This window comes from Mammaliicoccus sciuri, from assembly GCF_002901825.1.
In the GTDB taxonomy this organism is placed as follows: domain Bacteria; phylum Bacillota; class Bacilli; order Staphylococcales; family Staphylococcaceae; genus Mammaliicoccus; species Mammaliicoccus sciuri.
The window spans coordinates 2,341-60,011 of sequence record NZ_PPQD01000030.1 but is presented as its reverse complement, the minus strand read 5'-3'; the positions used below and the strand labels follow the sequence as shown (position 1 = coordinate 60,011).

Here is a 57,671-nt window from a genome sequence, read left to right as displayed (position 1 = left end):
AGATATTTTATCTTTGAAAAAGATACGATGCAATTTGTAGGATCAGTTGTCCTTCAAGATATCGATTTAAGATTACCATCATGTGAAATTGGCTATTGGGCAGTCAATTCAGGTTTAGGCAAAGGTTATATAACCGAAGCAATTCAATATATTACACAACATGTTATAGAAAACCATGGCTTTGTAAGAATAGAAGCATACATAGATGTTAAGAATACAAGAAGCATTAACACTATTGAAAGATGTGGATATGAGCGAGAAGGAACATTAAAGAACTCAGATTTAAGCGCAGATCAACAAAGTATTATTAACGAAGCACTCTATGCAATCACGACACCTGTATATTTTAAATAAAGAAAGAAAAGACGACTGGGATATATAGAAATATCTCAGTCGTTATTAGCATTTTTGATAAGAAGTGCAAATACTGGTGTCGTTATTAGCAAGTTTGGCAAGAAGTGCAAATACTGGTGTCGTTATTAGCATTTTTGATAAGAAGTGCAAATAACGAGTGTGTTAGTAACACTTCGGCTGAGTTTTGTAAATATGGCTATCCATAGTAACACTTCAGCCAAGTTTTGTAACTATAGTGGTCCTTAGTAACACTTCGTCCAAGTTTTGTAACTATGGGTATCCTTAGTAACACTTCAGCCAAGTTTTGATACTATGGGTATCCTTAGTAACACTTCAGCCAAGTTTTGTAACTATGGGTATCCTTAGTAACATTTCGACCGAGTTTTGTAACTAAAGCAGTCCATAGTAACACTTCGACCGACTTTTGTAACTATGGGTATCCTTAGTAACAGTTCAGCAGAGTTTTGTAAATAACGCCCCCGTTACGAACAAGTTTGGCGAGAAGTGTTCACAAGAGCCCCGTTATAAACAAGTTTAGCCAGAAGTGTTCACAACGCCCGACCAATCAATCAAAAAACGAGTCTGGGACATAATGTAATGTCTCAGACTCTTCTAGTATCTTGGCAGTAGGTGTCTGAATTGAAAATGCGCTTGTACCAAGCTTTTTTCAATTCTAGTCATCCTTGCCGGGGCGGGACTACGAAATCTTTTTATTTAAATTAGATTTCTGTCCGGCTCCCTATTTATTACGTCTTTTTAATTCATTAAATTGACGTCCATCTTCTATTGTTTCATCTTGACTATGTTTTTCAGCTAATCTTTTTTGATTCTTTCTCATTAAGTACCATGTTAATAAGCATACAAATAAACTTACGATTGCCATAAATGCGGCATAGCCTAATAATGGTTCGTATGTAATATCATAAAAATTAGGTAATATAAATGCGATCATACCTAATACGACAAATGTCAAAATTGCACTGATGACGTGTTTTTTAAGTATTAATGATGATAATACAGAAAAAACAATAACGACGACAAATGAAATCCATAAGTAGTTTGGGAAATCAAAAATGTTCAAGATGTACGCCTCCTTTATCTAGTTGTACTGGTCTATACCCCTTTTATTTATGTTTAATTACAATATAGATAGAAATTTGATTTATTCATATAAAATTAATTGTACATTTGCAATTTTATTTAAATTTTACGGACATAAGCGCACAAATGTGACCATGATGAGCAAGATAAATTGTTCGAATAGTGCGTTGTATCATATGACGTAGAAGATGTTTATATGTATAATATGTACATAAGTACATAAATAAGTAAATTTTAAAAAAAGGGTGATTTGATGGGACAATTATTAAGAAGTGAAGTTCCTGTTCAAGAAACATGGGATCTTTCAAGTTTGTATCAAGACAATGATGCATTTTTTAGTGCATTAAATGAATTAGTTGAGAACGTTACAGCATTTAATAACAAATATGTGAATCAGTTAAATGAAATATCAACGATTGAATCTGCTTTACGTGAACAAGCTGATCTTATCGTAAGTATTATTCACTTAAGCACATATGCAGAATTACTTTATTCGACTGATACGACAGATGAACAAAGTCAAAAAGTAGCTGCACAATTTTCTACTACATATGGAAAAGTAGCTGGTTTATTATCATTTGTAGAGTCAGAAATTTTGCAATTAGATGATGAAGCATTCAATGCTTTAATTAAACAATCTGAGTATCCTAAATATTTAACATTGTTAAAACGTCAAAAAGAACATACATTACATCCTGAAGTAGAAAAAGCGTTAGCAACCTTCTCACCTACTTTTGGTGCGCCATATGAATTATATGGTATTACGAAGATGTTAGATATTGAGTTTGGTACTTTTGAAGCGAATGGAGAAGAAATACCTTTAGATTATGTATCATTTGAAGGTGATTACGAAGTTGAGTCTAATACAGAAGTTAGACGTAATGCATTCAAGAAATTTAGTGAGTCGCTACGCCGTTATGAAAATACAACTGCAGCAACATACAACGCTCACGTTCAAAAAGAAAAAATTGAATCTGAATTACGTGGTTATGATTCTGTTATTGATTTCTTATTAGAATCACAAGATGTAACGAGAGAAATGTACGATCGTCAAATTGATGTTATTTCAGAAGAATTAGCACCTCATATGAGAAGATATGCGCAATTACTTAAGCGTACAAATAATCTAGATAAATTGAAATTTGAAGATTTACGTATATCATTAGACCCTACTTATGAACCAGATGTATCAATTGAAGGTTCTAAAGAATATATTAAAGAAGCATTGAGTGTGCTTGGTGAAGATTATATGCAAATGGTTAATGATAGTTATGATAAACGTTGGATTGATTTCCCTCAAAACAAAGGGAAACAAACAGGTGCTTATTGCGCAAGCCCATACGGTGTTAACCCATTCATATTTATTTCATGGACAAGTAAGATGACTGAAGTATTTGTATTAGCACATGAACTTGGTCATGCAGGACACTTTAATTTAGCAAATGCACATCAAAATGTATATCAAGCAGATTGTTCTATGTATTTTGTAGAAGCACCATCAACAATGAATGAAATGTTAATGGCTAATAGTTTATTGAAGAAATCAGATGATCCGAAATTTAAACGTTGGGTTATTAGCTCAATTATTTCAAGAACGTACTATCATAATATGGTTACACATTTATTAGAAGCTAAATATCAAAGAGAAGTTTATAAACATGTTGATAAAGGTGAAGCACTCACTGCCCCACTTTTAAATAGTATTAAGAAACAAGTTATTTCTGATTTCTGGGGAGACGAAGTTGAAATAACAGAAGGTGCAGAATTAACATGGATGCGCCAACCACATTATTATATGGGCTTATATCCTTATACGTATTCTGCAGGTTTAACGATAGGAACTGCTATGAGTCAAAGAATTGAAAAAGAAGGACAACCTGCTGTTGAAGATTGGTTAAACGTTTTAAAAGCTGGTGGCTCTAAATCTCCTGTTGAACTTGCTCAAATGGCAGGCATTGATATTACGACAGATAAACCACTTAAAGAAACAATCGCGTATATCGGTCACTTAATCGATGAGCTAGAATCACTCACAAACGAAATTGAATAATATCTTTTCTATTATTAATGTAGAGACTGGTACATCTTATTGTGTCAGTCTCTACATTTTCTTGTCCAATATAAACATGCCTTATTAAATTACCGTATTATATATTATTCTAATTTTAATATTAATTGTGTTACAATATAATCAAACAAATTCGAACTTATTAAAAAGTTAATATATAGGAGGATCACAAGTGAAATTAAAAGTTGATAGGCACCGTTTTATAATGGATGAACTTAAAAATAATATGTCTGTGAAAGTATCTTCCCTTTCAGAGAAGATGAACGTTGCTGAAATGACAATAAGAAGAGATTTACAAGAACTAGAAAACAATGGTTTGTTAAATAGAATTCATGGTGGCGCTAAATTAATTGAAGATAACTTATATAATGAAAAGTCACATAAAGAAAAGCAAACCATTAATGTCTCTAATAAAATGAAAATCGCTCAAAAGTGTGGCGAACTCATTCATAATGAAGATATTATATTTATCGGTTCAGGTTCTACAAATGAACTCATATTTGATTTTATAAAAGACAAGAACTTAAGCATATTTACGAATTCGCTTGATATATTTTTACAATATAAAGATTTATCAAACATTGATGTATTACTCGTAGGTGGTCGTTTCAGATCTAAAACGGGTACATTTATCGGACACTTTGCGAACAAAATGATGGAAGACTTTCATGTAGCAAAAGCATTTGTCGGTGTTAACGGTATATATGGTCAGAAATTAACAACTGCTAATGAAGAAGAAGGCAAAGGCATTCATATTATTTTAGAAAATGCAAAGCTTAAATATATCACTGCAGACAGCACAAAATTTGGTGTTCAAGCATTATATAACTTCTATAATATTAACGATGTCGATGCTGTTATATCAGATGATGATGTAAGTGAAGAAATATTAAACACATATCCAAACAAGATTAAGTAGTTATAAAAATGAATATTAAAAGAAAAGCAATATAGAATAGCATAACGCTATTTTATATTGCTTTTTTTATTGACAGAAAGTATGTTTGATTTTATATTATAATTAACAAAGACGAACAATTACAAACACAGGAGGATGTATATGAAAGTTTTTATTAATTGTATTCGTAAATCCAGCCCTTTAAAAGACAAGATTATTCAAGAACTATCTCATTCTAACATTGAATGGATCAATTTGTATGATGAAACACTTGAAGACGATGTGTTTGCTGTAACTGTAAATACTATAGAAGCAGTTAAAAATAATGAAGATGCTAAGGCAATAATTATTGATGATTATGGTATTGCACCATTCATTATTGCAAACAAACATAAAAATATAATTGCTGCTTCAGTTTCAGATGACCGTTCTGCTTGTATGACAGCACGTCACAACAATACAAAAATTATGATCCTTGCTTCTGAAATTGTTGGCCCTACTCTAGCGGTTAATTGTGCTAAAGCATTTGGTGAATCATCTTATGATGCTGGCCGCCATCAAATCAGAATAGATATGTTAAATAGTTTGTGTTAAGGAGGAAGTTAAATGAAGATAGCTATTGGATGCGATCATATCGTTACGGATGAAAAAATCAAAGTATCAGATTTTATTAAAAGTATTGGTCATGAAGTGATAGATGTTGGAACTTATGATCATCAAAGAACACACTACCCTATTTATGGTGTAAATGTCGCAAAAGCTGTGACAGAAGGAAAAGCTGACTTAGGTGTTGTACTTTGTGGTACAGGTGTAGGTATTAGTGTTTCAGCAAATAAAGTGCCTAATGCGAGAGTTGCGCTCGTACGTGACATTACAAGCGCTCGTTTAGCGAAAGAAAAATATAATTGCAATATTATCGGTGTCGGCGGAACGATTTCAGGCATAGATTTAATTAAAGATATCGTTGAGACTTTTATAAATGCAAGTTATATCCAAACATCGGAATCAGATCAATTAATAGAACGCATGAATCAATTGTTAACAGACGACCAAGTTCAATATGATGCCAATCAGTTTAACAAATATATTGATAAATGGAATAAAGGAGAATATGTGGATGAGGTGAAATATTGAAATTATTAACAATTACATTAAATACTTCAGTGGATATCGCCTATCAACTAGATCATTTTGAATTGAATCAAACGAATCGCGTTAAAAATGTTATTAAAACGGCTGGTGGCAAAGGATTGAATGTTACGAGAGTGGCAAACATTTTAGGCATTGATCATTTAGCAACTGGCATTATCGGCGGTACTACTGGTGAATTTATTAAACGTGATTTAGATCAAGATCATATTAAACATGATTTTTATGAAACAAATATTGAATCGAGACAATGTATAGCGATTTTAAATGGAGCGCATCAAACAGAATTACTTGAACAGGGAGATTCAATTACGCAAGAAGATATTCAATTATTGATTCAACATGTGACTGAACTCATTCAAGGGCATGACATGATTGCGATATCAGGTAGTGCTTTACCAGGCATGAATGTTGAAGCTTACTAGACGCTTATCGATATCGCTGTTAGTCATGGTAAGAAAGTATTGTTGGACGTTAATGGTCATACTTTAAAAGATTTATTAAATCATGAAGGTCAAAGCTTACCTTATTTAATTAAACCTAATATCGAAGAATTGGCTCAGCTTTTTAATGTGAAAGATCAAGATAATCACCAAGAGATTATAAACGCATTGAAATCCCCTCTTTTAAGCCAAATTCCATGTGTCATGATTTCACTTGGTTCTAATGGTGCACTATATAAATATCAGCATCAAATTTATAAAGTAAATATTCCTAAAATTAAAGCTGTTAATGCAGTTGGTTCTGGTGATAGTTCTATAGCAGGATTTAGTTATGGACTCATACATAAACAAGATGTTCACTATGCTGTTAAATCAGCAATGGCTGCTGGAATTGCTAATGCTTTAGAACAGAAAACTGGATTCTTAACGAAAGAGAATTTTGAGTATTATTTAGCAAAAATAAAAATTGAACAATTGGAGTGTTTTTAAATGGTTAAAAATTTATCAAAACTCACAAACGATTTAGGCCAAATTGCTGCACTTGCTATTGATCAGCGCGGTGCATTAAAGAAAATGCTTGGTGAAAATGTAGAATCAGAAACGATAGAAGATTTTAAAGTACAAATATCTAAGACATTAACGGCATATTCTTCAAGTATATTATTAGATCCTGAGTATGGATTACCCGCTTCAAAAGAAAGACATCCTAATTGCGGTTTAATCTTAGCTTATGAAAAGACTGGCTATGATAAAGCGACACCTGGTCGATTACCTGATTTATTAAATACATGGTCTGTACATGCACTGAAAGAACAAGGTGCAGATGCCATTAAATTACTCGTTTATTTTGATATTGATGAATCACAAGAAATCAACGCACAAAAAGAAGCCTTTGTAGAAAGAGTCGGTGCTGAGTGTGTCGCATTGGATATTCCATTTTTCTTAGAAATCGTGTCATATGACGCAACAAATGATGATAATTTAAGCGAAGCATACGCAAAAGTTAAACCTCATAAAGTTATTGATGCAATGAAATTATTCTCAGAAGACCGTTTTAAAGTAGATGTATTAAAAGTAGAAGTTCCAGTTAATATGAATTTTGTAGAAGGATTTGGAGATCATCCAGTATATACTAAAGCACAAGCTCAACAGTATTTTAAAGAACAATCAGACGCAACGCATTTACCATTTATCTTTTTAAGTGCAGGCGTATCACCTACTTTATTCCAAGAAACGTTAAAATTTGCTTATGAATCAGAATCTAAATTTAACGGTGTATTATGTGGAAGAGCAACATGGGCAGGCGCTACTCAAGCATATGTTAAAGATGGTGAACAAGGATGCAAAGCTTGGTTAAATAATGAAGGTATAACCAATATACAAAATTTAAATAAAATGATTGAACAATATGCAACAGCTATAAGTTAATTAAAAACCCCGCTTCTATTTAATCTAGAAGCGGGGTTTAATATGATTTTTATTCTGTTTCTTTCTCTATTGACTCAGATAGTGCTTTATACCATAATGCACTTTTCTTGATATATCTTTTCTGTGTTTCAAAGTCTATATAGAATAATCCATATCGCTTATTATAACCATTAGACCAACTAAACATATCTTGCAATGACCAAACAAAATAACCTGCTACATTTACACCATCTTTAATCGCATCACTAATGCTCTCTATATGAGCAGCTATATAGTCTATACGTGGTTGATCATCGATGATGGTTTGTTCATCTATAAATTGATCTTTATACCCTAGTCCATTCTCAGTGATCAGAAGCTTTTTATAATTTGGATAGTCTTCTTTAATGCGCATAATCATATCATATAAACCTTTAGGATATATATACCAATCCCAGTCAGTCGTTGGAACGTCATGGTTTTTAACAATCTCAGCTATTTGTTTAAGTCTAAAAATCGAACTACCTTTATCCCCAGTACCATTATGATGTATTAAGCTATCCGCTTCATTTGATTTAACCCAATTACTTTGATAATAATTGATACCTAAGAAATCTTGTAATTGACTAGCTTCTTTAATGATTGTCATTTCCTCTTCCGTCAGATCTAATGAACCATCATATATATTGAGTAGATGATGAATGACCTCCATTTTCTCACTAGAATATTCTCCTAAAAATGTACCATCTAATAAAAGTCCATTTATAAATGTATCCTGTATTTTAGCAGCTTTTACATTTTTAGGTTGTTGATTAATTGGATATATTTGAGTTAAAGCATGTATAATACCGATTTCTCCGTTATAACCTTTCTCTTTATATAGTTTAACTACTTTACTATGCGCAACAATAAGATTATGTTGAGCTTGGAGACATTTGACGACTTGATATTGTTCACCAGGTGGAAACGCGCCTGTTACATATTGACCTAAAGTATATGCGATAGGTTCATTAATTGTCATCCAATATTGAACATCATCTTTAAATGTCTCAAAGCAAAATGCTGCATAGTTCACAAAATGCGTGATGTTTTCCTTACATAACCAATCCCCTTGTTTGAATAGTTCTTCAGGCGTATCAAAATGATGTAAAGTCACATATGGTTCGATATTATATTTACGACATGTCGCAAATACATTTTTATAATATTCTACCCCTTTTTGATTAACATCCCCATACCCTTTTGGAAATATGCGAGACCAAGCAATAGAAATTCTTAACGCTTTAATACCATGTTCTGAAGCTAATTTAATATCTTCTTCATATCGATTATAAAAATCACTTGCTGGATCTGGCCTGAATCTTCCTTGTTTTTCTAAAAATTCATCCCAAAGCACACGTCCCTTTCCATCTACTTTGCTTGATCCTTCGACTTGATATGCTGCTGTTGCAGCGCCTAGTACAAAAGTTTTTGGTAATTCTAACATGCTTATACTCCTTTGTTTTATTTTTCTTCTAATAGTAGTTTGTATATCTTCTCTATTGCTGCTTCTCCATCCCTTGTAAGAGCAATATATTCTTTACCTGTTGTTGTCATAAGAAGAGCATTATGTTGGTCAGTATATTTCTTCATTTCATTTTTCATTGAATCCATTTGAGGGGCTAATATAACAATGTTCATATCTTTAATTAAATCCATATCTTGACCATATGCCCTCGCAGTAGCATTTAAATGAATGTTTTGTTCTTTAGCAGCTTTATTTAACGAATTAGCGAGTATACCACTTGTACCACCACCAGCACATACGACTAATACATTGACGTGATCTTTAATGTCATATTGAACTATAGTATTAGTTGTTTCTAACTGACTATTTTTGTTTGACTCTGCATTTGATTGAGGCTGTACAATATTTTGACATTCAATCGTACCGCGTTCTTCACTCACTTTTATGCGATCATACGCTTTAATAAATGGCATCCAAATCACAAAGTCGAGTATCATAATAACGGCAATTAATAATAATGATAATGGCGCGAAGTTAGATGCCATGTAAATACCTATAGGTCCTGGTGTCGGCCATGGTAAGAAATGCATGAAACCATTCATACCTAAATTCTCTACAAAGAATTTCAATACCCATGAGTTTAGAATTGGTGTAACAATAAAAGGTATCATGAATACTGGGTTTAAAATTATTGGTGCACCAAATAGTAAAGGTTCATTTACAGCAAATGTTGTAGGAATAAATGACGCTTTACCAACAGCTTTAAGTTCTTTAGACTTACACAAGAATATAAATATATATGGAACTAAGAATGTGGCACCTGTACCTCCAATAAGTGCTACAAAGTCTTGCGTACTTTGTGTTAATGCAATATGTGCATGTTGACCTTCTCTAAATAATCTTAAGTTTTCAACTTGGTTGTTATACATAATTGCAATAACAGCTGGACCTACTACAGATGGTCCATGTACACCAATAAACCAGAAGAAAGCAATAAATCCGAAGATAATCGCAAATCCTAAGTAACCATTCGCAGCAGTAAATAATGGTGACAGTATAATTGTCGCCAATTCTGCTAAGTTACCATTCGCAATTTGACGGATCGCGATATCAATAATCCAGAATAAACCGACAGAAGCGGCAAACGGGATCATATCTTTAAACGCTTGTGCGATATTACCGGGTACTTGAGGAGGCATCTTGATTGTGATATTTCTACCAATAAAGAATTTATAAATATTTGGTATTACAAATGCTACAATAAATGACGCGATAAGTCCTTTAGTACCAAGCATGTCAATACTTATACCGTCTTTAACGGGGTTCATCGCTACAATTAGTAATGAAGATTCAGCAGCTACGAATGTTGAAATGACATTGATTTGGTTCGTTTTAGGTAATTTTAAGTTTTTATTGTCAGTTAATGATTTCGTAACGGTTCCTGCCATATAAAGTGCTAACATACCCATCGTGAATTGATACACTTTCATAATGGTTGTTTCGATATTTTTTGGCCAATGGAATCCCCAAACGTTCGGTACGTAAGCAACTAAAATAAATAATGATGAAAATAAAATAACTGGCATTAATGCAACGAAGCCATCTCTAATTGCCGTTAAGTATGGATTAGAAGCCACTTTCTCAAAAAATGGTTTCATCTTTTCAATAAATTTAATTATCTTATTCACAAGTATCACCCATTTTGTTTTAAAGTTTGAAGTTGTTCATAAATATCAATGATGTAATTTACAGAATCACGTAGTGCCATCGTTGTCATTAAGTGATCTTGACCGTGTACCATAATAAAACTTAACTCAGATGATTCACCACTTGCTTCTTGAGCTAAACATTGGGTTTGTTCTTTATGTGCTTCCGTTATATATGTATTTGCACTTTCAATATGACTACGTGCTTCTTCGAATAGTCCATTTTTAGCTTTTTCCATAGCCGCCATAACTTCTCTTCTTGCATCCCCAGCTATCGCAACAATGGTGAAACCTACCATCATATTTTCTTCTCTACTCATCTCTTGTTGTGCCTCCTTTTTGTGATGATAATATGCGTTCTATATGCAACTGAAAATAGAACAAGTGATGTTGATTAATAACAATATTGAACTTTCTTGATATGGCATGATATAAGTCTTTTGCGTACAAATAAGAATTTGGATAGTGTGTTTTTAAATGCTGTTGGAATGATATATCAACTTGTTGAGATAAGTCTTCAGAATAATCAAGAATGTGTTCTGTTAAATACTTTAAGTGCTGGATGAATCTATCATAATAATATTCATTGGACTTATTCCGAGTAATACCTATTTGGTTTAAGCAATTGATTAAATCGTTCAGTTGAATATTTTTATTCTTATAAGCAGTTTGATTTTCGATACCTTCAGGTTGCTCAGCATTGATAAAATGTAATGCTAGATTATTTGCTTCATATGCTGGGAAAGAAATATTTAAATTTCGTTTAATAATCGTCAATGCGTATAAACTAGATTCAAATGCACGAGGATGAATGCTTTTAACATCAATAGAAAATGTCTGTATCTTTTGATTGTTTTGATGAATATTAACAGCGTGATGCAAATGGTGTGTTAACGTGACATAAATATAATCTTGAAACGTAAAATCAAATTTATGTTGAACATCATTTATGATTTCACAACATGTCGTAATAATAGGTACGGGGACATCATTAACTAAAGACTGTAAATGAAATCTCACTTCTTGATTATCGAGTCTAAATATTTTCTCGGGTGTTTGATGAGATAAGAAATCACCTTTCTTTTTTGAGAACACAATTCCTTTCCCCATCGCGATAACTTCTTCACCATTTTCAGTAATGGCAATAGCAACATTATTGTTAAGGACTTGTTTGATTATCATAGGCAGCAATACCTCCAATCATTTGAAATAAAAATACCACAAGACTTAGAGGTGATTGATGCACCTCAAGAATTGTGGTTTTCGCCTAATTGAATAGTCACGATCCAAATATTTAATTGTTTATTAATGTTCGATATTGTTACATTTATAATTTACAACGCTTTTTAAATTATGTCAATATTGTAATTAAATGGAATATAAATGCATTAAAAAACCAAACCTACTTCATTTTGAAGTGTCGGTTTGGTTATATGATTAGTCTTCTTTTTTAACTTGAGCCCAACCTTTTTTGGTAATGGTAATTTTACCAGTCTCGATTGTGATCAGTTTTTGCTTGTATAATCTACCGATAGCACGTTTGAAACTTGCTTTACTCATATTAAAGACTTCTTTAATTGCTTCTGGGTTTGATTTATCCCAAAATGGTAATTCTCCGTCATATTCTACTAGTAAATCAAATATCACTTGGCCATCTTCATCAAGTCTTTCATGTGCCAATGGTAAGAATGAACCATTTAATTCACCGTTTTCTTTTACGCCGATGATTCTAACGTCCATTTCTTCACCTAGTCTTGGCTCATGTTTACGTTCTGATTCGTGTACAAAGATTTTATAACCATCTTCAGATAGGAGGAAAGTACCTACTCTTAATAAACGATATGGTCTTGCTGTTACATGTTGATGTAATATAGATTCTTCAGCTGTTTTGTACATTGTATCAACGATTGTTTCAGTTGCTAATCTCGCAAACATTTGACTATTACTATCTATTCTAAGTGTACAGAATATCATGTCACCGTTTTGTGGCCATAGTTCTTTAACTTTAGGTAGATCTTCCCATGGAATGAGTACTTCTCTAGGTAATCCTACATCTACTGCAGCACCATCACGGTCTACTCTCAATACTTTTACCCAATCATAACGGTCTTTTGTAATAGTTGGCATGTTTTGTGTTGCAAATAATTCTCCAGATCGGCTTGGATATACAAAGAAACTATAATCTTCACCGATTTCTAATTGATCGTCATCTTCGACTTCTGAAGCATTCATTTTAATAGGTTCGCTATTTGGTCCAAGTAAATGATAAGTTGAACCTTCCAATCTATCCACTTTTAAAAAGTCTATGCGACCTACAAGCGTATCTTTTTCGTGTGCCATGTCATTCTCCATTCATATGTTTTTCGTTTATTCATTATAACATGCATTTTGCTTCGTGTAACGACTGTTCAAACTCTTGCCCATTTTTGTTTCATTTATGATATAATTCATCGGTAGAAGTATTAATGAAAAGGAGTCATTTAATGTTACAAGTTACGAATGTAAGTTTACGTTTCGGTGATCGTAAGCTTTTTGAAGATGTAAATATTAAGTTCACACCAGGTAACTGTTACGGACTTATCGGTGCTAATGGAGCTGGAAAATCAACGTTCTTAAAAGTATTATCAGGCGAATTAGATTCTCAATCAGGTCACGTTTCACTTGGTAAAGATGAACGTTTAGCAGTATTAAAACAGGATCACTTTGCGCACGAAGATGAAAAAGTGATTGATGTTGTATTAAAAGGCCATGAAAAATTATGGCAAGTTATGACTGAGAAAAATGAAATTTATATGAAACCAGATTTCTCAGATGAAGATGGTATGCGTGCAGCAGAACTTGAAGGTGAGTTTGCTGAAATGAACGGATGGAATGCAGAAGCGGATGCATCTGTATTACTTTCAGGTTTAGGTATTAAAGACGAATTACATGACAAAATGATGTCTGAATTAGAAAACAACCAAAAAGTAAAAGTACTTCTTGCTCAAAGTTTATTTGGTGAGCCAGATGTTCTATTACTCGATGAGCCTACAAACGGTTTAGATATTAAAGCGATTGCTTGGTTAGAAGATTTCTTAATTAACTTTGAGAATACAGTTATCGTCGTATCACATGATAGACATTTCTTAAACAATGTCTGTACACATATAGCTGACTTAGATTACGGCAAAATTAAACTATTTGTCGGAAACTATGACTTCTGGTATCAATCAAGTCAACTTGCTTCTCAAATGGCTCAAGACCAAAACAAGAAAAAAGAAGAACGCATTAAAGAATTACAAGACTTTATTGCTAGATTTAGTGCGAACGCTTCTAAATCTAAACAAGCAACAAGCCGTAAGAAAATGCTTGAAAAAATTGAACTCGATGACATTCAACCATCATCAAGACGTTATCCATTCGTTAATTTCACAATTGAACGAGAAATCGGTAACGACTTATTACAAGTTCAAGGTGTTTCAAAAACAATTGACGGTCAAAAAGTATTAAATAACGTTTCATTTACAATGAATCCAAATGATAAAGCTGTATTAATTGGAGAAAGTGAGATTGCTAAAACAACCCTACTTCGTATTTTAGCTGGTGAACTTGAACCAGATGAAGGAACAGTTAAATGGGGCGTTACAACAACACAATCATACTTACCAAAAGATAACTCAGATTATTTCGAAGGTATTGAAATGAACTTAGTTGACTGGTTAAGACAATATGCACCACCAGAAGAACAAACAGAAACATTCTTAAGAGGATTCCTTGGACGTATGTTATTTAGTGGTGAAGAAGTTAAGAAAAAAGCAAGTGTCCTTTCAGGTGGAGAAAAAGTAAGATGTATGTTAAGTAAAATGATGTTATCAAACTCTAACGTATTATTACTAGATGAACCAACAAACCACTTAGACTTAGAAAGTATCACTGCAGTCAATGATGGCTTGAAGAATTTCAAAGGATCATTAATCTTTACTTCATATGACTTTGAATTTATCAATACAATCTCCAACCGCGTAATTGAAATCAAAGAAGATGGCGCAATTTCTAAAGAAATCAGTTATGAAGAATACTTGAGAGATCAAGGTGTTTATAACTAATTTTCATATAGAGAAGCTAGGACATTTTTATAAGTCCTAGCTTTTTTATTTGGGGAAATGAGGTAATGTGGGGTGTTTTTGGCGTTCAATGTAGCTAGTGAGAGCTGACTTGCAATGTTCAGTCCTCCTATTTATCAAGACTGATCAAACAAGATAAATACAATCCTACTTTTCTTACCAACATCCCCCCATTCCTATAAAATACCTACACCGCCCCATTACCTTCTAAAATGAATATTGATTTCTAGGGCTTATCGTCTAAATAGTAAGAACTTTTTGAAATTATCAGTTTTCTCTCTTTACATCAATATTCTTTGTATGTATAATGAATGCATACCAATTGAATATGTTTTTGATGAGGCGCATCAATCATTAGTAACTCCCCTACTGGACTGCAATCTTAAAGGAGTGAAAGGGTGCGATGCCGAAACATTGTATTTTTGCAGAAATATGGTGTTGGACATTTAGGTTAAGAGCTAATTGTCTGTCATTATCTTAAGAATAATGGAGTGCATCACTTGTATATATAAATTAAAACAAGTTCGAATGCCGAACTTGTTTTTTTATTTATATTACAGCGTTCGTCTCCGATTTATAGGAGGAATTATTTTGAGTCAGAGTGTTTTAAAATTTGGCGGTACGTCCGTTGGTGATTTTGACAAAATTAAAAATATCGCACATATGTTGAAATCACGTGTTGATAATGGAGAACAATTAGTAGTGGTTGTAAGTGCTATGGGTAAGACGACAGATTCTTTACTTGAAAATATTAGTTCACTTACTTCGCAACCTAAAGATGAGCATTTAGCGATGCTTTTAACGACGGGAGAACAACAAACCATTTCATACTTATCAATGGTATTGAATGACATTGGTGTTCAAACGAAAGCAATGACAGGATATCAAGCAGGAATTAAAACGATTGGTCATCATTTGAAAAGTAAAATTGCAGAAATTGATGCACTACGTTTTGAAGAAGCTTTTGAAAAAAATGACATTCTTGTCGTTGCAGGATTTCAAGGTGTGAATGATCATCTAGAAATTACGACTTTAGGACGCGGCGGTTCTGATACAACTGCAGTAGCCATTGCAGCAAGTATAGATACATCTTGTGAAATATATACTGATGTTGATGGTGTATATGGAACAGATCCTAGAATTTATAAAGAAGCAAAGTTACTCAATGAAGTTTCATATGAAGAAATGATGGAAATGAGTGCTTTAGGTGCTGGTGTATTAGAATCTAGAAGTGTCGAAATTGCAAAAAATTATAACATACCATTGTATCTTGGTAGAACATTATCAAACGTGAAAGGAACATGGATTATGCCACAAACAGAGATATTAGAGAAAAAAGCAGTTACAGGAGTCGCACTTGATACACATATGATTCATGTTACTTTAACTTATCCGATGCAAAACTTTGCATTGTTACAGAAATTATTTGATTCATTAGAAGAACAATCAATGAATGTTGATATGATATCTCAAATTGAAAATCAACAAGGATTACAGCTTTCGTTTACGATTAAAGATTCAGACGTATATCAAATCGAACAAATCATTGAACAACTTACTGAGGAATACCCTCATTTACGTTATAAAATGAGAGATAACTACGCTAAACTTTCAGTAATCGGAACAGGTATGAGAGATATGTCAGGAATAGCTTCAAAAGCATTCCGCACTTTAATTAGTCATGACATTAACTTCTATCAAACAACAACTTCTGAGATTAGTATTTCTTATGTTGTTGATCGTGAATTAGGAGAAACTGCCGTTCGAACTTTAAGTGAAGCATTTAATATATAATGAATGATGGAGTGAACAAAATGACAAAATTAGCAGTTGTTGGCGCAACAGGTTTAGTAGGAGAAAAAGTATTAGAAGTATTAGATAGAAAAAATGTACCATTTGATGAACTTGTATTATTTTCATCACCTAGATCAGCAGGCAAAAAAATCGAATTCCAAGGAAAAACTTATACGGTTGAAGCATTGACAGAAGAGAAAACTGATGGCAATTTCGATTACGTTATTATGAGTGCTGGAGGTGGTACAAGCGAGAAATTCGCCCCACTATTTGAACAACATGGTGCAATTGTAATCGATAATTCAAGTCAATGGCGTATGCATGAAGATATTGATTTAATCGTTCCGGAAGTGAATGTACCTAAATTAAATCGTAAAATTATTGCAAACCCTAACTGTTCAACAATTCAATCAGTTGTACCTTTAAAACCTTTATTAGATCAATTCGGATTAAAACGTGTTGCTTATACAACATATCAAGCTGTATCAGGATCCGGTTTAGCTGGTCGTGAAGATTTAGCTAATGGTGAAAAAGGAGAAGCACCAAAGAACTACCCTCACCCAATTTATAATAATGTGTTACCACATATAGATGTATTCTTAGAAGATGGTTATACAAAAGAAGAACAAAAAATGATCGATGAAACTAGAAAAATCTTAGATCAACCTTCTTTAAATGTAACAGCAACTTGTGTGCGTGTACCTGTTCAAGATAGCCACAGTGTGCATATCAACGTAACTTTAGATAAAGAAGCGACTGTTGAAGATATTCGTAACTTATTTAATGAAGATGACCGTGTTGTCTTAGTAGATAACGTAGAAAATAATGAATATCCACTAGCGATTCATTCTACTGGTAAAGATGAAGTATTCGTTGGAAGAATTCGTAAAGATGATTCTTTAGACAATACATTCCACATCTGGTGTACTTCAGATAACTTATTAAAAGGTGCAAGTTTAAATGCCGTTCAAGTGCTAGAACAAGTATTAGAATTAAATAAAAAATAATGAGGAGTGTTCAGTATGTCACATATTTTTAACGGTGTGGGCGTTGCCCTTACAACACCATTTACAAATGAGGATGTAGACTACGAAGCCTTTGAAAATCATATAGAATTTTTAATAGATAATGGTGTTAAAAGTATTATTATTAACGGAACAACAGCAGAGAACCCTACCCTTACAACAGAAGAAAGAAATACGTTATTAGAATGTGGGATTAAAAAAGTCAATGGCCGTGTTCCAGTTATAGCAGGTACAGGTACAAACAATACGCAAGCTTCTATCGATGCTTCTATAAAAGCTAAAGAATTAGGTGCTGATGCGATTATGTTAATCACACCTTATTACAACAAGACGAGTCAGCGTGGATTAATCGCGCATTTCACAAAAATTGCGGATGAAGTTGCATTACCTGTTGTACTTTATAATGTCCCATCAAGAACAAATATGACGATAGATATTGAAACGGTGCTTAAACTAAGTGAAAATCCATACATCGTGGCTTTAAAAGATGCGACAGGAGATTTAGAATATGCAAAAACTTTAAAACAACAATTACCAAGTGACTTTGCATTATATAGTGGTAATGATGACAATATGTTGGATTACTATCAATTAGGCGGAGCGGGATTAATTTCAGTTGTAGCAAATGCTATACCACAAGAAACACAACAATTATATGATTATGTCGTTAATGATCAATTAGAACAAGCAAACACTTTAAATCGTGATATTACAGAATTACTTAATCACTTAAGTGTAGATGTTAATCCAGTGCCGATTAAGTTATTAACGTCTGAATTAGGTTTCGGTTGTTATGAAGTAAGATTACCGCTTGTTACATTGGAAGAACAAGAAAGAAAAGTTTTAAGTGAAGCATTTACTAAGTTTAAAGATGGTGTAAAACAATGAAGATATTATTAATCGGATATGGCGCAATGAATGAACGCGTCGCAAGATTAGCAGAAGAAAGAGACAACGAAATAGTTGGTGTTGTCGTGAAGGATTCAACGAAATCATATCCCTACCCTGCTTTTGAATCTATTTCAGAAGCGCCAGAAGCGGATGTGGCGATAGACTTTTCTAATCCTGAATTATTATTGCCATTATTAGAAGAAGACTTCACATTACCTTTAGTTATCGCAACGACTGGTGAAAAAGAACAAATCATAGAAAAGTTAAAAGAAAAATCTCAAAATATGCCTGTATTTTTCAGCGCAAATATGAGCTATGGCGTGCATATACTCAAAGAAATTATTCAATATGCAGTACCATTATTAGAAGACTTTGATATTGAAATGTTAGAAAAGCACCATAATAAGAAAGTCGATGCACCAAGTGGTACACTCGTTCAACTATATGATGCAATTAAAGAAAAAAGAGCACAATCTGTACCAGTTTATGATAGACATGAATCAACTATTAAACGTGAACCTGCAGAAATTGGCATTAGTTCACAACGTGGTGGTACAATTGTTGGAGAACATCAAGTATTATTTGCTGGCCATGACGAAACGATTGAAATCACACATCGTGCGCAGTCTAAAGATATCTTCGCTAATGGCGCAATTAATGTAGCAGATGTTCTAGTCAATAAAGAAAACGGATATTACACATACAATAATTTAAATGAGGAGAGAATTTAACATGGTTAAAGATTTTACGGCAGAAGAAATTATACAATATATTAGTGAGGCAGAGAAAGTAACGCCTTTAAAGGTTTATGTAAACGGCGCATTTGAAAATGTTGAATTCCCAGAGTCATTTAAAGTATTTGGTTCTGAAACATCTAAAACAATTTTCTGTGATGCTAAAGATTGGAAGAGCTTTTATGAAGCGAATCAATCAGCTATTACAGATTTAGAAATTGAACATGATCGTCGCAATTCAGCAATTCCATTAAAAGACTTAACAAATACAAATGCAAGAATCGAACCAGGTGCTTTCATTAGAGAACATGCAGTTATTGAAGACGGTGCGGTTGTTATGATGGGTGCTACAATCAATATCGGTGCTGTTGTTGGTGAAGGTACAATGGTAGATATGAACGCTACTTTAGGTGGACGTGCAACAACTGGTAAAAATGTACACGTTGGTGCTGGATCAGTATTAGCGGGTGTTATTGAACCACCAAGTGCATCACCTGTAGTAATTGAAGATGACGTATTAATCGGTGCAAATGCTGTTATCCTTGAAGGTGTTAGAGTCGGCAAAGGTGCAATTGTTGCAGCTGGTGCTATCGTAACTAAAGATGTTCCTGCTGGCGCAGTAGTAGCTGGTACACCGGCTAAAGTTATTAAACAATCAGCAGATGTTCAAGACGGTAAAAAAGAAATTGTATCTGCTTTACGTAATTTAAATCAATAATATCATTTTAGTCGGGGCGGGACTGCAATATCATTTTCCTTAAATGAAATTTCTATCCCGCTCCCTCTTTCTATACATAATACAAAGGACTGAGTTAAATGTCTGAATTAGAATTTGTGAAAAATACAAGAAGATACTTACATCAACATCCAGAGTTAAGTATGCAAGAATATGAGACAACTGCATACGTTGAAGACTTCTTAAAACAATTAAATATTCCTTACGAACGCCCTATTCAAACGGGTATCATTGGTTATTTAGAAGGCAATTCGAGTCATACTATTGCGTATCGAGCGGATATCGATGCCTTACCTATTCAAGAAGTAAACGATGTACCTTATAAAAGTACGGTTGATCAAGTTATGCATGCATGTGGTCATGATGGTCATACGACAGCGTTAATGCTTTTTACGCAACGTTGTAAAGCTTTATATGATAAAGGTGAATTACCGCATAATGTAGTATTTATATTCCAACCTTCAGAAGAAACTGAAGCCGGTGCAAATCAATTAATCCAATCAAACGTGTTTGATAAATATCATATAGAGAAAATTTATGGCGTTCATATTATGCCATTTGAAGATGTCGGCACAGTAGCCTTTAAAAATGATGAAATTACAGCTAGTGCAACAGAGTATCGATTTTACTTAAAAGGAAGCTCGAGTCATGTTGCCAGTAAAGAAGATGGTAAAGCAGCATCAGAAGCGATGATGCATGTCCTTTCTCAAGTTACACAAATTCAGCAATTTCATTTAAATGGTTTAAATCGCAATATTGTTCATGTTGGACAGTTCAATGTTGGCGAAGCCATTAATACCGTTCCAGAGAATGGTTACTTAGAAGGAACGATTCGTACATATGATACGAATGATCTTGAAATTGTTAAAAATCAAATGCAAAAAATTGCAGAAAGTGTTGAATTGTTATTTGGTGTGACATGTACGGTTGATTTTGCTGAAGGGTATCCACCTACTACAAATGATGCACAATTATATGAGGGTGTTAAAGAAGCTTTAACGAGCCTAGACTTAACACTACATGAACTAGAAAAGCCTTATTTATTTGGTGAAGACTTTAGTTTCTATTGTCAATTAGCACCAAGTTATTTTGTCTTTTTTGGAACACGCAATGTTGAAAAAGATTATATTTATGGTCTACATACAAATAGACTCAATTTCGATGAAGAAGTATTAATCAGTGTCGCTGATTACTATACAGCACTATTAAATCAAGGAGCGGACAAATAATGGTAGCACGTATTACGATTGATGAACAAAATTTTATAAAAAATGCTAAAAATGTTATTAAAGATAACAAAGTTATGGCTGTCGTGAAAAACGATGCTTATCATTTTGGACTAGAATTCGCAGTTAAATCCTTTATTCAAGCAGGTATTCAAACATTCAGTACAACATCACTTCATGAAGCGGTAAGAATTCGTGAAATAGATAAACAAGTGAATATCTTTTTGATGAACCCTTCTATTGAATTTGAAACATTAAAGACACATAACATTGCGATGACGTTACCATCATTAACATTCTATCATGAACATATTGAAGATTTAGCGGGCATTAAATTACATTTAGAACTTGAAAATCTTTTACACCGTTCTGGTTTGAAAGACCAAGATGAAATGTTACAAGTACTCAAACATAATGAAAGCTTACCTATTGCAGAGCAAGCGATTATGGAAGGTATTTGGACGCATTTCGGATATGCGGATGAATTCGGTGGCGATGAATATGAAACAGAAAGACAAGCTTGGGTTAATTGTTTATCATTTATATTAGACCAAGGTTATGCCTTTAAATTTATTCATGCACAAAATAGTGCAAGTTATGTACGAGAAGACGGATTGTTAAATCAACATACGCATGCGCGTCTCGGTATTATACTTTATGGTTCAAGACCTTATAGTACCCTCCCTACTTCACTTACAGAACAAAACTTTACTGTCACAGCAAATGTGATACAAGTTCGCCCTATTAAAAAAGGAGAAACTTGTGGTTATAGTTTCCAATATAAAGCTGATAAAGATTGTAACATTGCTGTAGTTGATATTGGCTATGGAGACGGTATACTTAAGACAAGAGCGAAACATGATGCGCTTATTAATCAAAAGCGCTATCCAATTAGAGGGTTGATGATGAGTCACATGTTCGTTGAAGTAGATGATACAATCCAAAGTGGTGATCAAGTCGTTATGTATGGTAACGATATAAGGATTGATGAATTTACATTTAAAGGTGTTGGTGCAAATTCTGAGCAAATCAGTGCATTAAACCATCATTCATTAATAAAGGAGATTAGATAATGACAGTTAAATATAATGACCAAGGTGTTCTCACAATGGGCAATGTATCATTACAAACGATAGCTGCAAGTTTTGGTACCCCTACTATCGTATATGATGAGGAACAAATTAGAACACAATGTAGAAGATTCCATGAAGCTTTTAAAGAAAGTGGATTATCATATAATATCTCTTATGCTTCTAAAGCCTTTAGTAGTATTCAATTGTTTAAGTTGATGGAAGAAGAAGAAATGGGTCTAGATGTCGTATCTGAAGGTGAATTATATACAGCTTTAGCAAGTGGATTTGATCCAAGTAAAATTCATTTTCACGGTAACAATAAGACGAATGAAGAAATTGAATATGCTATTGAAAGCGGCGTTGAATATTTCGTAATTGATTCTTTAGATGAAATCACACGTATTAATAGATTAGCTTCTAAGCCTATTAAAGCTGTTTTAAGAGTTAATCCTGGCGTTGAAGCACATACTCATGAATTTATCCAAACGGGTCAAGAAGATAGTAAATTTGGCTTGTCTATTAAACACGGTACGGCACTTGAAGGTGTACGTGCTTTACAAGAATCAGATAAAATAGACTTCAAAGGTATTCACTTCCATATTGGATCACAAATTTTTGAAGCGGATGGTACAATCAACACAATCCAAATTGTATTTGAATGGTTAAAAGAACATGATATTGAGATTGATATATTAAATTTAGGTGGCGGATTTAGTATTAAATATACTGAAGCGGATAAAAGTTACCCTATTGAAGATGGTATTAAGTTGATTACAGATGCGATCAAAGAAAATAGTCAAAAATATGACATGGCTATTCCAGAAATCTCTATAGAGCCAGGCCGTTCAATTGTTGGTGAAGCGGGCGTTACGTTGTATCAAGTAGGAACGATTAAAGAGATTCCTAATGTTAATACGTATGTATCGATTGATGGTGGTATGAGTGATCATATTAGAACGGCACTTTATGATGCACAATATAAAGCGTTGTTAGTGAATAGAAATGATGAAGATACACATGAAGTCACAATTGCTGGTAAGTTATGTGAATCAGGCGACTTAATTGGTAGAGATATGAAACTTCCTAAATCTACAAAAATCGGTGATTATATAGCTGTATTATCTACAGGTGCTTACCATTACTCTATGAGTTCAAATTATAATCAAATGCTTAAACCTTCAGTTCTATTTGTTAAAGATGGAAAAGCAAGAGAAGTTATTAAGAGACAAACTTTAAAACAATTGATTATGAATGACGTAAAATAATAAGCTGAAATCATGAAATTTATTATTAAATAATAACAATATGATAACGCAAAAAGAAACCCTAACATCGTTAGGGTTTCTTTTTAGTCGTTCAAATTCATATATATTATAGTTTTACAACGTTTGCAGCTTGTGGGCCACGGTCGCCTTCAACTACTTCGAATTCTACTGCTTGACCTTCTTCTAAAGATTTGTAACCTTCTTGGTTAATTGCTGAGAAATGTACGAATACGTCATTTTCTCCTTCAATTTCGATGAAGCCAAATCCTTTTTCTGCGTTAAACCATTTAACTGTACCTTGTTTCATAATTGTGAAACCTCCAAGACTAAAATTCAATATGCGATATTCGCATATTACAAAAAACACAATTAATTAATAATGTTATTTGCAATATGGAATAACGATATTGCTATTACTTATTATACGTCACAGAAAATTCAAATGCAATACCATTTAAGATATTTTCAGAATTTATTATTTTGGTAATGGTGTATAAATTGAATTGTCATTTAATATAAGAATACTATAAAATATTTGCATATCTTCTTCGCAGTCTTCACAGTAAGATAGATCACAATTATTATAGAAAGCATGTATGTTATGTTTACCTACAAGTTCATTAGTAAACTTCGTTTGATATTGATTAAGTAGATTATGATATTGATTGACCATTTCTTCATAGTCATGACATTCAATTTCTTTAATGATATAGTCTTTCCAATCGTCAAACAGCCACCATCCCTCATAATCTGTTCGGATTGTTACGATTTTATACATCTTAAAATCTCCCCTATTTAGAAAATTGCCCTAGAGTTAATTTAAATCTTATTGATTATTAAATCAAGAAAATAGCTTGTCGATTTGTTTCTAATTATTAGTTTTTTTACACTGAACCCTTTATAATAAAGATATGAGGTGATAAATATGAACGGAAAACATATAAAAGTTTTTGGACGCGTACAAGGTGTTGGGTTTCGATTTTTCACTGCTCAACTCGCTAAGAAACATAAAATAGTCGGTACCGTTGAAAATGTCAGCGATTATGTAGAAATATACGCAAGTGGTGAAGAAGATCAATTAAAACAATTTACTGATGGTGTTATCCAGGGAGTAGCGCCAGCTTCAGTTGTAGAAAATTATACAATCGAAGATACCACTTTAGACGAAAAAACTAAGCATTTCAAAACGTTATAATTTAGGAAGATGACAATGAAATATAATTTATCATATGTATTAGGTGCATTATTAGCAGTACCTATATCATTTATTGCTTTTTTATTTAGTGTTTTTCAATTAGATTTAAATTATCTTATCGATATGGCTGTATTTGCAGGTACTTACGTTATTAGCTTTTTACCAATACAATGGTATAGTTCACGACGTTATTTGAAAGAAATGGGTTTAACACGAAGAGAATTTCATTTTATTAGAAAACAGTTAAACGAAGCGCAACCAAAATTGAAAAGACTTTATAAAAATTATATGCGAATCAGATCATATAAAGAATTCAAGAACTTAAACGAAGTTGCTAAATTAGCACGTACAATTTATAACACAGTTAAACAGTCACCTGAGAAATTTTATAAAGTCGAAAGCTTCTTCTACTCTCACTTAGATAATACTGTGAATTTAATTGATAATTACACACTTTTACAACGTATGCCGAATAAATCTAAAGAAGAAAAAGCTAAACTTAAACAAACAAAGCTTACGATTGATGAAAATAAACGAACACTCGTTGCCGATTTAAAAGAATTAAATGAATCGAGTTATCATCAATTAGATATTGAAATGGAACTTGCTGATATTGCTAAACAAAGAAATAGCTATAGAAAAGGCATTCCAGAATCAACGAAAGAAAAAGTAAATTTAACAAAAACTCATAAAAAATATGAATATGAAATGGAGCGTAACAATGACTGAAACGAATAAGAACTTATTTGACGACCTTATTGATGACCCATTTAAAGATTCATCAGAAGCGTTAACACCACAAACTTCAGAAATTACAGAACAACAGACCCCTTCTGATGTAACATCAACTTACGAAAAGACATTCTCAGATGAAGATCAACGTAAAATTGCTGAGATTGCTAAGCAAATTAAACCATTAGATAATGATGGTCTTCTACTCTATGGTCAACAAGCACAAAATAAATTATCACAGTTCTCACATCAAATGCTTACTCAAGTACAATCTAAAGATGTAGGACCTATTGGTAATTCATTAAGAAATTTAATGAATAAATTAAAAGAAGTAAATCCAGATGAATTACAAAAACAAAATCAATCTAGATTGAAACGCATTTTTAGAAGAGCTGAACGTTCTGTAAATGAAATGTTTAGTAAATATCAATCTGTTGGTGCACAAGTCGATCGAATATCTGTAGAACTTCAGAAATCACAAAATATGCTAATGAAAGATGTAGGCTTATTAGATCAATTATATGAAGAAAATAAAGCTTACTTTGATGCATTAAATATTTATATCGCAGCAGCAGAAAAGAAACGCGACGAGTTGAAACAACATAATCTTGTAGAATTAGAACAAAAAGTTAAAGCATCTAATAATCAAATGGATGTACAAGAACTGGCAGATTTACAACAATATATTAATCGACTAGAAAAAAGAATTTATGACTTACAACTTTCTAGACAAATCACATTACAATCTGCCCCACAAATTAGAATGATACAAAATATTAATCAAACTTTAGCCGAAAAAATTCAAAGTTCAATTTTAACGAGTATCCCATTATGGAAAAATCAAATGGCAATCGCTTTAACACTTTTAAGACAACAAGGCGCTTCAGAAGCTCAGAAAAAAGTAACAGATACAACTAATGAATTATTGCTGAAGAACTCTGAAATGTTGAAACAGAATGCGATAAGAACAGCTGAAGAAAATGAACGAGGCATCGTTGATATCGAAACATTGAAGACGACCCAAACTAATATAGTAGATACAATTCAAGAAACATTACGCATACAAGAAGACGGCACACGTAAACGTCAGCAAGCAGAACAAGAATTACAAAGCTTAGAACAAGACTTAAAAACAAAATTATTACAACTCAAAGACGAACAGCAGCAATTGAGAAACACATTTAAATCATAAATAATAGACCCACCAACAATTAAGTGCACCCCTAAAGTTGAACTAAAATTCAACTTTAGGGGTGTTTATTTATGAATAAAAAATATAGTTTAGATTTCAAATTAAAATTGATTCGAGAATATAAAAGTGGAAACGAAGGATGTAATATCTTATCGAAAAATACAATATAGATACTTGCTATATTAGAAAATGGCTATTTCAATACAATAATTTTGGAGTAGAGATCGTGGCTTAAGTACTGAATAAAGCCAAGAGATAGTCCAAGTCATGGCTTAAGTACTGAATAAAGCCAAGAGATAGCCTAAGTTGTGGCTTAAGTGCTGAATAAAGCCAAGAGATAGCCTAAGTTGTGGTTTAAGTACTGAATAAAGCCAAGAGATTGTCCAAGTCGTGACTTAAGTACTGAATAAAGCCAAGAGATAGCCTAAGTTGTGGCTTAAGTACTGAATAAAGCCAAGAGATAGTCCAAGTCATGGCTTAAGTACTGAATAAAGCCAAGAGATAGCCTAAGTTGTGGCTTAAGTGCTGAATAAAGCCAAGAGATAGCCTAAGTTGTGGCTTAAGTGCTGAATAAAGCCAAGAGATAGCCTAAGTCTTGGCTTAAAGGATGAATAAAGCCAAGAGATAGTTTTAGATCTGTGTTAAATCCCAACAAACTCACATCTCCTACATCACTCTACTCATCCCTACACCCTCTTACATAAATTGACTTAAGAAATACCCCATTAATGTTCCGACGTAATTTCCGATTACATAACCTAGAGTACCGATGATTAAAATGGGTCCTACTAATCCTTGCCACCCTTTAGAAATCGCTAATGCAGCTGCTGTTGTTGGTCCTCCGGCATTTGCATTACTAGCTAGTAACATCTCCTCAATATTGAATTTGAACAATTTACCGAAGCATAATGTTATAGATAAATTGAAAATCAAAATAACTGCGACGAAAATAAATAATAATGGTGCTGTTTTGATAATGATTGGTATAGATGCAGGTACACCTATTACGACAAAGAAAATATATATTAAAAATGTACCGAGTTCATCAGAAGCGTTTAAATTCTCAAAGAATTTACTAAACATAGCCACTGTAACAAGTGTTAATGTCGTTAATAATAAAAATTGGTCACCTATGATACTCACTAATATTTCCATAAAGTGATTATTTTTAGGAATGTATTCATTAACAAGTTCTGAAATTTTAAAGCTAATCGCAACTAATACAAATGCTATGGAAATTGAATAAGCAATATCTTTTAAACTTATATCATTTCGTTTCCAATACGCTTCTGCTTGATTACTGTTTGCATCATCGTTTGAATTATAAAGTCTTTTAAAATATTTTTTAATAAATGTCATATTCGGTAGCGTAATCAGTACAATGAAGTAGAATGCCATTACACTATTATCGGCTACAACAGTTGCAGATACTAATTCGCCTGGTGTTTGGAATTTCGTGCTAAGTGCTGCAAAATTTACACCACCACCTATGTAACTACCAGTCATCATAGCACCGATTTTATCTAGTTCAGGTATGAATTGGTGAAGTAATAAAAATCCTGCTCCAACACCTACTACAGTACCTACTGAACTGATTAGGAATATGAATAAAAGTCTTCTACTTTCTTTCCAAATTTTAAATATGTTTGATCTAAATAAAAGTAAAGGTATTGCTAATGGAATGACATATTCCCACACTTGGTCATAGACAGGTGATTCAATCGGAATGATATTGAGATTGGATAATATCATCGCACCAACTAATGCAATGATAGCGCCTGTTAGTTTTGCTGCAAATTGATATCTCTGTTCTAAGAAGATACTAATGGCTGCAATACCTACTAGAATTGCCCACAAAAGCCATGTTTCATCTTTGTTTATGAATGCATTTAATATCATGAATACCAACCCCTTTTTATTTTGTTATCAATATGATGACATAAAAAATAAGAATCTTCAAAATAATTTTGAAGATTCTTATACAACTTACGAATATGTGATTGGTGCTTGATTCTTAACTTTACCGATTATAAATCCAATGATGAATCCTACGATTGCGAAAGGTATCCATTCCATTTGGTAAGTTGATAATGGTAATTGTTGAATAAATCCAATTTTAGCCCAACCCATTTGGTTTACAACTGATATTAATGAAATAATTGTTACAAGTGCCACTGATAATTGTTGAGCAATTGGTGGTGTTCCAACGTATTTAGCAAGAACAATTAATAATACAGCTGTAATTGCGATTGGATATAACACTAATAATACTGGTAGTGAACCTTTAATTACTGTAGTTAAACCTTGGTTTGAAAGGATGAAACTAATTAATGTAAAGATTGTTACAAACCATTTGTAAGAAATTTTAGGTATAATTTCGTGGAAGAATTCACTTACTGACACGATTAAACCTGTAGCTGTTGTTAAACAAGCTAATGCAACGATAATACCGATTAAATATTTACCAAATTCACCGAATGCTAATTGCGCGGCTGTTGTTAAGAGATATGTACCGATATTTTGACCGTTATCGTTTAATTCTTTTAGTGTCTCAGCTGAAACATTCATGTGATTTCCGATCCAACCTAATGAGATGTAAATAAATCCAAGTGCAATTGCTGCAATAACACCTGCATAAATTGTTTGTTTGAATAATCCTGTTTCTCTCGTTACACCTTTACTCTTAATTGCTGTAATAACAATGAGTGAGAAAGCAATAGCTGCGATAGCATCCATTGTTAAGTAGCCTTCAACGAAACCTTTACCAAAGCTTGTTCCAGCACTACTATATACTGCAGGATCACCTTCAACTGTAGCTCCTCCACCTAATGAGAAGAATGCTTTAATAATTAATGCTGTAATCGAGATTAATAGTAAAGGTGTTAATATCGCACCGACTTTATCGACCATTTTACTTGAGTTGAAACTTAAGTAAAAAACAATCACAAAGTAAATAAGTGAGAATATAAATAAAGCCATTGAACTATTTGTATCAAAAATTGGTGTAATACCCATCTCGAAAGATGTTGCTGCCGTACGTGGTATTGCGAATAGTGGTCCTATCGTTAAAGAAATTGCAATTAATAATATAACTGCAAAGACTGGATGAATTTTACTTAATGAAACTCTGTATCCCTTGTCCTCAATTGAACCTGCGATTACACCAATAAGTGGTAAACCGATTCCCGTAATTACAAAACCAAATATTGCTGGCCAGAAGAAATGACCGCTCGATAATCCTAATGCTGGTGGGAATATTAGGTTCCCGGCACCAAAGAATATCGCGAATAACATAAACCCTACTACAAAAATATTCTTGTTCATATATTTTACTCCTTTTGCGTCTAACAATAATTTATATTTTATCATTGGAGTTTGTTTTCGTCTATATGAAATTTCTGAAAATTTAAAAAAGAATGTTATTATTTAGTTTTGCTAATTATATAGATTGCAACAGTAATTTTTTTAATAACGGTGCCAATTGGTATGGTAAATTTTCAACACCTTCTACAAATAAACTTTGTTTACCATAGATGTTATGAACAGTCTTTTTCGTGGCTTCATCAATCACATCTTGATTAAGGAATACATTAAAGACATAAATTCCTTGTTTATCTGCTTCTATCACAGCTTCATGTGTATCTATAATGCCGTCTTCTGCATAATCAAAAGCTGAAGGTTCCCCATCAGAAAATACAATTAAGAATTTTTGTGTCTCAGATCTTTGAAGTAAATGTTGTGTTGCAACTCTTAAAGCGACACCGTCACGATTATCATCTTGTGGTTCAAGCGTCATAATTCTTGCGTCATTTTGTTTAAGTGTTGATTCATTATATAAGATGAGCTCTTCGATTGTATTAGGTTGATTTAATTTATCAGCTTCAAAAGCATCTTCACTAAAACCTAGAATTTCATGTTTAATATCTAAATTTTTAAGTGTTTCGTGGAATAGGACGACACCTTTTTTAGTTTCTTCCATTTTATCGTGCATACTTGCTGATGCATCAACTAATAATGTGAATGTTGCATCTAATTTTCTACTAAATGCATCCTTTTTGAAGAATAGTTTATATTGATCATCGATAAACCAATTTAGTAAGTTCTTTTGCAATCTACCTTTAGTTAAGTTCTCTCTAATATCACTATATTGATGATTCATTGATTTTTGGATAATACTTGTTAAGTCTTTTATTTCAAACTGAACACTATCAACAGCTTCTTTATAGGCTGACACATGCGCCGGTAAAATATCTGGTCGATTGAAAGTCAGAGAAACATTTTGGTTAATACCTTTAAGTTGATATTGCTGATTAAGACCTTGTGCGCCGCCCTCTTCATCATCTAAAGTATTATTAGAACCCTTACCTTTTTTCTCCATCATATCCGTCATATCATCGCCAGCGTCACCTTCTCTATCGTTGTCTGTAAGAATGTCGCTATTTTCGCCTTCGTGAAGTTCCATTTCTAAATAAGAAGTGCTGTCAGTTTGACTATCGTTTGTCTTTGTTTTAGCATCTTCAGTTTCAATATCGTCAGGATCATGTTCTTGTTCATGACTTTGATTAGTGTTAGCCGCATCTTGACGTTTTAAATCTTCTAAAGTCCATTCTTCTTCATAAGAACGATAAATACGCTCAGGTATATGATAATACTGGTTGAGCATATCTTCTTTTAACAAATAATCCACTAAAATCATGATACTTACAGCTAAATCATAACTATCTTCTGATGATTGCAAGTTGAATATTTGCGTTAAACGATTAAACACTTGTACAAGTGCATCATCAAAATCATCATTTATTGAAATATTGTTTATGAAATTTTCATTTAAAATAGCATGTTCTATTGCTAAAAATAATAAGTCTGTATAAGTTGTCTTCGTTTGATAAACATGGATTTGACTATTATTTTGTTTGATTTTGACATTCAGTCTATGTTTGAACAACTTTTTAGTGACTGGACGTTTAACCATAATCAGATTTGAAAGACGGTATTCTTCAATGAGCATAAATAATTGTTTAAAAAAGCTCATATGATCAAATGATTCATCTAATACTTCTTTATAAATAGCTGGATCTGTATGTTTAAATCCTAAAGTATCTAACATAATGTCGGATTTTAGTCCTGCATTTATAATGTGTTCAGGTCGATGTAACCAAGTGAAACTAACATTACAAGTATTGTTGATAGGATCATAGTGTTGGAATTTTTGGAAAGAAACTTTAACGTTTGGATCTTCAAGTAATAATTTTGCTAAATCAGTTAACATCATTATTTGTTGTGCATCGATTTGTTCGTCATTAAATAATATAAAACGATCACTCATGATATTCTCCTTACTCGAAAATTAATTCAATTGCATTTTGTATGGCTTGTTGTTCTCTTTCGTCGTCTATTTTGTCTATAATGGCACGTTTAATCGCACGTCTAACTGGAATAACAGTCGCTAAATCAGCTAAGTCAATCAATGCTCTTATACTCGCTGACTCTTCTGAAATTTGACCTTGGCTCGACATAATGCGTAAATCTTTATTAAATTGAACAATTGAATCGATGATTTCATCTTCTTGTAATGCACTTTGCTCTTTAATAATCATTTTTAAAGTTTCGCCATCTATATAATCAATATCCAAGACAACGAATCTGTTTTTTAATGCTTCGTTCATTGGTAATGTTCCAATGTATCCTACGTTGATTGCAGCAACAACTGAAAAGCCTTCTTTAGCTTGTACGACTTCACCTGTAAATGGATTCGTTAACGATCTTCTAAAGTCTAATACACCATTTAAAATAGGTAACGTTTCTGGTTTCGCCATATTGATTTCATCAATATATAATATATCGCCATTCTTCATTGCTTTAATAACAGGTCCGTCGATAAATACGATTTGTTGATGACCTTGTTCGTTTGTTTCAATTGTTTTGAAACCTAATAAACTTTCTGCATCTAAATCTACAGAACAGTTTACAGAATGCATCGGTTTGTTTAAATCTCTCGCAAGTGTTTCAGCTAGTTTCGTTTTACCAGAACCAGTCGGTCCTTTTAAAAGTATATTCTTATTAAGCTTTATCATAGACAAAGCATCATCATATATTGTTTCATCGTTGTTTAAATATTTATTAAAATTAGCCATTGTGTTCTCCTTTAGTACATTTTATATACTTAAAAAAGAGTCCGGAACATATAGATGTATCAGACTCTTCTCGTATATTTATACTTCTTTAAAGTATGTTTTGTAGTAGCCGCCAACAAGTCCAGAATTATCAATGATTTGATAATATTCTTCTGTTTCATTAACGACATCATATGTTTTACCAACTGTTAACATATCAGATACTTTAAATTTTTCTGCATCTGTATGTGTAACTTCTACTTGTTTAATAACGTGATTTTCTTTCCAAGTTTCATGTAACATAAATAAACCGCTCCTTTAATTCACTGTGTCATATGTAATTGTAATGATGATGCCAGTTAAGTCACGCACATATAACGAAATTAAGCCGGCTTCATGTTGAATAATATGATGTTCCAATTCAATTTCTTTAACGTGATTAACAATTTTTTCAAAATGATCGATATCATCAATGGAGATTGCTACTCTTTCGATAGGTGGATTTAATGACTCAATCACATTTGGATAATCAATCAAATGTAACTCTCCGCCATTTCCACCAGCACCGACTTTAAATACGATAGCTGACTCATCATCTATTGTCTTGTATTCGGCAAACAATTGCAACTCAAAAATATTATTTAATAATGAGCCAGTTGCTTGAGTCTCAGGTGATTTAACCATGACCGGCCCTATTCCTTGAATTTGATGAATAGGACTAATTGGACCACCATCATATGCAGTTCCAAGTGGCACACCAGAATTTTGTTCATCAGAAATAAGATGTAACGCATGTCCATTATTATCATAAAATTTAAACAGATGCTTACCATTTAATTGTTGTACAGACTCATATTTAACTTGATGATCATCAAATTGTTGTTTATATTCATATAATGCGTAATCAGTCGGTACACGTAAAGCAATCCCGTGAAAATGCGTATCTAATTGATCTGAATCACCAGAATATTGCTTGAAAATCAGTCTCGTACCAGGCGCTAATTTTGCATCACCGATATGTAAGATATTCTTTTCATGGTTCATCAAGGTATTAAGCCCTAAAATATCTTTATAAAATGACTCTGTTTCTTTAATATCAAAAGTCCATAATGTAACACTTCTTAGTCCATTCATGAATATCTCTCCTATATATGAATTCTTATAAATTATATCAAATAAATTCAAAGTATGACAAATCAATCAAATTGAGAATAATGAAAAATATATTTTTGGGTTGTGTGGTCGCCGTTACGAACAAGTTTGGTCGAAAGTGTTCATAAGAGCCGCGTTACGAACAAGTTTAGCTGAAAGTGTTCATAAGAGCGCCAGTATTTACACTTCTTACGAGTTTTGTAAATAAGGCCCCCATTATTAGCAGTTCTGGCCCAAAGTGCAAATACTGGTATCGTTATTAGCAGTTCTGGCTCAAAGTGCAAATACTGGTATTGTTATTAGCAGTTCTGGCCCAAAGTGCAAATACTGGTATCGTTATTAGCAGTTCTGGCTCAAAGTGCAAATACTGGTATCGTTATTAGCAGTTCTAGCTCAAAGTGCAAATACAGGTATCGTTATTAGCAGTTCTGGCTTAAAGTGCAAATACTGGTATCGTTATTAGCAGTTCTGGCTTAAAGTGCAAATACAGGTATCGTTATTAGCAGTTCTGGCTCAAAGTGCAAATACTGGTATCGTTATTAGCAGTTCTGGCTTAAAGTGCAAATAACTTGAACCATATTATCCCTCATTTAAAATTCTAGCTTTAATTCAATACTTTCTTTATAGTAAGCCATTTTCAATTAAAAATAAAACCACAACTCAGATTTGAGGTAATTTATAAAACGAAAAAAATACAACGACGATAAATCGTCGTTGTATTTTCCTATAATACTATATTAAGATTCTAATAATAAATCTTCTGGATTTTCAATTAAGTCTTTAATTGTTTTTAAGAATCCTACTGCTTGTTTTCCATCAATTATTCTGTGGTCGTAGCTTAATGCGATGTACATCATCGGTCTATTTTCCATACGATCTTTATCAATTGCAATTGGTCTTGTAACAATTGAGTGCATACCTAAAATAGCAGCTTGTGTACCATTGATGATTGGTGTAGACATTAATGAACCAAATACGCCACCATTTGTAATAGTGAATGATCCACCCATCATGTCATCTAAGCCTAATTTTTTGTCTTTAGCTTTAACAGCTAAGTCTACGATATCTTGTTCGATTTCAGCGAAGTTTTTCTTATCACAATCTTTAACGATTGGTACTACTAAACCTTCTTCTGTAGAAACGGCAATACCGATATCATAGAATTGTTTAAGTACTAAATCAGTACCATCAATTTCAGCATTTACATCAGGATATTTCTTCAATGCTGCTACTGCTGCTTTAGTGAAGAATGACATGAATCCTAAACGTGTACCGTTATGGTCTTCTTGGAATTTTTCTTTCTTACGTTTACGTAATTCCATTACGTTTGTCATATCAACTTCATTAAATGTTGTTAACATAGCTGTGTTATTAGATACTTCTAATAATTTCTTAGCTATTGTTTGACGTCTACGTGATAATTTCTCACGAACAACAGGTTTAGAAGGATTGTCATTAGATTTAGCTTGTGCTGGTTGGCTTTTCTCAGCTGGTTTAGCTTGTGGTTGAGGTTTAGCTGCACTTTCAACGTCTTCTGGACGAATAACGTCACTTGCTTGAGTCTTAACCTTGCTTAAGTCGATACCTTTTTCACGTGCTAAACGACGTGCTGATGGTGTTGCTTGAATTCTTTCATTTGAAGATGCTGTTTCTTCTTTTGTTTCTGTAGCTTCTGGTTTACCTGCATCTTCTTTAGATGGTTCTTCTTGCTTTTCAGGTTTAGCATCGTTTGAAGCTGGTTGTGCTTCTCCGTCTGAAACGACTGCAATGACTGAACCTACTTCAACAGTATCGCCTTCTTCAGCTTTGATTTCAGTTAGAACACCTGCAACTTCTGAAATGACTTCAACATTTACTTTGTCAGTTTCAAGTTCGACGATATTTTCGCCTTTTTCAACTTGGTCACCAACTGATTTGAGCCATTCTGAAATTGTTCCTTCTGTAATTGATTCTGCTAATTCTGGTACTTTTACCTCTGACATGATTCATTTCCCCCTAATTATGTTTTAATGCTTCTTGGATTACTTTACTTTGTATAAGTTTGTATATTTCGCCGTCGCCTTCTGCAGTTGAAGAACGTACTTTACGGCCATGATATTCAAGCTCTACTTTGCGATCTTCTAGAATGTTTTGAAGTTTTAAGCTAACGAATGACCAAGCACCTTGGTTTTTAGCTTCTTCTTGAACCCAGCGAACTGTTTCTAGATTTCTGAATTCAGAAAGAACGTTCTTTATCTCTTCTTTAGGGAATGGATAAAGTTGTTCAAGTGCAATTAAACAAAGTTCATCGTTAGGATTTTTTTGTAATTCAGTTTTTAAGTCAATAAACATTTTTCCTGATGAAATAATAACTTTCTTAACTTTAGTCTTCTTGTATGGTTCAACTAAAATTGGTTCGAATTGTCCTTTAGTGAACTCATCAATTGGACGAGAAACAATTTTGTTTCTTAACAAGCTTTTTGGTGACATTAAGACTAATGGTCTCATTTTATCTGTGTTAAGATATTTAGCGTGTCTTCTTAATAAGTGATAATAGTTAGAAGCACTTGTTAAGTTTGCTATTGTCATGTTGTTTTCACCAGCTAATTGTAAAAATCTTTCCAATCTCGCTGATGAATGTTCAGGACCTTGTCCTTCATTACTATGTGGTAAGAATAAAGCTAAACCACTCTTTTCTCCCCATTTAGCATTGCTGTTTGATAAGAAGTTATCGAATATCATTTGTGCCATATTTGCAAAGTCACCATATTGTGCTTCCCAAATATTAAATGATTGTGGATGATCAACATTATAACCATATTCAAAACCAACTACTGCGGCTTCAGATAATGGTGAGTTATGAATATCAAATGATGCTTTTCCATTCGGTACGTGATGTAAGGGAATAAATAACTTTCCATCTTTCTCATCATGTAACACAGCATGTCTATGTGCGAATGTTCCACGTTCTGAATCTTGTCCAGTTAATCGAATTGGTGTACCATTTTGTAAAATTGTCGCAAATGCAAGTTGTTCTGCATGTGCCCAGTCTACAAAACCGTCTTTTTCAAATGGTTCACGGCGTCTATCTAATACTTTGTTTAACTTCTTGAATACCGTGAAATCTTCTGGATAATCAAACATTGCATCATTAATCGCTTTTAATTCTTCATAAGTAGCATTTGCTAACTCATAATCTTGTCCTTCACTGATGTTGTCAGGTAAAGTCATTTCTGGATTATCCATTTCAGCATCTTTATCAATCTTGTCATGAGCAGCTCTTAAGCGTTTCGTTACATCGTCAAAAATGCCATTCATTTCGTCTTCTGTAATAATGCCTTCTTCGACAAGTTGTTTACCATAAATATGTTCAATAGATGGATGTTCTTTAATGGCTTTATACATCATTGGATTTGTAATAGATGGTTCGTCCATTTCGTTATGTCCATAACGTCTATAACCAACTAAATCGATTACAAAATCTTTGTTAAATTTCTCTCTGAAGTCCATTGCCATTTCAATTGCTTTAACAGTTGCTTCAACATCATCTGCATTTACATGGATAATTGGTAAGTCATAGCCTTTTGCAACATCTGTTGAGTATGTTGTTGAGCGTCCATCTTCTGCTTCTGTTGTGAAACCAATTCTGTTATTTGTAATGATGTGTAATGAACCACCAGTTGTGTAACCATCTAAGTTACTTAAGTTCATAGATTCAAAGTTAATACCTTGTCCAGGGAATGCAGCATCCCCATGAATTAAGACAGCAAGTGATTTGTTAACATCTTGACTTGGTCTTCCAGCATCAACTGTTGTATCTTGATTAGCTCTCGCTTTACCAAGAACGACTGGAGAAACGATTTCTAGGTGACTTGGGTTGTTGGCTAAAGTAATCGATTGTTCGATACCGTATTTACTTGTAGTCTTTGTACCACCTAAATGATATTTAACATCGCCTGTCCAACCAGCTGTGATTTCTAATGAACCATCTTTCGGTAAGAAAATAAGTGGGTTCTTATGCATAAATTCAGAAATCATCATTTCATATGGTTTTTCTAATACGTGAGTTAAAACGTTTAATCTACCCCTATGCGCCATACCAATTTGGATGTTTGGTATGTTTGCCGCATTCGTACGTTTTAAGACTCTTTGTAACATTGGTACTAATGTATCTACACCCTCGATTGAGAAGCGTTTAGCACCTACAAAATTCTTATGGATATATTTTTCAAAGCCTTCTACTTCAGCTAAACTTTTTAATAGTTCGATTTTTTCTTCTTTAGAAATTTCAATCGTATGTGTTGATTCGATATATCTCTTCAACCATACGCGTTCTTCATTATTATTAATATGCGTGTACTCAAAAGCGATAGGACCTTGGTAACAAGAAGTCATATATTCTATTGCTTCATATGCATTGTTAAATTCTCCATCAAAGTGATCTGATACGATAACTGCTGGAAGTTTTTCCAAAGTTTCTTTTGATAGTCCAAAGTCTTGATGTGTTAATTTAGGTACGTTTTTTCTTTCTGGACGGTACACTGGATAAATATCTGCAGTTAAATGTCCATACTGTCTGATATTATCAATTAAACGCATTACACGTTTGACACTTGAGTTGTCCACCCCAGTACTTGATTGTAGGCCAGCGCCTGTGTTGTTACTTGTTAATTCATCGAATAACACTTGCAAGTCTTCCGGTACTGACTCTGGATCATTAACGTAATTATCATACATTTCTAACATTAACCCTAAGTTAGTTCCAAATCTTACAGGTGCTTCGACATGATTATCATTCTTCATGTTCCACCCTCCAAGAAAATTATAAACCGTTTACATTTCCATTTTAGCACTTAACAGTATTGAGTTAAAGGCTAATTTGACAATATTGAACTTATTTGTTTATAAAAGATTCTTTAAATACAACTGATATTTTTGTGTACTCATTCACAACACTTTCTACTTTCACAATTCCATCATAAGAATTGACTAATTTCTTAGCAATTGAAAGGCCGAGTCCATTGCCACCTTCTTTTCTTGAACGTGATTTATCAACTCTATAAAAGCGGTCAAATATGAATTCTAAGTCTTTTTGAGGTATGCCCACACCATGGTCAATAATATCTATTGTAATATTTCTGTTTTTTAAGTTGGTAACAATTTCAATGTTTTTATTTTTCTTATCATATTTCATAGCGTTATCAATAAAGATTAATAACATTTGTTCAAAATGAAATCGATTGATATTCATTCTAATAGCATTGTAATTTGATTCGAAATTAAATGTATAATCTGGGTGCAATTTCTTTAATGATTTAATTCTAGAATTTATTTCGTAATTGATATCGACAATATCAATTTCATCACCAGTACTAGATCTCGCATCTTTCGATAATAAAAGTAATTCTTCGACGAGTTTCGTGATGCGTGTCATTTCTTCAATAGAAATATCTAAAGATTCTTCTAATACTTCTGGATTGTTTTTACCCCATCTTTGAATGAGGTTTAAGTGCCCTTGTATAATTTGCAACGGCGTTCTCAATTCATGTGAAGCATCTTCGACGAATTGTTTTTGTTGGTCAAAAGAACTTTCCAATTGTTCCATCATTCTATTAAAGGTCTGGATCATATCGTCGGTTTCTTCATAGTTTGTGGGTACTTCAAGTTTTTCTTGGAAACCGTCTCTACGAATTTGTTTCATTTTATCAGACAATATCGTAATAGGTTTTGTAATTTGCGATGAGAATACATAACTAATTAATGCAATTAAGAATAATGCCGTTAATCCAAACACAGTTGCTAATATAATCATAAATTTAATAATGGCATCATAATTTGCTAGCGGATGAACAACGGCTTCATATCCACTGAAATAACTTGTGTTTACAGGTGTATAAACCACAATATATGATTTATTATCTTGTTTCGTTTCATAAATTTTAAGTTGATTCACACGTTCAAACTTAGGTGTATAATCCAAATCATTATTGTGTGTTTCTTCAAAAATGGGTTTACCAAATCTATCATAGAGAACAAGCTTTTGATTATCCGTAATCGTTGCATTTATATCAGTTGAAGTAATTTGACCGAGTGTCTTAGTCTTTAATAAATTGATTGTGTCATATGTGCTTCTTGTTGCTGTGCTTGTTTCTTGGTCTTTCAAATATAAACTAATGAAATAAATGATAAACATACTAAATAAAGCAAATATAATAAACGTAATCGTCGTAGTGAGCATCATCCATTTAGTTTTTAATGATTGTTGTTTCATGATCTAATCACGTATCCCACTCCTCTAACAGTTTCGATAATATTCTCTTTTTTGAATGGTTTAAGCTTATTACGCAAATAACGAATATATACATCCACAACATTTGTCTCAACTTCTGATTCGTAACCCCAAACATGATTTAAAATCTGTTCTCTTTGTAAGACGAAATTTTGATTTTCAGCTAGTAATAATAATAATTCATATTCAGTCTTCGTTAAATCAACAGATTCACCATGTATAGATACGGAAAAAGCATTTTTATCGATTGTTAAATCATTAACAGTAATTGTATGACTTACTGGTTCAACCGTGACATTTCTTCTAATAATAACGCGAATTCTCGCTAATAATTCTTCAATATCAAATGGTTTAACAATATAGTCATCTGCGCCATAATCAAGACCAATAACTTTATCATATGTATCGCCTTTAGCCGTTATCATAATAATCGGTGTATCTTTCTCACGACGAACACGTCTACATACTTCAAGACCGTTCATTTTCGGTAACATGAGATCTAGTAATATACAATTGTAATCTTCAGATAAAGCTTGCTCTAGCCCACTTTCTCCATCATTACATATTTCCACTTCATAGTCCTCATGCTTAAGTTCTAATTCTATAAATCTCGCTAAATTTTGTTCATCTTCTATGATGAGTATTTTTTTCATAATGCCACCTCGTAATAAAATTATAAAAGTTTTCAATTTTCAATTGACAATGATTCTCATTTAGTTATAATAGTAATTGAAAATGATTATCAATGAAAGAGTTCCCCCTCTAGTAAAAGATAACATTTTCGAGTTTAACATGTTCATTATATATGAGCATCACTATTTTATCATTTAAAATAGTAAAAATTTTAAATAACTAATTGACATTCATTCTCAATTGGTTATAATAGTAATTGAAAATGATTATCAATCAAATAAAAGAGTTCCCCCTCTAAGTATGGATTGAACATTTTCTATAACCCCCTTTTATGCCCATAAAAGTAAAATAGCCGCAGTGATTCTGTCCAAATCACTGTGGCTGTTTTTTGTATGGATTTATTTAAATGAGAGAGCGTTATGAGCAGTTCGGGTTAGAACTGCAAATAACGGTTCCAGTATTAGCACTTTTGATAAGAACTGCAAATAACGGTATCCTTAATTACAAAACTCATAAGAAGTGTAATTACTAGTATCCTTATGAACACTTTCGACCAAACTTGTTCATAACGGAACTACTATATTCACATCGCCCGAAATAACATCCGCACATCCCCTATTTAATCCAAAAAAAGTATGGAACAGCTCACCCTGTTCCATACTCATCTATAATTTCTTTCGTAACGTACTTTGAGTTAACAATATACAAATGACACCGCCGATAATGCCTGCGATTATATCAGTTGGATAATGAACACCTAAGTATACGCGTGACGATGATATCATTGCGATACAAATTACACATAATCCCATCAAATACGGTCGTATAGATTTGTTTGCCACTCTAAATATTACGTATATAAGTGACCCGAAAAATGCGGTGGATCCCATTGCATGTCCACTCGGAAAACTAAATCCAGATATATCTATCAGTCTAAGTAAAGTTGGTCTTTCTCTGTCAAATATGTTTTTAAGAAGTGGATTTAATGTACCTGATAAAATCATCGTAACTGCAAAAAATAATGTTTCAATGTTATATTTTTTAAGTTTTAAGTAACAAATCACAATGAGTGATAAGGCAATCATAGCCCAAACTTCTCCTAATTTAGTAAAACCAAGCATTATAGAAGTCGTTATAAAGCTTTCAGTTGAATAAATAAAGTTATAAACTTCATTATCTATCCATTTACCGAGTCTGGATTCATGGAAAAACGCGATGACTCCAAATATCAAACTAAATATGAGTAATAGTAAAGTACGGTTTGCTTGGCTCATTCGATTGCCCCCTTTACTTTATGTCTGATTCAATTTTGTTAAATAGTGTTTCTTTCGTATAACTTTCTTTGAAATGTGACATTTTGTCAATAATATCTTCTCGTTCATTTTCTAATTTATCAAGTTGACTGATCAGATTAGATTGGCTCACATCTTTTTCTTGTAATACTTTAGCATATCCATTTTTCTCGAAAATTTTAGCGTTATCAATTTGATCGCCTCTTGATTGATCTAAACCAAGTGGTATTAATAACATTGGTAACTTTAATGTCGCAAACTCATAAATAGCGTTAGCGCCTGCTCTACTGATGACAGTGTCAGTAATCGCATAGAAGTGCATCAATTCATTTGAAACAAATTCATATTGAACATAGTTGGCGTTTTTAATATTTTGATCAACATGACCTTTACCAGTTAAATGAATAATTTGATATTTCTTTGTTAAATAATCTAAATTATCTCGAATCGCTTTATTTAATGCTTTAGAACCTAAGCTACCACCCATGATCAGTAGTACAGGTAATTGATCATTAAAGCCTGTTAATTGATAGCCTTCTTCTTTAGAGCCATCTCTTAAATCTTCTCTAATAATAGCACCAATATAATCTGATTTTTCTTTAGGTACATATTTTAAAGTTTCTTCAAAAGTTGTATACATTTTATTAGCAAATTTCATGGATATTTTATTTGCTAAACCAGGTGTAACATCTGATTCATGTACAATTGAAGGAATTTTTAATGATTTGGCAGCGATAATAACTGGAACACTGACGAATCCACCTTTAGAAAAGACTAAATCTGGTTTTTCTTTCTTTAATACTTTTCTAGCGTCTAATACACCTTTTAATACTTTAAAGACATCTTTTAAATTCTCAAAAGATAAATATCGACGTAACTTACCACTTGATATCGGAATATATTTCGTATCTTTGGCAGAGTCAGTAATCATTTCTTTTTCGATACCGTTTTTAGATCCAATATATATTGTTTCGATATCACGTTTTTGTGCTTCAGGGATTAGTGCTAAATTGACTGCAACATGTCCTATCGTACCGCCACCGGTAAATGCTATCTTCTTCATGTTTATTTCTCCTCGTTCTCTATCAATTTATAATATGCATAAAATGGTGCATTCTTATCAAATGGAAACTCATCTGTTTCATATTCACCCATTTTTATAAAATCAAATTTTTCAAACAGTCTTTGTGCACGTTTATTAAGTGAAAATGTATCCGTTATGATAATTGGTGTTCCTGCTTCAGTAGCAATATCAATTGCAAATTGCATCATCTTCATTGCGACACCTTTATATTCAGGATTTGTAGCCATTCTATGAATGACATATGCGCCGTCGGTACGAGCTGGCCAGTCAAATTGTTTATACCATTCGGCTTGTACTTGATTGACACATATATATCCTGCAATGTCATTGTTTTCTTCATATAGATATAAGTCTCCATTATCTATATCTTCGTAGAAATGCTTCTCTAATGGATAACGATGATCCCATTGAGGGTTCTGATCGTGTTCCATAATAGATTTAGCCATTTCTGTTAATTTATTAATATGTTGAATATCTGATCTTGTTGCTTTTCTCAAACTACTTTCCCCCATTACTTATGCATATATTGAATTGCTTCATCAAGTTGTTTATCTTCACTACGGATTTTCTTGCGTAAAAGTTCAATAAATTTCTTTGTTGTATCATCTGTGAAAATACCATTTTCAGTTAAATCATGGTCACTTTGGAATGTTTTAACTTGTGATGTCAATTGGGCATCAAATTGGTCATTTTCATTGTTAATATTATACCCTAAAGCGTTCAAACCAATCTTAATTGATTTAATTTCTTTAGATTGATCGCCTTCTTGATAAGTCTTGCTCGGATCGATTATTTCTATTTCTTCATATTTAGGTGCTTTAATGGTTTTATCTGGTTGAATACCTTTTTTATGAATATAAGATTTATTTGGTGTTAACCATCTCATGTTTGTATATTTTAAAATGCTAGAATCGCTAAATTCTTTATGAACTTGTCCGATACCTTTACCAAAAGTCGTTGTACCTAGGACATCTGCAATTTTGTAATCTTGTAATGCGCCAGCGAATATCTCTGCAGCACTTGCAGACCCTTTATTAACGAGTACTGTATAGTCCATATCACCTATGCCAGACATTTTGTCGTTTTCAGTTTCAACTGCTTGTGGTTTATCACCTTTCGTTTCTAAATATATAACAGGTTTATTTTTATCAACAAACAAGTTAACACTCGTCACGACTTCATCTAATAGACCACCTGGATTGTTTCTTAAATCTAAAACAACATGTTTTACTTTGTCTTTTTTCGCTTGTTTCAATGCAGATTGTAATTCTTTCGTTGTTTTATTTTGGAACTTAGAAATTGCAATTATGCCAGTGTCTTTTTTCTTCGTATAATCAACACTTGTAAGGTGGATTTTGTCACGTTTAATCTTAACATCGAAAGGTTCTTTACCTTCTCGTTTAATTGTTAACGTAACAGTTGTCCCTTTTTTACCTCTTACTTTATTGACGATTTCATTTAACGATTTATTTTTAATCGATTCATGATCAACTTTCGTAATGACGTCTAAAGATTTTACGCCAGCTTTTTCAGCAGGAGAATCTTTCATAGGACTAGTAATCCTAACGTAGCCATCGTGCATTTCCATTTCTGCACCAATTCCAACAAAATCACCAGAAATTTCTTCGTTATAACTTGTTGTATCTTTAGCGGATATGTATTCACTATAAGGATCATCTAAAGATTTGATCATACCATCAATAGCGCCTTGAGTTAATTTGTCGTCATCAACATCTTTGTAATAGTCGTTATTAATTTGTTTATAAGCCTCTTCAATCTTATTAAGCTCTTTTTGTTGGTCATTGCCAAAATATAAACCAAATTTATACGAAGCATAAGACACAACAGCAGTTAATAAGACCGTAACAAATAATATGATTAATAACTTATATAAAGGAAGCGTTATTTGTCGACTTTGTTTCTTTTTAAAAGGTTTCATTTACTCACAACTTTCTTGTCAAATATAATTTATTTTAACAGTTAAATCATATAAATAAAAACACTTTGGTGTGACAAACAGCAAAGTGAACGAATTAATATGGAAAAATGTTCATATCGTGAGTATTACGGGTTCTGTTAGGGACGAAATTCTGAGAAATGTCTCTAAGAATGGCCCGTCTAATTACCAGAATTCAGAATAATGATAGTTAGGCCCCATCATCCAACTACACAAACCGAAAAAACACCTCATTTCCGCTTGAAAATGAGGTGTTTTATTTTACCTTAGAATTTCAACCACTCTTCATAAGATTCGAATAAGTCATCGAAGACGCTCATTGGTTGTGTGAACATGGCTTCTGTTTCTAAGTAATCTGAAAGTGTGTGGTAATCGTTTGTGAATTTTGGAAATGATAAGTCTTGGAAGATTAAATCTGCCAACTTACCTACTTCGCTTTTTTCACTTCGTTTTGTTAGTGCGTATTGATAGAAAGAATATTGTTTCATTTATTTCATTTTCACATCAATAGCCTTAGTTTCACCTTTAACTAGACTTTCTAATTTTTCGATATTAATTTCTTCAGCGTCATCTGTATTTGTAATAATAACAGGGCTGATTACTGATTTTACTTTTGATTCGATTGTTTCGATGTCGAATTTTAATAACTCGTCGCCTTGTTTAACTGTATCACCAGTATTAACAAGTGCTTCAAAGCCTTCTCCACCTAATTGAACAGTTTCTAAACCTACGTGTACCAATACTTCTAATCCGTTTGCTGCTTTAATACCTACAGCGTGATTTGAAGGTTTGAATACATTCACAACTTCTCCATCAAATGGTGCAACTACTACACCTTCTGTTGGTTTAATACCGAATCCTTCACCCATCATTTTTTGAGCAAATACTGGATCTGGAATATCTTCAATTGCTACATATTCACCTGAAATTGGTGCAAATACTTCAACATTTGTATCTTTTGATTTGTTACCGCCAAATAATTTTTTAAACATTACAATCGACTCCTCTAATTTTTAAAATGATTTACTAATTCTCCATACCCTAAATCTTCTAATTTATCATATGGAATAAATTGTACAGCAGCTGAATTAATACAATATCTTAAGCCGCCAGATTCTTTAGGACCGTCATTAAAGACATGACCTAAATGACTATCTGAATCTTCAGAACGTACTTCAGTTCTGATCATGCCATGTGTTTTATCAACAAGTTCGATGATTTCTTCATCATCTAATGCTTTTGAAAAACTTGGCCAACCACAATCAGACTCAAATTTTTCTTCTGAAGTGAATAATGGTTTACCTGATAATTTATCTACATAAATACCTTTTTCAAAGTGATTCCAATATTCATTTTGAAAAGGTGGTTCTGTACCATTTTGTTGTGTTACGAGATATTCCATTTCATTTAATTCATCTTTACTTTTTTTTAGCATTTTAACGCCCCCAATACTTTTCTATAAATGCTTTACGTCCAGAACCTTGTTGATACCCTTGATAATGTGCTGGATTCTTCAAGTAATAATCTTGATGATAGTCTTCCGCAGGGTAAAAGTTCTTGTATGGTTTAACTGGCGTAATGACTGGTTTATCAAAAATATTTTGTTCATTTAATTGATTGATTTTGTTATGTGCTATTTCTTCTTGTTCTTTATCGTGGTAGAAAATAACAGGTTCATAACTTTCCCCTCTATCAAAGAACTGACCTTTATTATCTGTTGGGTCAAAGGTCTTAAAGTATATATCTAATATAGCTTCAAAGTCTGTTTCATCTTCATTGTATTCAATTTGAACAGCTTCAACATGACCAGTTTGATTTGTACAAACTTCTTCATAAGTTGGATTTTCAACATGACCACCACTATATCCGGAAGTCACTTCAATAATACCAGGGAATTCATTAAAAGGCTTAACTAAACACCAAAAACATCCCCCAGCTAACGTTGCATAAGCCATAGTTGTACCTCCTTTAATGATGTTAAGTTACTTTAACTTAATATCAAAGTACCATTTTTTGTCTGAAATATCTAATGTTTGAATTTGTATAGACTCAACATTATCAATCTCCAACTGATTTAAAGATAAATTGAATGATTCATCTTTAGGATTTACATGAATATATGGTGGAAGTTCACTATATTTATTGATTTGAGATAGAATAAATGGATTTGAAATATTTAATTTCCCAATATCTATCGATTGAATTTTGAAATAGATTGTATCGTTATTTAACTTTTTAGGTTTCGTTTGAAGTGTTATATCAATATCTTTACCTAAAATTTTAGTACGTGTATCAAATGACAATGATTTTTTAGTTATGCGTGATTGAATGTCATAATCTTTCATAGACGCATTCATTAACGATTCTAATTGTGCATTATCAAAAGAAATGGTGAAATCTTTCTTAGTTTGTTCTGTGTTGATTGTTTGATGGTTTGTATCGTCTGAAATTTGAGACCATACATAAGCTAGAGCACCAAGTATTAGAATAATTAATATAATAAAAGCATAAAACCAAGCTCTATGATTCATCCAATGTTTATTTTCCATAGAAGAACACGCCAATAGCACCTTCACCAGTATGCGTTGAAACGACTGGTGTCGTCACTGCAGTATCAAATAAGTGGAAATTTTTCTTTTCTTTAATTGTATTCATCAATTTCGTCATCAATTGTTCTGCATTCGCATCAGCAATACCTATTTTTATAAGTTCTTTCTTCTCTAAGAAGACATCCAATTCTTTCATTAAATATTTAACAATAGCGTTTTGCGTTCTTGCGTTATGCATCATTTCGATTTTTCCGTTAATCAATTCGCCGATTGGTTTAATATTCATCAATGAACCGAGTAAGCCTTTCGCTTTACCGATTCTACCACCTTTAATTAAGTTGTCGATATTACCAATGACTACAAATAGTCTTAAATTATTTTTAATCACTTCAATTTCTTCGACGATTTCTTCAACAGTTTTACCTGCGTTGATCATCTTCACGACTTCTTCAATTTGGAATCCGTAAGCTAATGAAATGAATTTACTATCCACAACTGTAACTTTACTTTCTGTCATTTGAGCTGCTTGCTGAGCTGCACTAAATGTACCAGATAACTCAGAAGTCATATGAATACTAATAATTTCAGAACCATCTGTCCCTAACGCGTCATAGGTTTCAACAATTTTACCAATTGGAGGCTGACTTGTTTTAGGTAATTCTTTAGCGTCTTTCATTTTTTCTAGAAATTCTGTTGAGCTAATATCTTCTTGGTCTACGTACGTAACACCATCGATTAGTATATTTAGGGGTACGACAGTAATGTTATTTTCTTCTAAAAAATCTGCTGATAAATCTGTCGTCGAATCAACAACTATTTTAATTTTTGACATAATGATTCTCCTTTAATGATTGAACAGTATTACTAATTTTTCCTTGTACAAATTGGCTTACTTCTTGCATGGTCTTATCTTCAAAAATAGAAGGCTCAATTGGGTCTAGAATGTGTACATAAACATCACCAGGGACCATTTTTTTAGAATCTTGAGCTTCCATAATGTTAGATGTCCCATAAATCGCAACAGGTACAATTTTAACTTTAGCTGATTTAGCTAATTTAAAAGAACCTGCTTTAAATTCTTGCATTTCTCCACCTTTACTTCTACTACCTTCAGGAAAAATTAATAAAGAATGTTGTTCTTTTAATTTATTAATACCATCTTTTATCATTTGTAAACTTGCGCGTCTATTTGAACGATCTAAATATATACAATTCATTTCTTCCATCCATGGACTTAAAAACGGAATTTTTTGAACTTCTGTCTTTGAAATAAAACCAAATGGTTGCGGTAAATGATTAATTAATACAGGAATATCAAAATTACCTTCATGATTTGAAATGTATAATACAGGCTCATCAAATGGTTCTGTATTGCCAGACAAGTGTGACGTAACACCAGCTGAATCTAGAATACGTGAAGCCCATCTTTTCGCATATAAAAAGATCATTTCATCTTGTTTACGGATATCATTTATCAATGTCTTCTTATGCTTAACTTTATTTAATTGTGAAGATACAAGTGCAGCATAACCTACAATATAACCGAGTGTTTTCGTCGTTCTTAACATACTATTTTTTCCTTTCCAAATGCATATAAGTGTGTGGTAAAGTGTTTTTTTCATCGAGTTCGCCAGATTCAGATGAAAGAACCGTCCAATCTTTGAAGTCGTATGGAGGGAAAAAGGCATCACCTTGAAACTTATCTTCTATTACTGTTACATACATATCATCAACGCGGTCCATCATTTGTTCATAAAGACCTTGACCGCCAAAGATGAAGATATGTCCTTCGAGTTGATCGATTTCATCTAAAGAATGAATCACATCGACATCAACGTGTTCAAATGATGGATTTGTCGTTAATACAACATTACGTCTATTCGGTAATGGCTTACCTAAAGAATCAAATGTTTTTCTTCCCATCACGATCGTATTTCCAGTCGTCAATGCTTTAACTCTTTTTAAGTCATTTGGTAGATGCCATGGCATCTTGTTGTCTAAGCCAATTACGCGATTTTGATCATGACAAACTATTATTGATTTCATTTATATTACTCCTTTTTAAACTGCAATAGGTGCTTTAATACTTGGATGTGATTCATAACCGTCAATTTCTAAATCTTCGTATTCAATATCAAACAATGATTTATCAGTGTTGATCTTAAGTTTAGGTGCATCGTAAGAATCTCTTGAAAGTTGTTCATTGATTGCGTCTATATGGTTTTTATAAATATGCGCGTCTCCAAACGTATGGACAAACTCGCCTACTTCTAATCCACATTCTTTAGCAATTAAATGTGTTAATAAGCTATAACTCGCAATATTAAAAGGTACACCTAAGAAAATATCTGCACTTCGTTGATATAATTGACAGCTTAATTTTCCGTCTTTTACATAAAATTGGAATAATGTATGACATGGTGGTAATGCCATTGTATCTATTTCAGTTGGATTCCAAGCAGAAATAATATGGCGTCTTGAATTAGGATTTTGTTTAATATTTTCAATTAAAGTCTTAAGTTGGTCAAATCGTTTACCATCTTGATCCTTCCAATCTCTCCATTGTTTACCATAAACATTGCCTAAGTCACCGTATTTTATCATAAAATCATCGTCATTCAGAATCTTATCTTTGAATATCGCAAGTTGTGCTTTATATTGTTCGTTAAATTCATCATCTACTAAAGAGCGACGACCAAAGTCTGTCATATCAGGACCATCATAGTCATTACTTTCAATCCATTTTTTAAAAGCCCATTCGTTCCATATGTTATTCTTATATTGTAATAAATACCTTATATTTGTATCGCCTTTAATAAACCATAAAAGCTCTGTTGCAATTAATTTAAAAGAAACCTTTTTAGTTGTTAATAACGGAAAACCTTCAGATAAATCAAATCTCATTTGGTGACCAAATATAGAAATCGTACCCGTACCCGTTCTATCGTCCTTATTCTCGCCTTCTTCTAATACCCTTTTACATAAATCGTGATACGCTTTATCAAAGTTATTCATTTGAGCACCTCTTTTTAATATTCTCCTGTTACTATATTAACGAAATTAGCGATAATTTACTACTGATATAATATAGAAAATTTCCAGATTATTAGGTATAATGGTTATAAATGAACAAAGTGCTAACAAAACGAAGGAGGCTATTTCAATGAATGAAATTTTTGCTACTTTAGGCTTTTTCTTATTATTATGCTATATGATCAGTATGTGCATTACAGAATAGTATAAATAAGGGGTAATATACAAAAACTGGGACAAGAGATTGTCCCAGTTTTTGTATATAATGGTATAGAATTAAGTGATGTTTAAATTAAGAATGTAAGCGCACGAAGACTCAAAGATATCGTGCGACTAGGCACTAAAACAGGCCATAGCGCACGAAGACTTTCTTATATTATTCTCCACCATCACTCATATTTATAATCTTGATTTATTTTCAGTCCATAATGTGTTTTAGTACTTTTCCTAATACATTGTATCGTATTAAACTGTTTAAAAATCTCGCTTTTATAATGTGCTTTTACGATTAAATATTTGAAGTGAGATACACTTTTGATTTCTGAAGGTATTTCAATATTGCGTGAAAGTTCCCCCATTCTATCGTCTTCATCAAGTGTCTGTTCAAACATATGATCTAAATATAAGATGTCGATCAATTCGGGATGTTGTTTGATCCAATTGTGATAATCATCATTTATATAATGGATTCGTCTTAATTCATCTTCTGTTAAATAGCGTTTCATGCCTTCAGAAATAACATAATGGATAAGTGGATTTTGTTCTATTGCATATACATTTGCTTGTTGATAATGCTTTAATATTAAATAAGTATCTCGCCCAAATCCCATTGTGCCATCTATGAAATTAAATGTTTTAAAGTCTGTTGTTATTTCATCTAACATTTCAATTAGTACGGGCATCTTATGTTGTTTCATCATATGCAATTTAACTTTGACAGTATCTAAATGAAAATATATTGGTGTATCTGGCGTGAAATATAGTTTAGGTCCACTACTTTCAAATACAATTAATGGTGTCGTATCTCGTTGAAACAATTGATTAATCGTTAATTTTCTTCGCTTTATGATTTGAACATTCTGTATGGATTCTAATTGAGATAACACAGAAAATGCATCTTCTACTTGTTTGTAGAGAGATGCATTTGTTCTAACGGCAGTTGTGATACGAATATTAGTCACAGTATTCATCAAAAGCGTCTTTAATATCCAAACAGATTTCTTGAATATCTCTTCCTTCAATATGTTCACGTGGCATGAAGTATTTAAGCTCATTACCTTTAAATAATGCCATAGATGGACTTGATGGTACTTGTGCGATATATTCTCTCATTGTTTCAGTTGCTTCTTTATCTTGTCCAGCAAATACTGTAGCAATTCTAGAAGGTTTTTTATCATTTTGTTGGGATACTGTAACAGCTGCAGGACGTGCTAAACCAGCTGCACATCCACATACAGAGTTTACGACGATAAATGTTGTTTCATTCGGTTGTGCGTTCTCCATATATTCTTTAACTGACTCTGCTGATTCTAAACTTTCAAAGCCTTGTCCAGTTAATTCACTTCTCATTGGTTGAGCGAGTTCTTTCATGTATTGTTCATATGCATTCATATTTTATCCCTCTTTCTTTCTATTAGCCATTTGTTTCCAAACAGAACCTAATGCTTCTTCACCATTTTCGATTCTTTCAATTGCCATTTGTACTTGCAATTTAACATCGAATGCTGGATCGTCTTGTCTTTTTTTCAATGCTTCTAATGCAGTTTCATCACCTTCATCAAATATAAACATAGCTGCACGCCATCTTACAATTTTCTGAGGGTCTTCTAATGCTTCTATCATTACTGGTAACGCTTCTTTAAAACCTAAATCACTTAGACAGTCACCAGCTGTTCTTCTAACAGAAACAACTTTATCTTTCATACCTTTATATAAATAAGGTAATGTTTCTTTTGATTCAATCATACCTAATAGCACGATTGCCATTCTACGTACTTGAGGCTTTTCATCATTTAACGCGACATCTAATAATGGATAATCGTCTTCTGTTGGTGTTGGAAAGTCATTTAACATTCTTAATTTTACTTTCCAATCCTCTTCTTGTTCAAACGTTTCTTTATCAACATGTACAAATTGCTTTTCAGGAATGGTAATGTCACTTGTTAAAGCTTCTTCAACTAAAGCCTCTAATTTCTCTTTAGGGTACAAAGCTAATATTTCTTCTTGAACGGTTGCTAATACTTCCTCTACTTCGCCGTAACGTACACCTAAATCTTCCCATTTTCTTAAAAAGACAACGTTATCTGAGTCTTTCGTTGCTTTTAGCATACTATCAATATAAATTTCAGGAAGTTGTTTACGTTTTTCTTCTTCTTGAGTTGTTAATTTAATTTGATAAGGTATACCTTTAAACTTTAAGACTTCAGCTTTTACTTCACCGAAATGTTCATTTACTTGATTTTCAGCAAAGTCCCCTTCTTGATCTGAACCTGAGATGGCTGATGTAACATCTTTAAGTAAAGTATCCCAGTTTTCTTTTGGACGTTTATCTACAGCGATAAAGTCCATAACATGGAATACAGATTTAATACCATCTAATTGAAGAATACGGTTAATGAATTCTGGATTATGATCATTCACTTCAGTATAAGTATTTGAAGACCTATCTTCTTTCTTAAATGATAAAACGATTTTCATCGTATTTGGGCTTGGTGTCGGTTCAACTCTAACAATTTCCATAATATCCTCCTTATTGCAACTTGTTACCTAATTGTTTAATGCGTATACCGATAGAACATTCCGATATACAATACTGATGGGCTTGATGTTTACCTTTTGTTTCCCTATAGTGCGTCTTTAATAAACACCCTTTACAGTATGTTTCCATCAATTGGTCTATTTGTTTAATTGCTTGTTTCTCTTCTTGTGCTAAAATGAGTGTCACTCCCTTACTAGACCGTTATTATAACATTCATCATACAAATTGTTTACGATAAAGCTTATTGATTTTTATAACTTTGAGCCGTATAATAGATAAGTTCGATTATCGCGGTTTCTAAACACCCGCTATATCAAAATTTAGGAGGAACAAAGTTATGTATAATGAATTAATAGGTATTGGAACTTTCTTCGTTACATTTATATTGATGCTCGTTCTATACAGAATTTTTGGGAAGACTGGTCTGTTTGTTTGGGTTGCTATAGGTACTATTATAGCAAATATACAGGTTATTAAAACAGTAGAACTCTTTTCAGTTAGTGCAACACTTGGAAATGTTATGTTCGCATCAATTTATCTTGCAACAGATATATTAAACGATATCTATGGTAGAAAACAAGCACGAAAAGCAGTTTGGCTTGGATTTTCTTCAGTAATCGTCATGGTTATATTATTACAGTGCTCTTTAGCGTTTATTCCTGCACAGGAAGATATCTCTCAAGAAGCGCTTGAAACAATCTTTAATATTGTACCAAGAATTGCACTTGGATCCATCATTGCATATATCATTGGTCAACATTTAGATGTATTACTATTCACATTAATTAAGAAGAAATTCTCATCAGATAGAACCTTCTATATAAGAGCTTATGGAAGTACAGTTGTAAGTTCAATTGTAGATACAGCAATTTTTGTATTGATTGCGTTTTATGGTAACTTACCGAACAATGTTGTATTTGAAATATTCTTTACGACATACTTCTTAAAACTGCTCACAACATTATCTAACGTACCATTTGGTTACATTGCTAAATCAATGTATAGAAATGGTAAGATTAGCGAATAATTTCATACAAATCCAATAAAAATCCTACCTACTCCATTACAATGGAAAAGGTAGGATTTTCTTATTGATTGAATACTTTTAAATACTCTACATAACTTGTTAAGTAATGTTCGATATCATCTATTTCGACACGATAACCTTCATGTTTAATATAGAATGCTTCTAATATGCGCTCTGGATTTTGGAAATACATTGCAACTTCAGGATAAAAATAACCTGTTCTCATATAATCTGCTCTTCTGTGAATCGTATCTATCAATAGATCAACGTCTATAAATTGTTCAACCAAGTCAGTTTTGTCACGTTGTTTCGCACTTTCTACTATATTATATGTAGCCATTAACATGCCTAGTAATAATGGATCTGTAGATTGACGTTGTTGTACGTTATTCAAATGTTCTCCTAAATTTTGAAAAGCAAATTGATAATATTTTTCTTCTGGTTCTACTTGAATCAATACTTCTGTACTATAACTTAACCAATAGTCATGGTGTTTCCAATATGATTTTCGAATAAATTTTTCATAAAGTAATTTTGCTACATTTAACCATTCTTCCTTTTGATCAAGTTGATATAATTTTAATAACGCTAGTGCTGCTTGACCTTCGTAATAAATCACTCTAAATGAATCTTTAACTGTTAAATCTGGATAGTTTAACACATGGGTTGTTTCCCCATTCTCATCAATCATGTTTACTAAGCCTTTCGCAACATTTTGAGCTGCTTTTAAATACTTCTTATTCGAACGACCGTATTGTATATAACCACATACAGCTAGTATAAATGCAGCATTTTGACCTAATTTAATTTCATTTATATAGTTTGTATCATCAAATACATATGTTGCACCTTCGTGTTTATATAAATAATGTTTAATAATGTAATCTATTGGTTTCTTAGCAATACTCACATTCTTCTTCAAATAAGATAATGATTTAATAAACGCATATGTTGTTGAACTATGACATAGGTTGTTATAAGCGTTGATATTGATATCAAAGTGTGGAAAATAGCCATAATGATACTTACCATTATCTTGTATAAGATTCATCAAATAATCTGTATTCGTTTGAATCATACGATCAATTTCAACTGGAAGATTATCTACTGGTCTTAACCCTTTCTTATAGCCTTCTTGTTCTAAATTTATAACCTGTTCATCTTCGATATAGAAACTCTTTGTATAGAATTTCTGAACTACTTTGCCTGCATAATCTTTGTGTAAATATAAATTGTAATTCTTCTTATACTTTCTTAAATAATGATTGATATTTTTCTCAGAAAGTATGAATATCCCTTTCTCATTTGTAGGTCTAATAAAAGCATTGCTATTTATTTCTTCTGGTAAAAATGCAAGGTTCCAGTTGTAATCTAATGTAAAACCATACTCAACATGATTTCTAGTTGTATGGATCAAATCTTCTTTTAATTCATCAAATGGAATGTCTTCAACAGATGTCACAATATCAATTTTAATCCATTTAGCTGCTTTACCACTCTTCTTACGATATGTTTCTATAAATTTAATCATTTGGTTCTTGTTCGATAATTTAAAGCTTTTAACAACGGCTTTAACTTTAGGATAGCCAATACTTATAAATAATCTTTCATAATCTGAATGATCATTTATTATACGCTTGATTTGCTCTTTAATATTCACGTGCTTTCATTCCTTTCAACTTCAATATATGTATATAAATCTTTTTTCAATCTGTATTCAAATATGTATAGACAAATATAAAAATGATCATTTAATTAAAATTAAAAATGAAGAGTCTGGAACATTAAAGTTCCAGACCCTCATTACTCATTATATTTTATTGTTCTTCTTCTTTTTTACGACGACCAAATAAGAATAATGAGCCAAGTCCTGCGAATAAGCTTCCGAATAAAGTAGCATTTTCAGCAGGTGTTTCACCAGTGTCTGGTAATACATTTGCTTGAGTATTGTTTCCTTTATTCATCATGTTAGCTTTAGAACTTTCTGTACCGTTAGTGTTTTGTTGTTGTTCAGTTTGTGCCATATGTCCAGCATGATGATCAGTAGCTTTGCTATCCATACCATACATATTGTTAGAACCAGCATCTGTGCTATCAGAAGCTTTTTCAACTACTACACCAACAGTTACAGTTTGTTTAGAACCATCAGGGTAAGTAACAGTTACTGGGATATCAACTTTTGTACCAGGTGTTACATCCTTAGGTGGAATTACTGTGATGTCACCAGTATTAGGATCTACAATTACAGTCCAACCACTTGGAACTTTGTCTGAAGGTACTTCAAACTTCGTACCAGGTGGTAACTCTTTATCACCAGATTGTGGGATATGAGTAGATGTACCAGGTTTAACTGTTGTAGGACCTTGATTCTTAGAACCATATCCAGGTGAATTGTCGTCAGCTTGAGTCTTACCAGCAGGTTTGTCAGCAGGTTTTTCAACAACAACTTTAGCTGAAGTAACTTCAGTAGAACCATCAGGGTAAGTAACAGTTACTGGAATATCAACTTGAGTACCAGGTGTTACATCCTTCGGTGGAACGATTGTTAAATCACCAGTATTAGGATCTACAGTTACAGTCCAACCACTTGGAACTTTGTCTGCAGGAACATCGAACTTCGTACCAGGTGGTAATTCTTTATCACCAGATTGAGGTATTTTAGCCTCAGTACCAGGTTTAACTGGAGTTGAATCTTTACCATACGCAGGATCATTTGATGCAGCTTGACTAGGTGTAGTAATATCAGGTTTACCGTCACCGTCTTTATCTGTTGGTGTATTTGACTTAGGATCAGATTCATCTTTATTAGAAATACCATCTTTGTCAAAGTCTTCGTCACCATCAGGAATTCCATTACCATCAGTATCAGCTTTAGTTGGGTCAGTACCAATTAATTCTTCATCTTTATTGCTTACACCATCACCATCGATGTCGTTGTCATCTTTATCTGGGATTCCATCTCCATCAGTATCTTTGTCTGAATCAGAATCAGAGCTAGAATTTGAAGTACTGTTAGAGTCGGAACTACTATCAGTGTTACCATCTGAAGTTGAGCTTGAGTTACTGTCACTATCAGAAGTACTGTTTGAATCAGAAACTGAATTAGAGTCTGAGTCAGATGTACTGTTGTTATCTGAAGTAGAGTTACTATCAGAACTGCTGTCAGTGTTAGAACCAGAATCATTGTTAGAATCTGAGTCCATGTC

At 32.8% G+C, this 57,671-nt stretch carries 56 protein-coding genes, 1 pseudogene and 1 riboswitch (1 of these 58 running past the window's edge); of the genes and pseudogenes, 20 read left to right on the top strand and 37 right to left on the bottom strand.

Going from position 1 to position 57,671, the window contains the following annotated elements:
- On the top strand, positions 1-354 hold the 3' portion of the coding sequence (locus CD035_RS10145; RefSeq protein ID WP_048543058.1) for a GNAT family N-acetyltransferase. 225 nt of this gene lie to the left of the window's left edge; the window shows 354 of its 579 coding nt (coding positions 226-579); the start codon falls outside the window, past its left edge; its stop codon occupies positions 352-354.
- 739 nt (positions 355-1,093) lie between these two features.
- Here CD035_RS10145 and CD035_RS10140 read toward each other — a convergent pair.
- A complete protein-coding gene (locus CD035_RS10140) occupies positions 1,094-1,435 on the bottom strand; it encodes a hypothetical protein (protein WP_025906054.1) in 342 nt (113 codons plus the stop codon).
- Between the two features lie 273 nt (positions 1,436-1,708).
- On the opposite strand from CD035_RS10140, the gene pepF reads away from it, so the two are divergent.
- The 6 genes and pseudogenes from pepF to lacD all read left to right on the top strand — a co-directional run bounded on the left by pepF (position 1,709) and on the right by lacD (position 7,441).
- Entirely contained in the window at positions 1,709-3,505 is a 1,797-nt protein-coding gene (gene pepF, locus CD035_RS10135) for an oligoendopeptidase F (protein WP_048543056.1), read from the top strand.
- Between the two features lie 190 nt (positions 3,506-3,695).
- The gene (locus tag CD035_RS10130; protein WP_172965063.1) at positions 3,696-4,442 is read left to right on the top strand and encodes a DeoR/GlpR family DNA-binding transcription regulator; all 747 of its coding nucleotides are present in this window, start codon (positions 3,696-3,698) and stop codon (positions 4,440-4,442) included.
- Between the two features lie 141 nt (positions 4,443-4,583).
- A complete protein-coding gene (locus CD035_RS10125; protein ID WP_048543055.1) occupies positions 4,584-5,015 on the top strand; it encodes an RpiB/LacA/LacB family sugar-phosphate isomerase in 432 nt (143 codons plus the stop codon).
- A gap of 12 nt (positions 5,016-5,027) precedes the next feature.
- Positions 5,028-5,555: a galactose-6-phosphate isomerase subunit LacB gene (gene lacB / locus CD035_RS10120; RefSeq protein WP_048543053.1), complete on the top strand. Its 528-nt coding sequence runs from the start codon at positions 5,028-5,030 to the stop codon at positions 5,553-5,555.
- A gap of 29 nt (positions 5,556-5,584) precedes the next feature.
- A pseudogene (locus tag CD035_RS14175) lies at positions 5,585-6,502 on the top strand (1-phosphofructokinase family hexose kinase).
- The gene (lacD, locus tag CD035_RS10105; RefSeq protein WP_048543047.1) at positions 6,503-7,441 is read left to right on the top strand and encodes a tagatose-bisphosphate aldolase; all 939 of its coding nucleotides are present in this window, start codon (positions 6,503-6,505) and stop codon (positions 7,439-7,441) included.
- A gap of 49 nt (positions 7,442-7,490) precedes the next feature.
- Here lacD and lacG read toward each other — a convergent pair whose 3' ends face one another.
- The 5 genes from lacG to CD035_RS10080 all read right to left on the bottom strand — a co-directional run bounded on the left by lacG (position 7,491) and on the right by CD035_RS10080 (position 12,973).
- The gene (lacG, locus tag CD035_RS10100; RefSeq protein ID WP_048543046.1) at positions 7,491-8,906 is read right to left on the bottom strand and encodes a 6-phospho-beta-galactosidase; all 1,416 of its coding nucleotides are present in this window, start codon (positions 8,904-8,906) and stop codon (positions 7,491-7,493) included.
- 17 nt (positions 8,907-8,923) lie between these two features.
- On the bottom strand, positions 8,924-10,615 hold the full coding sequence (locus CD035_RS10095) for a lactose/cellobiose PTS transporter subunit IIB (protein ID WP_048543044.1): 1,692 nt from the start codon (positions 10,613-10,615) through the stop codon (positions 8,924-8,926).
- Positions 10,616-10,620: 5 nt separating this feature from the next.
- Positions 10,621-10,953: a PTS lactose/cellobiose transporter subunit IIA gene (locus CD035_RS10090; protein WP_037588016.1), complete on the bottom strand. Its 333-nt coding sequence runs from the start codon at positions 10,951-10,953 to the stop codon at positions 10,621-10,623.
- The gene (locus tag CD035_RS10085) at positions 10,946-11,815 is read right to left on the bottom strand and encodes a CAT RNA binding domain-containing protein (RefSeq protein ID WP_037588018.1); all 870 of its coding nucleotides are present in this window, start codon (positions 11,813-11,815) and stop codon (positions 10,946-10,948) included. Before CD035_RS10085 ends, CD035_RS10090 begins: the two co-directional genes overlap by 8 nt.
- Before the next feature lie 255 nt (positions 11,816-12,070).
- Complete coding sequence (locus CD035_RS10080) at positions 12,071-12,973, bottom strand: CvfB family protein (RefSeq protein WP_048543042.1); 903 nt, start codon at positions 12,971-12,973, stop codon at positions 12,071-12,073.
- 143 nt (positions 12,974-13,116) lie between these two features.
- Between CD035_RS10080 and CD035_RS10075 the strand changes: the two genes are divergently transcribed.
- The 9 genes from CD035_RS10075 (at position 13,117) to lysA (ending at position 23,480) form a co-directional block, all read left to right on the top strand.
- Entirely contained in the window at positions 13,117-14,718 is a 1,602-nt protein-coding gene (locus CD035_RS10075; protein WP_048543040.1) for an ABC-F family ATP-binding cassette domain-containing protein, read from the top strand.
- A gap of 347 nt (positions 14,719-15,065) precedes the next feature.
- Positions 15,066-15,241: riboswitch (Lysine riboswitch) on the top strand.
- Between the two features lie 86 nt (positions 15,242-15,327).
- Positions 15,328-16,530, top strand: a complete 1,203-nt coding sequence (locus CD035_RS10070) for an aspartate kinase (RefSeq protein ID WP_048543037.1) — start codon at positions 15,328-15,330, stop codon at positions 16,528-16,530.
- A gap of 20 nt (positions 16,531-16,550) precedes the next feature.
- Positions 16,551-17,537 (top strand): aspartate-semialdehyde dehydrogenase, encoded by a 987-nt coding sequence (locus CD035_RS10065; protein WP_048543035.1) that lies wholly within the window; start codon positions 16,551-16,553, stop codon positions 17,535-17,537.
- Positions 17,538-17,552: 15 nt separating this feature from the next.
- Positions 17,553-18,443, top strand: coding sequence for a 4-hydroxy-tetrahydrodipicolinate synthase (gene dapA, locus CD035_RS10060; RefSeq protein WP_048543033.1), 891 nt, complete (start codon positions 17,553-17,555; stop codon positions 18,441-18,443).
- The gene (gene dapB, locus CD035_RS10055) at positions 18,440-19,177 is read left to right on the top strand and encodes a 4-hydroxy-tetrahydrodipicolinate reductase (protein ID WP_048543032.1); all 738 of its coding nucleotides are present in this window, start codon (positions 18,440-18,442) and stop codon (positions 19,175-19,177) included. Before dapA ends, dapB begins: the two co-directional genes overlap by 4 nt.
- A 1-nt stretch (position 19,178) precedes the next feature.
- Positions 19,179-19,898, top strand: coding sequence for a 2,3,4,5-tetrahydropyridine-2,6-dicarboxylate N-acetyltransferase (gene dapD, locus CD035_RS10050; RefSeq protein ID WP_048543030.1), 720 nt, complete (start codon positions 19,179-19,181; stop codon positions 19,896-19,898).
- A gap of 98 nt (positions 19,899-19,996) precedes the next feature.
- Positions 19,997-21,145 carry a M20 metallopeptidase family protein gene (locus CD035_RS10045; RefSeq protein ID WP_048543028.1) on the top strand — a complete coding sequence of 383 codons (1,149 nt, stop codon included), beginning with the start codon at positions 19,997-19,999 and terminating at the stop codon, positions 21,143-21,145.
- Positions 21,145-22,215, top strand: a complete 1,071-nt coding sequence (gene alr / locus CD035_RS10040; protein ID WP_048543027.1) for an alanine racemase — start codon at positions 21,145-21,147, stop codon at positions 22,213-22,215. Before CD035_RS10045 ends, alr begins: the two co-directional genes overlap by 1 nt.
- Positions 22,215-23,480: a diaminopimelate decarboxylase gene (gene lysA / locus CD035_RS10035; RefSeq protein ID WP_048543025.1), complete on the top strand. Its 1,266-nt coding sequence runs from the start codon at positions 22,215-22,217 to the stop codon at positions 23,478-23,480. The genes alr and lysA overlap by 1 nt, the downstream gene beginning before the upstream one ends.
- A 106-nt stretch (positions 23,481-23,586) precedes the next feature.
- On the opposite strand, the gene cspA is transcribed toward lysA, so the two are convergent.
- Positions 23,587-23,787, bottom strand: a complete 201-nt coding sequence (cspA, locus tag CD035_RS10030) for a cold shock protein CspA (protein ID WP_016912585.1) — start codon at positions 23,785-23,787, stop codon at positions 23,587-23,589.
- Positions 23,788-23,955: 168 nt separating this feature from the next.
- Positions 23,956-24,258: a DUF1033 family protein gene (locus CD035_RS10025; RefSeq protein ID WP_048543023.1), complete on the bottom strand. Its 303-nt coding sequence runs from the start codon at positions 24,256-24,258 to the stop codon at positions 23,956-23,958.
- Between the two features lie 147 nt (positions 24,259-24,405).
- Between CD035_RS10025 and CD035_RS10020 the strand changes: the two genes are divergently transcribed.
- From CD035_RS10020 to CD035_RS10010, 3 genes are read left to right on the top strand one after another with little or no spacing between them, the layout of a single operon-like run.
- Positions 24,406-24,675 carry an acylphosphatase gene (locus tag CD035_RS10020; protein ID WP_048543021.1) on the top strand — a complete coding sequence of 90 codons (270 nt, stop codon included), beginning with the start codon at positions 24,406-24,408 and terminating at the stop codon, positions 24,673-24,675.
- A gap of 15 nt (positions 24,676-24,690) precedes the next feature.
- Positions 24,691-25,404: a 5-bromo-4-chloroindolyl phosphate hydrolysis family protein gene (locus CD035_RS10015; RefSeq protein ID WP_048543020.1), complete on the top strand. Its 714-nt coding sequence runs from the start codon at positions 24,691-24,693 to the stop codon at positions 25,402-25,404.
- On the top strand, positions 25,397-26,599 hold the full coding sequence (locus CD035_RS10010) for a toxic anion resistance protein (RefSeq protein WP_048543017.1): 1,203 nt from the start codon (positions 25,397-25,399) through the stop codon (positions 26,597-26,599). The genes CD035_RS10015 and CD035_RS10010 overlap by 8 nt, the downstream gene beginning before the upstream one ends.
- A gap of 696 nt (positions 26,600-27,295) precedes the next feature.
- Here the strand turns inward: CD035_RS10010 and CD035_RS10005 are convergent.
- The 27 genes from CD035_RS10005 to CD035_RS09875 all read right to left on the bottom strand — a co-directional run bounded on the left by CD035_RS10005 (position 27,296) and on the right by CD035_RS09875 (position 53,624).
- Positions 27,296-28,498: a DUF819 family protein gene (locus CD035_RS10005; protein WP_048543016.1), complete on the bottom strand. Its 1,203-nt coding sequence runs from the start codon at positions 28,496-28,498 to the stop codon at positions 27,296-27,298.
- Positions 28,499-28,585: 87 nt separating this feature from the next.
- Entirely contained in the window at positions 28,586-29,923 is a 1,338-nt protein-coding gene (gene brnQ, locus CD035_RS10000) for a branched-chain amino acid transport system II carrier protein (RefSeq protein WP_048543014.1), read from the bottom strand.
- Between the two features lie 115 nt (positions 29,924-30,038).
- On the bottom strand, positions 30,039-31,925 hold the full coding sequence (locus tag CD035_RS09995; protein WP_048543012.1) for a vWA domain-containing protein: 1,887 nt from the start codon (positions 31,923-31,925) through the stop codon (positions 30,039-30,041).
- Between the two features lie 10 nt (positions 31,926-31,935).
- On the bottom strand, positions 31,936-32,733 hold the full coding sequence (locus CD035_RS09990; protein ID WP_048543010.1) for an ATP-binding protein: 798 nt from the start codon (positions 32,731-32,733) through the stop codon (positions 31,936-31,938).
- A 78-nt stretch (positions 32,734-32,811) separates the two neighbouring features.
- Positions 32,812-33,015 carry a DUF6501 family protein gene (locus CD035_RS09985; protein ID WP_048543008.1) on the bottom strand — a complete coding sequence of 68 codons (204 nt, stop codon included), beginning with the start codon at positions 33,013-33,015 and terminating at the stop codon, positions 32,812-32,814.
- A 15-nt stretch (positions 33,016-33,030) separates the two neighbouring features.
- A complete protein-coding gene (locus CD035_RS09980; protein WP_048543006.1) occupies positions 33,031-33,846 on the bottom strand; it encodes a VOC family protein in 816 nt (271 codons plus the stop codon).
- Between the two features lie 755 nt (positions 33,847-34,601).
- Complete coding sequence (gene odhB, locus CD035_RS09975; RefSeq protein ID WP_048543004.1) at positions 34,602-35,846, bottom strand: 2-oxoglutarate dehydrogenase complex dihydrolipoyllysine-residue succinyltransferase; 1,245 nt, start codon at positions 35,844-35,846, stop codon at positions 34,602-34,604.
- Between the two features lie 13 nt (positions 35,847-35,859).
- Entirely contained in the window at positions 35,860-38,646 is a 2,787-nt protein-coding gene (locus CD035_RS09970; RefSeq protein WP_048542979.1) for a 2-oxoglutarate dehydrogenase E1 component, read from the bottom strand.
- A 91-nt stretch (positions 38,647-38,737) separates the two neighbouring features.
- The gene (locus CD035_RS09965; protein ID WP_025905221.1) at positions 38,738-40,114 is read right to left on the bottom strand and encodes a HAMP domain-containing sensor histidine kinase; all 1,377 of its coding nucleotides are present in this window, start codon (positions 40,112-40,114) and stop codon (positions 38,738-38,740) included.
- Positions 40,111-40,785 (bottom strand): response regulator transcription factor, encoded by a 675-nt coding sequence (locus CD035_RS09960; RefSeq protein WP_048542978.1) that lies wholly within the window; start codon positions 40,783-40,785, stop codon positions 40,111-40,113. Before CD035_RS09960 ends, CD035_RS09965 begins: the two co-directional genes overlap by 4 nt.
- A gap of 645 nt (positions 40,786-41,430) precedes the next feature.
- Complete coding sequence (locus tag CD035_RS09955) at positions 41,431-42,039, bottom strand: phosphatase PAP2 family protein (protein WP_048542976.1); 609 nt, start codon at positions 42,037-42,039, stop codon at positions 41,431-41,433.
- Positions 42,040-42,052: 13 nt separating this feature from the next.
- Positions 42,053-43,120: an undecaprenyldiphospho-muramoylpentapeptide beta-N-acetylglucosaminyltransferase gene (locus CD035_RS09950; RefSeq protein ID WP_048542974.1), complete on the bottom strand. Its 1,068-nt coding sequence runs from the start codon at positions 43,118-43,120 to the stop codon at positions 42,053-42,055.
- A 2-nt stretch (positions 43,121-43,122) separates the two neighbouring features.
- Positions 43,123-43,653: a GNAT family N-acetyltransferase gene (locus CD035_RS09945; RefSeq protein ID WP_048542972.1), complete on the bottom strand. Its 531-nt coding sequence runs from the start codon at positions 43,651-43,653 to the stop codon at positions 43,123-43,125.
- Complete coding sequence (locus CD035_RS09940) at positions 43,653-45,080, bottom strand: S41 family peptidase (RefSeq protein WP_048542970.1); 1,428 nt, start codon at positions 45,078-45,080, stop codon at positions 43,653-43,655. Before CD035_RS09940 ends, CD035_RS09945 begins: the two co-directional genes overlap by 1 nt.
- 284 nt (positions 45,081-45,364) lie before the next feature.
- A complete protein-coding gene (locus tag CD035_RS09935) occupies positions 45,365-45,586 on the bottom strand; it encodes a YozE family protein (protein WP_025906287.1) in 222 nt (73 codons plus the stop codon).
- Complete coding sequence (locus CD035_RS09930) at positions 45,587-46,090, bottom strand: PTS sugar transporter subunit IIA (protein WP_025906286.1); 504 nt, start codon at positions 46,088-46,090, stop codon at positions 45,587-45,589.
- Positions 46,091-46,104: 14 nt separating this feature from the next.
- Positions 46,105-46,533: a peptide-methionine (R)-S-oxide reductase MsrB gene (gene msrB, locus CD035_RS09925; RefSeq protein ID WP_025906285.1), complete on the bottom strand. Its 429-nt coding sequence runs from the start codon at positions 46,531-46,533 to the stop codon at positions 46,105-46,107.
- Position 46,534: 1 nt separating this feature from the next.
- Positions 46,535-47,053 (bottom strand): peptide-methionine (S)-S-oxide reductase MsrA, encoded by a 519-nt coding sequence (msrA, locus tag CD035_RS09920; protein WP_048542967.1) that lies wholly within the window; start codon positions 47,051-47,053, stop codon positions 46,535-46,537.
- Between the two features lie 27 nt (positions 47,054-47,080).
- Positions 47,081-47,647 (bottom strand): DUF2140 family protein, encoded by a 567-nt coding sequence (locus tag CD035_RS09915; RefSeq protein WP_048542965.1) that lies wholly within the window; start codon positions 47,645-47,647, stop codon positions 47,081-47,083.
- A complete protein-coding gene (locus tag CD035_RS09910; RefSeq protein ID WP_048542963.1) occupies positions 47,637-48,479 on the bottom strand; it encodes a DegV family protein in 843 nt (280 codons plus the stop codon). Before CD035_RS09910 ends, CD035_RS09915 begins: the two co-directional genes overlap by 11 nt.
- Positions 48,466-49,215, bottom strand: coding sequence for a lysophospholipid acyltransferase family protein (locus tag CD035_RS09905; protein WP_048542962.1), 750 nt, complete (start codon positions 49,213-49,215; stop codon positions 48,466-48,468). Before CD035_RS09905 ends, CD035_RS09910 begins: the two co-directional genes overlap by 14 nt.
- 1 nt (position 49,216) lies before the next feature.
- Positions 49,217-49,693 (bottom strand): dihydrofolate reductase, encoded by a 477-nt coding sequence (locus tag CD035_RS09900; protein ID WP_048542960.1) that lies wholly within the window; start codon positions 49,691-49,693, stop codon positions 49,217-49,219.
- Positions 49,694-49,708: 15 nt separating this feature from the next.
- Positions 49,709-50,662 carry a thymidylate synthase gene (locus CD035_RS09895; protein WP_048542958.1) on the bottom strand — a complete coding sequence of 318 codons (954 nt, stop codon included), beginning with the start codon at positions 50,660-50,662 and terminating at the stop codon, positions 49,709-49,711.
- Positions 50,663-51,069: 407 nt separating this feature from the next.
- Positions 51,070-51,870: a class I SAM-dependent methyltransferase gene (locus tag CD035_RS09890; protein ID WP_048542956.1), complete on the bottom strand. Its 801-nt coding sequence runs from the start codon at positions 51,868-51,870 to the stop codon at positions 51,070-51,072.
- The gene (locus CD035_RS09885) at positions 51,854-52,291 is read right to left on the bottom strand and encodes a BrxA/BrxB family bacilliredoxin (protein ID WP_048542954.1); all 438 of its coding nucleotides are present in this window, start codon (positions 52,289-52,291) and stop codon (positions 51,854-51,856) included. Before CD035_RS09885 ends, CD035_RS09890 begins: the two co-directional genes overlap by 17 nt.
- A gap of 3 nt (positions 52,292-52,294) precedes the next feature.
- Positions 52,295-53,419 carry a virulence factor gene (locus CD035_RS09880; protein ID WP_048542952.1) on the bottom strand — a complete coding sequence of 375 codons (1,125 nt, stop codon included), beginning with the start codon at positions 53,417-53,419 and terminating at the stop codon, positions 52,295-52,297.
- A 10-nt stretch (positions 53,420-53,429) separates the two neighbouring features.
- Positions 53,430-53,624, bottom strand: coding sequence for a zinc-finger domain-containing protein (locus tag CD035_RS09875; protein WP_049318859.1), 195 nt, complete (start codon positions 53,622-53,624; stop codon positions 53,430-53,432).
- A 151-nt stretch (positions 53,625-53,775) separates the two neighbouring features.
- Here CD035_RS09875 and CD035_RS09870 point away from each other — a divergent pair, with 151 nt between their 5' ends.
- Positions 53,776-54,465, top strand: a complete 690-nt coding sequence (locus CD035_RS09870) for a queuosine precursor transporter (RefSeq protein ID WP_048542951.1) — start codon at positions 53,776-53,778, stop codon at positions 54,463-54,465.
- Positions 54,466-54,526: 61 nt separating this feature from the next.
- Here the strand turns inward: CD035_RS09870 and CD035_RS09865 are convergent, their stop codons facing one another.
- Together CD035_RS09865 and CD035_RS14050 are read right to left on the bottom strand one after the other, a co-directional pair.
- Positions 54,527-56,125, bottom strand: a complete 1,599-nt coding sequence (locus CD035_RS09865) for a hypothetical protein (RefSeq protein ID WP_048542949.1) — start codon at positions 56,123-56,125, stop codon at positions 54,527-54,529.
- A 157-nt stretch (positions 56,126-56,282) separates the two neighbouring features.
- On the bottom strand, positions 56,283-57,671 hold a 1,389-nt coding region (locus tag CD035_RS14050; protein WP_219728650.1), incomplete at its 5' end, for a YPDG domain-containing protein.

Bases quoted from the DNA above. Each gene is read 5' to 3' on its own strand.
- pepF (WP_048543056.1), top strand. From the start codon at position 1,709: ATGGGACAATTATTAAGAAGTGAAGTTCCTGTTCAAGAAACATGGGAT.
- CD035_RS10125 (WP_048543055.1), top strand. From the start codon at position 4,584: ATGAAAGTTTTTATTAATTGTATTCGTAAATCCAGCCCTTTAAAAGAC.
- lacB (WP_048543053.1), top strand. From the start codon at position 5,028: ATGAAGATAGCTATTGGATGCGATCATATCGTTACGGATGAAAAAATC.
- lacD (WP_048543047.1), top strand. From the start codon at position 6,503: ATGGTTAAAAATTTATCAAAACTCACAAACGATTTAGGCCAAATTGCT.
- lacG (WP_048543046.1), bottom strand. From the start codon at position 8,906: ATGTTAGAATTACCAAAAACTTTTGTACTAGGCGCTGCAACAGCAGCA.
- CD035_RS10090 (WP_037588016.1), bottom strand. From the start codon at position 10,953: ATGAGTAGAGAAGAAAATATGATGGTAGGTTTCACCATTGTTGCGATA.
- CD035_RS10085 (WP_037588018.1), bottom strand. From the start codon at position 11,815: ATGATAATCAAACAAGTCCTTAACAATAATGTTGCTATTGCCATTACT.
- CD035_RS10080 (WP_048543042.1), bottom strand. From the start codon at position 12,973: ATGGCACACGAAAAAGATACGCTTGTAGGTCGCATAGACTTTTTAAAA.
- CD035_RS10075 (WP_048543040.1), top strand. From the start codon at position 13,117: ATGTTACAAGTTACGAATGTAAGTTTACGTTTCGGTGATCGTAAGCTT.
- CD035_RS10065 (WP_048543035.1), top strand. From the start codon at position 16,551: ATGACAAAATTAGCAGTTGTTGGCGCAACAGGTTTAGTAGGAGAAAAA.
- dapA (WP_048543033.1), top strand. From the start codon at position 17,553: ATGTCACATATTTTTAACGGTGTGGGCGTTGCCCTTACAACACCATTT.
- dapB (WP_048543032.1), top strand. From the start codon at position 18,440: ATGAAGATATTATTAATCGGATATGGCGCAATGAATGAACGCGTCGCA.
- dapD (WP_048543030.1), top strand. From the start codon at position 19,179: ATGGTTAAAGATTTTACGGCAGAAGAAATTATACAATATATTAGTGAG.
- CD035_RS10045 (WP_048543028.1), top strand. From the start codon at position 19,997: ATGTCTGAATTAGAATTTGTGAAAAATACAAGAAGATACTTACATCAA.
- alr (WP_048543027.1), top strand. From the start codon at position 21,145: ATGGTAGCACGTATTACGATTGATGAACAAAATTTTATAAAAAATGCT.
- lysA (WP_048543025.1), top strand. From the start codon at position 22,215: ATGACAGTTAAATATAATGACCAAGGTGTTCTCACAATGGGCAATGTA.
- cspA (WP_016912585.1), bottom strand. From the start codon at position 23,787: ATGAAACAAGGTACAGTTAAATGGTTTAACGCAGAAAAAGGATTTGGC.
- CD035_RS10025 (WP_048543023.1), bottom strand. From the start codon at position 24,258: ATGTATAAAATCGTAACAATCCGAACAGATTATGAGGGATGGTGGCTG.
- CD035_RS10020 (WP_048543021.1), top strand. From the start codon at position 24,406: ATGAACGGAAAACATATAAAAGTTTTTGGACGCGTACAAGGTGTTGGG.
- CD035_RS10015 (WP_048543020.1), top strand. From the start codon at position 24,691: ATGAAATATAATTTATCATATGTATTAGGTGCATTATTAGCAGTACCT.
- CD035_RS10010 (WP_048543017.1), top strand. From the start codon at position 25,397: ATGACTGAAACGAATAAGAACTTATTTGACGACCTTATTGATGACCCA.
- CD035_RS10005 (WP_048543016.1), bottom strand. From the start codon at position 28,498: ATGATATTAAATGCATTCATAAACAAAGATGAAACATGGCTTTTGTGG.
- brnQ (WP_048543014.1), bottom strand. From the start codon at position 29,923: ATGAACAAGAATATTTTTGTAGTAGGGTTTATGTTATTCGCGATATTC.
- CD035_RS09995 (WP_048543012.1), bottom strand. From the start codon at position 31,925: ATGAGTGATCGTTTTATATTATTTAATGACGAACAAATCGATGCACAA.
- CD035_RS09990 (WP_048543010.1), bottom strand. From the start codon at position 32,733: ATGGCTAATTTTAATAAATATTTAAACAACGATGAAACAATATATGAT.
- CD035_RS09985 (WP_048543008.1), bottom strand. From the start codon at position 33,015: ATGTTACATGAAACTTGGAAAGAAAATCACGTTATTAAACAAGTAGAA.
- CD035_RS09980 (WP_048543006.1), bottom strand. From the start codon at position 33,846: ATGAATGGACTAAGAAGTGTTACATTATGGACTTTTGATATTAAAGAA.
- odhB (WP_048543004.1), bottom strand. From the start codon at position 35,846: ATGTCAGAGGTAAAAGTACCAGAATTAGCAGAATCAATTACAGAAGGA.
- CD035_RS09970 (WP_048542979.1), bottom strand. From the start codon at position 38,646: ATGAAGAATGATAATCATGTCGAAGCACCTGTAAGATTTGGAACTAAC.
- CD035_RS09965 (WP_025905221.1), bottom strand. From the start codon at position 40,114: ATGAAACAACAATCATTAAAAACTAAATGGATGATGCTCACTACGACG.
- CD035_RS09960 (WP_048542978.1), bottom strand. From the start codon at position 40,785: ATGAAAAAAATACTCATCATAGAAGATGAACAAAATTTAGCGAGATTT.
- CD035_RS09955 (WP_048542976.1), bottom strand. From the start codon at position 42,039: ATGAGCCAAGCAAACCGTACTTTACTATTACTCATATTTAGTTTGATA.
- CD035_RS09950 (WP_048542974.1), bottom strand. From the start codon at position 43,120: ATGAAGAAGATAGCATTTACCGGTGGCGGTACGATAGGACATGTTGCA.
- CD035_RS09945 (WP_048542972.1), bottom strand. From the start codon at position 43,653: ATGGGGGAAAGTAGTTTGAGAAAAGCAACAAGATCAGATATTCAACAT.
- CD035_RS09940 (WP_048542970.1), bottom strand. From the start codon at position 45,080: ATGAAACCTTTTAAAAAGAAACAAAGTCGACAAATAACGCTTCCTTTA.
- CD035_RS09935 (WP_025906287.1), bottom strand. From the start codon at position 45,586: ATGAAACAATATTCTTTCTATCAATACGCACTAACAAAACGAAGTGAA.
- CD035_RS09930 (WP_025906286.1), bottom strand. From the start codon at position 46,090: ATGTTTAAAAAATTATTTGGCGGTAACAAATCAAAAGATACAAATGTT.
- msrB (WP_025906285.1), bottom strand. From the start codon at position 46,533: ATGCTAAAAAAAAGTAAAGATGAATTAAATGAAATGGAATATCTCGTA.
- msrA (WP_048542967.1), bottom strand. From the start codon at position 47,053: ATGGCTTATGCAACGTTAGCTGGGGGATGTTTTTGGTGTTTAGTTAAG.
- CD035_RS09915 (WP_048542965.1), bottom strand. From the start codon at position 47,647: ATGGAAAATAAACATTGGATGAATCATAGAGCTTGGTTTTATGCTTTT.
- CD035_RS09910 (WP_048542963.1), bottom strand. From the start codon at position 48,479: ATGTCAAAAATTAAAATAGTTGTTGATTCGACGACAGATTTATCAGCA.
- CD035_RS09905 (WP_048542962.1), bottom strand. From the start codon at position 49,215: ATGTTAAGAACGACGAAAACACTCGGTTATATTGTAGGTTATGCTGCA.
- CD035_RS09900 (WP_048542960.1), bottom strand. From the start codon at position 49,693: ATGAAATCAATAATAGTTTGTCATGATCAAAATCGCGTAATTGGCTTA.
- CD035_RS09895 (WP_048542958.1), bottom strand. From the start codon at position 50,662: ATGAATAACTTTGATAAAGCGTATCACGATTTATGTAAAAGGGTATTA.
- CD035_RS09890 (WP_048542956.1), bottom strand. From the start codon at position 51,870: ATGAATACTGTGACTAATATTCGTATCACAACTGCCGTTAGAACAAAT.
- CD035_RS09885 (WP_048542954.1), bottom strand. From the start codon at position 52,291: ATGAATGCATATGAACAATACATGAAAGAACTCGCTCAACCAATGAGA.
- CD035_RS09880 (WP_048542952.1), bottom strand. From the start codon at position 53,419: ATGGAAATTGTTAGAGTTGAACCGACACCAAGCCCAAATACGATGAAA.
- CD035_RS09870 (WP_048542951.1), top strand. From the start codon at position 53,776: ATGTATAATGAATTAATAGGTATTGGAACTTTCTTCGTTACATTTATA.